This window comes from Streptomyces sp. NPDC092370 (assembly GCF_044755265.1).
Taxonomy (GTDB): Bacteria; Actinomycetota; Actinomycetes; order Streptomycetales; family Streptomycetaceae; genus Streptomyces.
The window spans coordinates 170,414-227,701 of record NZ_JBIVQO010000012.1; the positions used below are offsets into that span (position 1 = coordinate 170,414).

Sequence of the window (57,288 nt, forward strand, 5' to 3'; positions counted from 1 at the left end):
CGGAGGCGAGTCGACCGCAACGGTCGCCGACCGAGTGCGGGCGGCCCGGCAACGGGCTGCCGAGCGCCTTGCCGGGACCCCTTGGCGCACGAACGGCGAGGTGCCCGGCCGTGAGCTGCGCAGCCGCTGGTGCGCGGTGCCCGGCGCGATGGACGAGGCCGAGCGGAGCCTGGAGCGTGGTGTCCTGACCGCCCGCGGACTCGACCGCGTCCTGCGCGTGGCCTGGACCGTCGCCGACCTCGTCGGCCACGACCGGCCCGACGCGACGGACGTCGCCCTCGCGCTCCAGCTGCGCACCGGGGTGCCGCGAGGAGTCCCCATGGCCATCGGGGCAATGACGTGAACGCCGTCGGCGAACCGGACGGTGAACTGCTCGGCCGTGTCCTGCTCACCCGGGTCATCGAGCCCGGTGACGAGGTCGGCGGTCGGTGGGTGCGGGAATTCGGGGTCGGAGAGGTGGTACGGCGGCTGAGGCAGGGTGGGGCCGCGCCGCCGGGGGTGAGCGCCAAGCGGTGGGCCGGGCTGGTGGCCCGGGCCGAGGCCGCCCGGCCGCACCGGGACCTGGAAGCGGCCCGGGCCGCCGGGGTGCGGTTCGTGCCTCCCGGAACAGCGGAGTGGCCGGGGCAGCTCGACGATCTCGGGGATGCCCGGCCCCTGGGCCTCTGGGTGCGCGGGCGGCCCAGTCTGCGCATGTGGGCGCTGAAGTCCGTCGCCGTGGTCGGCGCCCGGGCCTGCACCGAGTACGGGGCCCACATGGCCGCCACCCTCGCCGCCGGCCTCGCCGAGCAGGGCTGGGTGGTGGTGTCCGGCGGCGCCTACGGAGTCGACGGCGCCGCCCACCGCGGAGCGCTCGGGGCCGGTGGCGCCACCGTCGCGGTCCTCGCCTGCGGCGTCGACCGGCCCTACCCCCGCGGCCACACCCAGTTGATCAGCAGAATCGCGGAACAGGGATTGGTCATCGGCGAGTTGCCGCCCGGCGACCACCCGACGCCGAGCCGGTTCATCCTGCGGAACAGAGTGATCGCGGCGCTCACCCGCGGCACCGTGGTCGTCGAGGCCGCCCACCGCAGCGGCTCCCTGGTCACCGCGCGGGCGGCGCAGCGCCTCGGCCGGCACACGATGGGCGTCCCGGGCCCGGCCACCAGCGGACTCTCCGCCGGAGTGCACGATCTGCTGCGCGGGGAAGCCGCCCTGGTCACCGACGTCGCGGACGTCATCGAACTGGTCGGTGACATCGGAGAGCTGGCCCCCGACCGGCGCGGTCCGGTCCTGCCCCGCGACCTGCTGGAACCCGCCGCCCGGCAGGTACTCGCCGCACTGCCGGGGCACGGGACGGCCCGGCCGGACGAGATCGCCCGCTCCGCCCAGACCGCACAGGACGAGGCGATCGCGAGACTGTACGAACTCCGAGCACTCGGTTACGTCGAACGACACGGCGACGGCTGGAAGTTGACACGCCAGGCGGTGATGTCGGTCCGCGACCGTCACGGACCGTGTTGACCATCTACGTTCGGCCGTCCGGGGGAACCCCGAGAACCCTTGGAAATGCGCCCAGTTGGGCTTCTCCGGTGATCACACCGAGCGACCGTGCCGCCTCGGAAGGGCGTCCCCCGGAACGTATCTGCGCCCGCCTCCGCATCCGGCCTTCGCGCACCGCGACACCGCAGTCACGCTACGCTCACGAGGATCCCTACAGGGACAGGCAACTCGACATCGGACAGACAGATCACCCCAGCAGCACCACTCCGCAGCAGAACGGCACAAGGCGACGAATGCCCCAGCACACCTCCGGGTCCGACCGGGCGGCGATCCCCCCAGCCGCCCGTGACGGTGGCAGCGTGCGGCCGCCCGCTCCCTCGACGCTCGACGAGCTGTGGCGGTCGTACAAGGCGACGGGGGACGAGCGGCTGCGGGAGCAGCTGATCCTGCACTACTCACCCCTCGTGAAGTACGTCGCGGGACGGGTCAGTGTGGGGCTGCCGTCCAACGTCGAGCAGGCGGACTTCGTCTCGTCCGGGGTGTTCGGGCTGATCGACGCGATCGAGAAGTTCGACATCGAGCGGGAGATCAAGTTCGAGACGTACGCGATCACCCGCATCCGCGGCGCGATGATCGACGAACTGCGGGCGCTGGACTGGATCCCCCGCTCGGTGCGGCAGAAGGCGCGCAATGTGGAGCGGGCGTACGCCACGCTGGAGGCGCGGCTGCGGCGGACGCCGACCGAGGGCGAGGTGGCCTCCGAGATGGGCATCGCCGTCGAGGAACTCCACGCGGTGTTCAGTCAGTTGTCGCTGGCCAACGTGGTGGCTCTGGAAGAGCTGCTGCACGGGGGCGGCGAGGGCGGCGACGGGCTCAGCGTGATGGACACGCTGGAGGACACCGCCGCCGACAACCCCGTCGAGGTCGCCGAGGACCGGGAGCTTCGCAGGTTTCTGGCGCGGGCCATCAGTACCCTGCCCGACCGGGAGAAGACCGTGGTCACGCTCTACTACTACGAGGGCCTCACCCTGGCCGAGATCGGGAACGTCCTGGGCGTGACCGAGAGCCGGGTCAGCCAGATCCACACCAAATCGGTGCTGCAGCTCAGAGCGAAACTGGCGAGCTTCGGCCGCTGACCTGGCCGGATGCCGTCGAGTCGGCATCAACCACTCCCGTCCGGCGGGACGCGTCCGTAGAGTGTTGACGTGCCAAGGATTCGAGCGGCCTCCGTGGCCGAGCACCGGTCGATGCAGCGAGCCGCCCTGCTGGACGCGGCTCGTTCCTTGTTGTCCGAGGGCGGTACGGAGGCGCTGACCTTCCCGGCCCTCGCCGAGCGGACGGGCCTCGCGCGCTCGTCCGTCTACGAGTACTTCCGGTCTCGGGCGGCCGTGGTCGAGGAGCTGTGCGAGGTCGACTTCCCGGTCTGGGCGGCGGATGTGTCGGCGGCGATGGAGCGGGCCGGGACGGCCGAGGCCAAAGTCGAGGCGTACGTGCGCCGGCAGCTGGAGCTGGTCGGGGACCGGCGGCACCGGGCCGTGGTCGCGATCTCCGCGAGTGAGCTCGACGCGGGGGCGCGGGAGAAGATCCGGGCGGCGCACGGCGGGCTGGTCGCGATGATCGTCGAGGCGCTGGCCGAGCTGGGGCACGCGCAGCCCCGGTTGGCGGCGATGCTGCTGCAGGGCGTCGTGGACGCGGCCGTGCGGAGGATCGAGCTCGGGGCAGCGGAAGAGCCGACCGCCATCACCGACGCGGCTGTATCCATGGCTCTGCGGGGCGTGCGGGGCTGAAGGCGTCGGGGCCGGGGGGTGAGCGGTCCGGCGGAGCCGGGAGCCGCCGCGCCCGCCCGCCCGTACGGCGTCGGGGCCGGGGGGTGAGCGGTCTGGTGGAGCCGGGAGCCGCCGCGCCCGCCCGCCCGTACGGCGTGGGGGCGGGGGGTTGTGCGGTCTGGTGGAGCCGGGAGCCGCCGCGCCCGCCCGTACGGCGCGGGGCGGCACGCGGGGGCGCGGCTACGCGAGCGGCAGCAGCCTCGACGGGCCCCGGTGCAGGAGCCAGGGCGGCAGGAGCGACAGCGGGTTCAGGTAACTCTCGTCGCGGCGCAGGCCCCAGTGCACGCAGGGGGCCGCGCAGTGCGAGCCGCCCGGGTCCACCGTGCCGATCACCTCACCCGGTTCCACCTCCTCGCCCTCCTCGACCGACGCCGTCACCGGTTCGTAGGTCGTACGCAGGGGCGGGTCGCCCGTTCCCGTGAGCTCCACCGACACCACGCCCTTGCCCGCCACCCGGCCCGCGAAGGAGACCCGGCCCGCGGTCACCGCCCGCACCGGTGTTCCAGGAGTCGCCGCCAGGTCCACGCCCCGATGGCCGGGCCCGTAGACCGTCGCCGGGGGTTCCCACCCCCGTAGGACCGCCGGGCGCAGGCCGACGGGCCAGGTGCGGCCGATCGCCGGCACGGTGGCGTCCGCGGGGGGCGCATCCGCCGCGAACAGCGGTGGTGGTGGCGCCAGCAGGGCCGTCGCCGTGACGATCAGCAGCAGGATCAGGCGCGCACCGACGCGCGCACATCGCTTCGCTCGCATGCGGAAAGCGTCCCGGAGTGCCGGTGTCACCGCTCGCCGCTGTGGAGCGCCGCCCGGTTGTGGACAACGGCGTCACCCGGCACCCCGCGGGTCCCGTACACTTCTGGTGGCGACCCGAGCCATCGGGTCGACTTCGCACGCCCCGACACGAAGCCCGACAAGGGCCCGTGTCAGCGCCCCTCGGTCCCTCGTGGAACGGCGCGCAGTGGGCGTCAGGCGCGGAAGCCGTCCGGCGTCCGCGGCACAACCGAGAAATTCAAGGAGATACGGCCATGGCCGTCGTCACGATGCGGGAGCTGCTGGAGAGCGGCGTCCACTTCGGTCACCAGACCCGTCGTTGGAACCCGAAGATGAAGCGCTTCATCTTCACGGAGCGCAACGGCATCTACATCATCGACCTGCTCCAGTCGCTGTCGTACATCGACCGCGCCTACGAGTTCGTCAAGGAGACCGTCGCCCACGGCGGCACGGTCATGTTCGTCGGCACGAAGAAGCAGGCGCAGGAGGCCATCGCCGAGCAGGCCACCCGCGTCGGCATGCCCTACGTCAACCAGCGCTGGCTGGGCGGCATGCTCACCAACTTCTCGACCGTCTACAAGCGTCTGCAGCGCCTCAAGGAGCTCGAGCAGATCGACTTCGAGGACGTCGCCGCGTCCGGTCTGACCAAGAAGGAGCTTCTCGTGCTCTCGCGCGAGAAGGCCAAGCTGGAGAAGACCCTCGGCGGTATCCGCGAGATGCAGAAGGTGCCCAGCGCCGTCTGGATCGTGGACACCAAGAAGGAGCACATCGCCGTTGGTGAGGCCCGGAAGCTGAACATCCCGGTCGTCGCGATCCTCGACACCAACTGCGACCCCGACGAGGTCGACTACAAGATCCCGGGCAACGACGACGCGATCCGCTCCGTCACCCTGCTCACCCGTGTGATCGCGGACGCGGTCGCCGAGGGCCTCATCTCCCGCTCCGGTGTCGCCACCGAGGGCAAGGGCGAGAAGGCCGCGGGCGAGCCGCTGGCCGAGTGGGAGCGCGACCTGCTCGAGGGCGAGAAGAAGGCCGACGAGGCTGCCCCCGCCGCTGAGGCCGCTCCGGCCGAGGCCGCCCCCGCCGCTGAGGCTGAGGCTGCTCCGGCCCCCGAGGCTGCTCCGGCCGCCGAGGACGAGAAGCCGGCCGAGGCCGAGGCCGAGCAGGCCTGACCCGTCAGTCCGAGTTGACGGCGGGAGCGGTACCGCATCCACCAGCGCCTTCGGCGCGGTGAAGTCCGCTCCCGCCGTTAACCCGTAGGTCGGCGGACGGACAGCGCCTTCCGGCTCCATGGGGCGCATCCGCATCCGCAGATCTTCGATCTTCCAGACTTCGAGAGAGATTCACAGACTCATGGCGAACTACACCGCCGCCGACGTCAAGAAGCTCCGTGAGCTCACGGGCGCCGGCATGATGGACTGCAAGAAGGCGCTGGACGAGGCCGAGGGCAACGTCGAGAAGGCCGTCGAGGCGCTCCGCATCAAGGGCCAGAAGGGCGTCGCCAAGCGCGAGGGCCGTTCCGCCGAGAACGGTGCCGTCGTCTCGATCATCGCCGACGACAACTCCTCCGGTGTCCTGGTCGAGCTGAAGTGCGAGACGGACTTCGTCGCCAAGGGTGACAAGTTCCAGGCCGTGGCCAAGACCATCGCCGAGCACGTCGCCAAGACCTCCCCGGCCGACCTCGAGGCCCTGCTCGCCTCCGAGATCGAGGCCGGCAAGACCGTCCAGGCGTTCGTGGACGAGGCCAACGCCAACCTGGGCGAGAAGATCGTCCTGGACCGCTTCGCGCAGTACGCCGACGGCTTCGTGACGGCGTACATGCACCGCACGATGCCCGACCTGCCCCCGCAGATCGGTGTCCTCGTCGAGCTGGACAAGCCGAACGCGGAGATCGCCAAGGGCGTCGCCCAGCACATCGCCGCCTTCGCGCCGAAGTACCTCTCCAAGGAGGACGTGCCGGCCGAGGTCGTCGAGTCCGAGCGCCGCGTCGCCGAGGAGACCACCCGCGCCGAGGGCAAGCCCGAGGCCGCCCTGCCGAAGATCGTCGAGGGTCGCCTCAACGGCTTCTTCAAGGACGCCACGCTGCTCGGCCAGCCGTACGCGCTCGACAACAAGAAGTCCGTCCAGAAGGTCCTGGACGAGGCCGGTGTCACCCTGAAGCGCTTCACGCGCATCAAGGTCGGCATCTGAGTCCGTACCGCGCTCGACGCCCGGCCCCGATAGGGTCGACAGCAGTCGTCCGCGTACGCCGTCACATGAGTGGCGGACGACATCAGATCTGACGAGGAGGCCATTGCCGCATGGGATGCGAAACACGCCCCACCGGCAATGGCCTTCTTGGTATGTGCAACACGTGAAAGAGGCGGGATCCCCCATGACCACCAAGGCCCAGAAGAGCGACGACGGCAAAGTACGCGGCCGGTTTCTGCTGAAGCTGTCCGGAGAGGCCTTCTCCGGCGGCGGCGGCCTTGGCGTCGACCCCGACGTGGTGCACAAGATCGCCCGCGAGATCGCGGCCGTCGTGCGTGACGGTGCGCAGATCGCGGTCGTCATCGGCGGCGGCAACTTCTTCCGCGGTGCCGAACTCCAGCAGCGCGGCATGGACCGGGCCCGCTCCGACTACATGGGCATGCTCGGCACGGTCATGAACTGCCTCGCCCTCCAGGACTTCCTGGAGAAGGTGGGCGTGGACTGCCGGGTGCAGACCGCCATCACCATGGGGCAGGTCGCCGAGCCGTACATCCCGCTGCGCGCGGTGCGGCACCTGGAGAAGGGCCGTGTGGTCATCTTCGGCGCCGGGATGGGGATGCCGTACTTCTCCACCGACACCACCGCCGCCCAGCGTGCCCTGGAGATCGACGCCGAGGCACTGCTGATGGGCAAGAACGGTGTGGACGGGGTCTACGACTCCGACCCCAAGACCAACCCGGACGCGGTGAAGTTCGATCACCTCGGCTACGGCGAAGTGATCACGCGTGATCTGAAGGTCGCCGACGCCACAGCCGTGACGCTGTGCCGCGACAACAAGCTCCCGATCGTGGTCTTCGAGCTGCTGGCGGAGGGCAACATCGCACGCGCCGTCAAGGGTGAGAAGATCGGCACGCTGGTGGGGGAACCCGGCAGCCGGGACTGACAACCCGGGAACAACCCCGTCCGGGGGACGGACGGGACGGAGCCGGGCCGGGGGATGGACAATGTCCTGCCGGTCGGGAACCGTGCAGGAAGAAGACGCGACGCAGCCGGCCGCCGCCCCACATGGAACCGCAGCCGGGCCTACTCAAGACACGCAGGAGCAAGTGGTGATCGAAGAGACCCTCCTCGAGGCCGAGGAGAAGATGGAGAAGGCCGTCGTGGTCGCCAAGGAGGACTTCGCCGCGATCCGCACCGGCCGTGCGCACCCGGCGATGTTCAACAAGATCGTGGCCGACTACTACGGCGCGCCGACCCCGATCAACCAGCTGGCCTCGTTCTCGGTGCCCGAGCCGCGCATGGCCGTGGTGACCCCGTTCGACAAGAGCGCGCTGCGCAACATCGAGCAGGCCATCCGCGACTCCGACCTGGGCGTCAACCCGAGCAACGACGGTAACATCATCCGAGTGGTGTTCCCCGAGCTGACCGAGGAGCGCCGCCGCGAGTACATCAAGGTGGCCAAGAGCAAGGGTGAGGACGCCAAGGTCTCCATCCGCTCCGTGCGCCGCAAGGCCAAGGACGCCATCGACAAGCTGATCAAGGACGGCGAGGTCGGCGAGGACGAGGGCCGCCGTGCTGAGAAGGAGCTCGACGACACCACCGCGAAGTACGTCGCGCAGGTGGACGAGCTCCTGAAGCACAAGGAAGCGGAGCTGCTCGAGGTCTGATGAACGACTCTTCCTGGGGGGCGCCGCCACAGGCCGGGTACTGGGGGCCCACCGACCAAGGGCATGGTCAGGGGCACGTCCAGGGCTCAGGCCACGGGCACGTCCAAGGGGCCGCCTCCGCGGGCCCCGCATACGATGCGTATGAAGCGCCTCAGACTCGCCCCATGCCCATCGTGCCCGACGTGACCGCATTCGGCGGAAACCAGGATGACGACCGGGGGGCTGCTCGGCTGAGCGGCCCACCGGTCCGAAACGACACGAATCCGGAGCCCATGCCCGACGCCTCGCAGCCGGCGCCCAAGCCGCCGAAGAAGAGCGCGGGTCGCGACCTGAGTGCCGCGATAGGGGTCGGTGTCGGGCTCGGTGCGGTGATCGTCGCGTCGCTGTTCGTCGTCAAGGCCGTCTTCGTCGGCGTCGTGGCGGTGGCCGTCGTGGTGGGCCTGTGGGAGCTGACCAAGCGGCTGGAGGAACGCAAGGGCATCCGGGCGCCCCTCGTGCCGCTCGCGCTCGGCGGTGCCGCGATGGTCGTCGCCGGGTACGTCCGGGGTGCCGAGGGCGCGTGGGTGGCGATGGCGCTCACGACGCTGGGCGTCCTGGTCTGGCGCATGACGGAACCGCCCGAGGGCTACCTGAGGGACGTCACCGCGGGCGTCTTCGCGGCGTTCTACGTGCCGTTCCTGGCGACGTTCGTGGCGATGATGCTGACCGCGGACGACGGACCGCAGCGGGTGCTCACCTTCCTGCTGCTCACGGTCGTCAGCGACACCGGGGCCTACGCCGTCGGCTGGCGGTTCGGCCGGCACAAGCTCGCCCCGCGCATCAGCCCCGGCAAGACCCGCGAGGGCCTGCTCGGCGCGATCTCCTTCGCCATGGTCGCGGGGGCGCTGTGCATGCAGTTCCTCATCGACGACGGCGCCTGGTGGCAGGGTCTGGTGCTGGGTCTCGCGGTCGCGGTCACCGCCACGCTCGGCGACCTCGGCGAGTCCATGATCAAGCGGGACCTCGGCATCAAGGACATGGGAACGCTGCTGCCGGGGCACGGCGGCATCATGGACCGGCTCGACTCGCTGCTGCCCACGGCTCCGGTGGTGTGGCTGCTGCTCGTGCTGTTCGTCGGATCCGGCTGAGGCGATCCCGGTCAGCGAGCCCCCGCCCTGCCGGGCGGGGGCTCGCTGCCGTCTCGGGGAGACGCCCGGGGGGCCGAAGTGGGACGATTCAGATGTACCTCCCAAAGGAGGCCATCATGGCCATCATCCGAGAGAGCATCGACGTCGACTGCCGGCCCGAGGAGGTCTATCAGTACGTCATGGACGCCTCGCGCCTGCCGGAGTGGCAGCTGAGCGCCGTGTCCGCGGAGCGGCTCGACGAGGGGCCCGTCGGCGTCGGCACCAAGGTCCGTGTGACCCGGCACGTCGGCCGCCGCGTCATGCCGATGACCATGGAGGTCACCGAGTACGACCCGCCCCGCAGTTGGGGCATGCGCGGCGTCGACGGCCCCGTCCGTGCCCAGGTGCACGGCGAGGTCGAACCCTATGACGAGGGCCGCCGCTCGCACGTCACGATCGGCATCGACCTGGAGGGCCACGGCATGGGCAAGGTCCTGGTCCCTCTCGTCGTACGCTCCCAGGTCCGCAAGGAACTCCCGCGCAACGAGCAGCTCCTCAAGGACCGGCTGGAGCACACGGGCGGGTAGGACGTCGCCGTCCCACGGCGGGCGGCGTCGACGGCTCGGCACAGCGCCGCCGGGGGTAGCAGTGGTCCTCGGCGGGCTCTTCGCGATGTCGTTCATCGTGGGTTCGGGCTCCGCCGCAGACACGTCACTCGGTTCGCTGCAGCGTCTACGGGGCGCTGGGCGGGGTGCTCGACAAGTCCATGGCCGGGTTCTGAACCGTTGCGGCTTCCCTCGGGGTCCCTGGGCCGTCCGAGGCCGGCCGACGCCGACAGTCGGCACCCGCAGGTGACCACTCCCACCCCGCTCCGGGCCTGGGCACCCGCCGTTGATCTGCCACACTGGAAGGGTTATGCCTGCACCCGGAGAACTCACTTTCGTCGCCCCGCGCGGAGCCAAGAAGCCGCCGCGGCATCTCGCCGATCTCACTCCTGCCGAGCGCAAGGAGGCCGTTGCCGCTGTCGGGGAGAAGCCGTTTCGTGCCAAGCAGCTCTCGCAGCACTACTTCGCGCGGTACGCGCATGATCCGGAGCAGTGGACCGACATTCCGGCCGGTGCTCGTGGGCGGCTGCAGGAAGCGCTGCTGCCCGAGCTGATGACCGTCGTGCGGCATCTGTCGACCGACCAGGGCACCACCCGCAAGACGCTGTGGCGGCTGTTCGACGGGACGCTCGTCGAGTCCGTGCTGATGCGCTACCCGGACCGTGTGACCATGTGCATCAGCTCCCAGGCCGGATGCGGGATGAACTGCCCGTTCTGTGCGACCGGGCAGGCCGGTCTGGACCGGAATCTGTCCACCGCCGAGATCGTGCACCAGATCGTGGACGGCATGCGGGCCCTGCGGGACGGTGAGGTCCCCGGCGGTCCCGCCCGGCTGAGCAACATCGTCTTCATGGGCATGGGCGAGCCGCTCGCCAACTACAACCGGGTCGCCGGTGCCATCCGGCGGCTCACCGACCCCGAGCCCGACGGGGTGGGCCTCTCGCAGCGCGGCATCACCGTCTCGACGGTCGGGCTCGTCCCGGCCATCCACCGCTTCTCCGACGAGGGGTTCAAGTGCCGCCTCGCCATCTCGCTGCACGCCCCCGACGACGAGCTGCGCGACACCCTCGTGCCCGTGAACACGCGCTGGAAGGTCCGCGAGGTGCTGGACGCCGGCTTCGAGTACAGCGCCAAGTCCGGCCGGCGGCTGTCCATCGAGTACGCGCTGATCAGGGACATCAACGACCAGGCGTGGCGTGGTGACCGGCTCGGCCGGATGCTCAAGGGCAGGCCGGTGCACGTCAACCTGATCCCGCTGAACCCGACGCCCGGGTCGAAGTGGACGGCTTCCCGGCCCGAGGACGAGAAGGCGTTCGTGGAGGCCATCGCCGCCCATGGTGTGCCGGTGACGGTCCGGGACACCCGTGGTCAGGAGATCGACGGGGCGTGTGGTCAGCTCGCGGCCACCGAACGGTAGTCTGACCGTCGTAAGCACCCTCATATTCGACATCTGCATATTCCGACAGGGGAGCGCCACAGCGCTGAGAGTGCGGCACACGGCCGCAGACCCTCCGAACCTGGCCCAGGTCATTCTGGGTAGGGAGATCGGTCACCACTCGAGCTGTTGCGCCCTGCCCGGGACTCCGGAAGTCCCGGGCAGGGCCGCGTCTTCTCCTGGTCACTCCAGGAGGAATCCAGTGAGCATCAACGCAAAGCGGCTGACGGCGGCGGTCGTCGGGCTCGGCATGGCCGGCACGCTCGCCGCGTGCGGGTCGTCCGACGGCGGACAGGGGTCCGGTGACTCCAAGACCGTGACGCTCGTCAGCCACGACTCATGGGCCGCGTCCAAGGACGTCATCGCGGCCTTCGAGAAGCAGTCCGGGTACAAGGTCGACTTCCTGAAGGACGGCGACGCCGGGCAGGCCGTCAACAAGGCCATCCTGACCAAGGACAACCCGCAGGGCGACGTCTTCTTCGGCGTCGACAACACCCTGCTGTCCCGCGCCCTCGACAACGGCCTCTTCCAGTCCTACGAGCCCAAGGGCTCGGACCGGATCAAGGCCGAGTACCGCGTCGACCAGGAGCAGCACCGGGTCACTCCCATCGACACCGGCGACATCTGCGTCAACTACGACAAGAAGTACTTCGCCGACCACAAGCTGCAGCCGCCGCGCAGCTTCGACGACCTGGTCAAGCCGCAGTACAAGAACCTGCTCGTCACCGAGAACGCCTCCGCCTCCTCGCCCGGCCTCGGCTTCCTGCTCGGCACCGCCGCCGCGTACGGCGACGACGGCTGGGAGAGCTACTGGAAGAAGCTCAAGGCCAACGGTGTGAAGGTCGTCGACGGCTGGGAGCAGGCTTACAACGAGGAGTTCTCCGGCTCGGCGGGCGGTAAGAAGGCCAAGGGCGACCGGCCGCTCGTCGTGTCCTACGCCTCCTCGCCGCCCGCCGAGGTCGTCTTCGCCGACCCGAAGCCGAGCACGGCGCCGACCGGGGTCGCCGAGGGCACCTGCTTCCGGCAGGTCGAGTACGCGGGGCTGCTCAGCAACGCGAAGAACACCAAGGGCGGCAAGGCGTTCCTGGACTTCCTGCTCACCGAGCGGTTCCAGGAGGACATGCCGATGAACATGTTCGTGTACCCGGTGCGCGAGGGCGCCCAGGTGCCGCCGGAGTTCGTGAAGTTCGGGCCGCAGGCGAAGAACCCCGAGACCATGGACGCGGCGAAGATCGCCGACCACCGCGACCAGTGGGTCAAGTCGTGGACCTCGCTCGTACTGAAGTAGCCGTTCGGCGGCGGGGCGCGGCGGCGCGGTTCGGCCTGCTGGCCGCGCCCGTCGCGTTCTTCGCGGTCTTCTTCGCCTACCCCGTCGCCGCGATCGTCGCACGCGGCCTGAAGGCCGACGGGACCTGGCACCTCGGGCGGATCGCGGACGTGCTGGCGCAATCCGACGTCCGGCACGTCCTGTGGTTCACCACCTGGCAGGCGGTGGTCTCCACCGCGCTCACGCTGCTCGTCGCGCTCCCCGGCGCGTACGTCTTCGCACGCTTCGACTTCCCCGGCAAGCAGGTCCTGAGGGCGGTCGTCACCGTCCCGTTCGTGCTGCCGACGGTCGTCGTCGGTACGGCGTTCCTGGCGCTGGTCGGGCGGGGCGGGCTGCTCGACGAGCTGTGGGGCGTACGTCTGGACACCACGGTGTGGGCGATCCTGCTCGCGCACGTCTTCTTCAACTACGCGGTCGTCGTCCGCACCGTCGGAGGGCTCTGGGCGCAGCTCGACCCCCGGCAGGAGGAGGCCGCACGGATGCTCGGGGCGTCCCCGCTGAAGGCCTGGCGGCAGGTCACCCTGCCCGCGCTCGCCCCGGCCGTGGCCGCCGCCGCGCTCATGGTCTTCCTGTTCACCTTCACCTCCTTCGGCGTCGTGCAGATCCTCGGCGGGCCCACCTTCTCCACCCTGGAGGTGGAGATCTACCGGCAGACGTCCGAGATCTTCGATCTGTCCACCGCGGCCGTGCTGACCATGATCCAGTTCGTGGCGGTGGGCGCGATCCTCGCGGTGCACGCCTGGACCGTGCGACGGCGGGAGACCGCCCTGCGGCTGGTGGACGCGTCCGTGACCGCGCGCCGGCCCCGCGGCGCGGGGCAGTGGGCGATGCTCGGCGGGGTGCTCGTCACCGTCGCCTTGCTGCTCGTGCTCCCGCCGGCGGTGCTGGTGCAACGGTCTCTGGGCGCGCCGGGCCTCGGCTACTACCGGGCGCTGACCAGCGAGGACGGGGGAGTGTTCCTGGTCCCGCCGATCGAGGCGATCGGCAACAGCCTGTCCTACGCCGTCGCCGCCACGTTCATCGCCGTGGTGATCGGGGGCCTCGCCGCGGTCGCGCTCACCCGCCGGGACGCCGGGCGGTTCGTGCGCGGCTTCGACGCACTGCTGATGCTGCCGCTCGGGGTGTCCGCGGTGACCGTCGGCTTCGGGTTCCTGATCTCCCTCGACGAGCCGCCGCTGGACCTCAGGTCCTCCTGGATCCTGGTGCCGCTCGCGCAGGCGCTGGTCGGGGTGCCGTTCGTGGTGCGGACCATGCTGCCCGTGCTGCGGGCGGTGGACGTGCGGCTGCGGGAGGCGGCCTCGGTGCTCGGGGCCGCCCCCTGGCGGGTGTGGCGGGAGGTGGACCTGCCGATGGTGCGGCGGGCGCTGCTGATCGCGGCCGGGTTCGCCTTCGCCGTGTCGCTCGGGGAGTTCGGCGCCACGGTGTTCATCGCACGGCCCGACCGGCCGACGCTGCCGGTGGCCGTGGCCCGGCTGCTGGGGCGGCCCGGGGACCTCAACTACGGCCAGGCGATGGCCCTTTCGACGATTCTGATGGTGGTGTGCGCCGTGGCCCTGCTGGTGCTGGAGAGGCTCCGCACGGACCGGACGGGGGAGTTCTGATGCTGCTGGCTCTGCGGGGGGCGACGGTTCGCTTCGGAGGGCGTGCCGTGCTGGACGCCGTCGATCTGGAGGTCGCCGAGCACGAGGTCGTGTGTGTGCTCGGGCCCAGCGGCAGCGGCAAGTCGACCCTGCTGCGGGCGGTGGCCGGGTTGCAACCCCTCGACACCGGGCGGGTGGTGCTCGACGGGCGCGACCAGGCGGGCGTGCCGGCGCACCGGCGGGGCGTCGGGCTGATGTTCCAGGACCACCAGCTGTTCCCGCAGCGGGACGTGGGCGGCAACGTGGCCTTCGGGCTGCGGATGCGGGGTGAGCCGAAGCGCCGACAGGTGGAGCGGGTTCGGGAGTTGCTGGACCTCGTGGGATTGCCCGGTGCGGGCCGCCGGGCCGTCGCCGCGCTGTCCGGCGGAGAGCAGCAGCGGGTGGCGCTGGCCCGGGCCCTGGCGCCGAGCCCCCGGCTGCTGATGCTGGACGAGCCGCTGGGACAGCTCGACCGGTCGCTGAGGGAGCGGCTGGTCGTCGAACTGAAGGAACTGTTCGGCCGGTTGGGCACCACCGTGCTCGCCGTGACGCACGACCAGGGGGAGGCCTTCGCGCTGGCCGACCGGGTCGTGGTGATGCGGGACGGGCGGATCGCCCAGTCCGGGACGCCCCTCGATGTGTGGCAACGGCCCGCCGACGCGTTCGTCGCCCGTTTCCTCGGCTTCGAGAACGTGGCCGATGCGACGGTCGGGGCGGAGGCCGCGGACACCCCGTGGGGCAAGGTGCCGGTGCCGGAGGGTGCCCCGCACGGGACGCGCACGCTGCTCGTACGCCCCGCCGGAGTGCGCCTCGTGCCCGCTGGCACGGGCCTGCGCTGCACGGTGACCGCCCGCACCTTCCGGGGCACCCACGTCGCCGTCCACCTCCAGCCGGAGAACGCCCCGCGCTTGGAGGCGGCGTGCGCGCTGCGGGACGCGCCGGAGGTCGGGGACGCGGTCGGCGTGGAGTTCGACCCGGCCGAAATCGTGGTGCTCGGCTGATCGCTTCCGGCTTAGGGTGCCGGACATGACGCTGCTCGCTCACGACCGCTATTGCGACGAGATCACCCACCAGGTCGGCCTGTTGAGGTCCGTCGTGACCTCGGGCGTCGATCTGTCCGGCACCGTTCCCACCTGCCCCGACTGGTCGCTGGAGGACCTGGTCCGGCACACGGGCGGTGCCCTGCGCTGGGTGGAGTTCATCGTGCGGACCCGGGCCCAGGAGGAGGTGCCCGAGGAGCGGGTGCCGCACCTCACGGGTCCCGCGGGCCGGGGTGACGCCGCGGTGCTGGACGCGTGGCTGGCCAAGAGCGGCGAGCGGGCCGTCGCGGCGCTGCGCGAGGCCGGACCGGATACCGAGGTGTGGGCCTGGGCGGGAATCCGCAGCACCGGGTTCTGGGCCCGCCGGGTGACGCATGAGATCACCGTGCACCGCGCGGACGCCACGCTGGCCGCGGGGCTGCCCTACGAGGTCGCGCCCGAGGTGGCCGCCGACGCGGTCGACGAGTGGCTGCAGATCGTCCAGTACGTGCAGCGGACCGTGCCGGACGACGAGGTGAGGGATCTGCGCGGCCCGGACCGCAGCATCCATCTGCACGCCACCGACACCGGGCCCGGAGTGAACGCCGAGTGGCTCGTCGAGCTCACCGAGGACGGTGTCTCCTGGCGCCGGGGGCACGAGAAGGCCACCGTCGCCCTGCGCGGACCGCTCACCTCCGTGCTGCTGGCGTTCTACCGTCGGCTCCCGCTGGACGCCGAGGAGTTGCAGGTGCTCGGCGACCGGGAGCTGCTGGAGTTCTGGCTGGAGCGGGCGACCTTCGGATGAGACGGGACGTGGCCCGCCCCCGGGCCGGGGGACGGGCCACGTCACGGTGTGCGCGGGCGTCAGCTGTCGCTGTCCGCCCCGCGACGACGCATGCCGAAGAACACCGCACCGCCACCGACGACGACCAGGGCCGCCGCGATGCCGGCGATGAGGCCGGTGTTGGAGTCGGCACCGGTCTCGGCGAGGTTGGAGTCACCGGCCGGGGCGGGCACGTTGCCCGCCGGCGAGGTGCTCTGGCTCTCCGAGGGCTCCGGAGCCGGGGTCTCGGTCTCCTCGGCCGGCTTCGACGGGGAGGCCGACGGGGTCGGCGTCGCCGGGGGAGTCGAAGCCGGGGGCTCCTCCTCCTCCTCCTTCTTCTTGCAGGCCGTGGCCGGAGTGACGAGGTTCGGCTTGATGTCCTCGTCGACGTAGCCCGCCGCCTTGACGTGGATGCGGTACTCGGCGTCCGGCTTCCAGTCCTCGGCGAAGGTGATGGTGGTGCCCTTGCGCGAGCCCTTCACGACCTGCTCGCCGATCTTCTTCACGTCGGCGCCGTTGTTCTCCAGGTACACGGTGACCGTCGCCGGGATGCCGGCGGGGTCCACGTCGGTGACGGTGATGACGCCCTTGTCACCGTCGCACTTCGCCTCGGCGGAGAACTCGCTGATGTCGCAGGCGAGCGCGTTGCCGGCGGTGCCGAGCGCGAGCGCGGCCGAGGCGGAGACGACACCGAGGACGCGCACGGCACGTGCGCGGCGGGATACGGACAGAACTGCCACGTTTGTCCTTCACAGGATTGCTAAAGCGGGGGGTTGAGGCAGTGTTGACTGAACATCAGCACCACCTTGAGACTCACAGGTCTATAAGCGCTGCATAAGTAGTGTCAACGCATATGCGGCTCGCAAGCACTTGCTTTGCCTTCTTGTTAACCGCCGAGACGTTTCAACGCCCCCGGCGCCTCCTCGATCCGCTCCACCAGCGCGATGCGCGTCTCCATCGAACGCTCCCGGGCCAGCGACCGGAGCAGCGGCCACGCGGGCAGCTTCTCCGTCCAGTGCGTGCGGTTCACCAGCACCATCGGCGTCGGCTCGCCGCGGGACTCGTAGTAGTTGGGCGTCGCGTTGTCGAAGATCTCCTGCACGGTTCCGGCGGCGCCCGGCAGGAACACCACACCCGCGTTGGACCGGGCCAGCAGGCCGTCCTCGCGGGTGGCGTTGGCGAAGTACTTGGCGATGTGGGAGGCGAAGGCGTTCGGCGGTTCGTGACCGTAGAACCAGGTGGGGATGCCGACCGAGCGGCCGCCGCGGGGCCAGCGGGTGCGCACCTCGAAGGCGGCCGAGGCCCAGTGGGTGATCGACGGGCTGAAGTACGGCGCCTTGCCGAGGAGTTCCAGTGACTCCGTGAGCATCTCGTCACCGAACGGGGCCGCGTACGCGCCGAGGTTCGCGGCCTCCATCGCGCCCGGTCCGCCGCCGGTGGCGATCGTGAAGCCGGCGCGGGCCAGTTCCCGGCCGAGCCGTGCGGCGCCGGCGTACTCCTCGGTGCCGCGCGCCATCGCGTGGCCGCCCATCACACCCACGACCCGGGCGCCGGACAGGAGTTCGTCGAGCGCGTCCGAGACGGAGTCGTCGTGGACCGCGCGCAGCATGGAGGCGTAGATGTCGCGGTCCGCCTTCGTGCGCTGGAACCAGGCGTAGGCCAAGGCGTCGGGCGTGGCCTCGTAACCGTCGGCCAGCGACGCGAAGAGTTCGTCCGGGGAGTAGACGAGCCCGCGGTACGGGTCGAACGGCAGGCCCGGGACCGGCGGGAAGACCAGGGCGCCGTCCCCGCGGATCTTCGCGGCCGCCTCCTCGCGCATCGCGCAGCCGAGGAAGAGCGCGCCCGCCGTGTCCGTGCCGAGCAACGCGCGCGTACGGTCGGTCAGGTCGACGGCCTGGACGCGGTATCCGGCGAGCGAGCCGCGCGCCGAGATGGTGGCGTCGAACTCCTCCAGGGTCTCTATCTCACGGTCGTCATGGTGGGCCGCATGGGCGGGCATCGTCTGCACTCGCCCATGCTGGCACAGCGCCGCCGCTCAGCCCTGGACGGCCGCCGGGTCCATCCACACGACCTCGAAGGTGTGGCCGTCGACATCGTCGAACGCGCGGCCGTACATGAAGCCGTGGTCCTGCGTCTCACCGGAGACGGAACCGCCCGCCGAGACCGCCTTCTCGACCAGTTCGTCGACCTTCTGCCGGCTCTCGGCGCTCAGCGCGAGCAGCACCTCGCTGGTCTTCGTCGAGTCCGCGACCTCCTTCTTGGTGAACTGGAGGTACTTCTCCCTGGTGTGCACCATGACCACGATGGTGTCGCTGATCACGACCGAGGCGGTCGTGTCGTCGCTGAACTGCTCGTTGATCGTGAAGCCCAGCTCGGTGAAGAACTTCTTCGAGGCACCCAGGTCGCCGGTGCACAGGTTCACGAAGATCATCTGCTGGTACATGCGAGGTCGCTCCCATCACATCCGGGTCGTTACACGGGGACAGACCGGGTGCCGGCCCGGAACTCATCGCCGTACGACGATTTTTTTCGTACGAGTTCTCCGGCGGCTGCCGTGCGCCTCAGCGCGCCAGGGGCAGCGCCGCGAGTTCCGCGACCGTCAGGGAGAGGGGACCGAACAGGGCGAGCAGCGCACCCGCGCGCAGGGCGGCGGCACCGCGCAGCATCGTGGCGGGGGCGCCGAGGCGCAGCAGCGCTGCGGTGGTGCCGGCGCGGGCCTGCCGGGCCTCGACGGCGGCCGTGAGGAGCGTCGCCACGGTGCAGCCGGCCACGAGGAGCACACCGAGGGTGGTGAGCGGACCGAGCGAGAGCCCGTCCGGGGCGTGCAGCAGCGCCATGGCCCACGCGGCGGACACGACCGCGCAGACGACGCCCAGGGGGCGCCCGATGCGGACGGACTCCGCCATGAGGATGCGGCCGGCCAGGAGCCGCAGGGCGCCCGGGCGGACCGACTGGAGCAGCCGTCCGCACAGGTGGGTCAGGCCCGGACCGGCCAGGGCCAGGCCGACGGCGGCCAGCGCCCAGCCCGCCATCACGCCGGGGGAGGCACCGGAGAAGCTGAGGTCGGGCGGGGTGGCGGCGGTGCGGCTCGTGTAGCTCTCCACGGCCAGGCCCGCGGCCAGCACGGTGATGCCCCAGGGCAGACCGGAGGGGGCCGCGGTGCAGTCCGGCACGGTCGCCTCGGGGACTGGGCCGTCGGTGGCGTCGGTGGCGTCGGCGGTCGGGCCGGTGTGCCGTGCCAGGGCACCGGCGGGGCTGATGGCGCCGGCCGCGTCCGGCGCCGCCGCGCGCGGGCTGAGCCCCTGAGCGGATTCACCGGCCGGGCTCCTCGCTCCCGTCGGCTCCGGTGAGGCGGGGTGCGGGGTGCCGGGCGGAGTGACGTCCTCGGCCGGCTCCTCAGGGTCCGGGTGCGCCGCGGGTGACCCGGGGGGATCCGCGACCGCGCTCACCGACCCAATGGAGCCGACGGCCGCGGCCGGGACCGGCCCGCCGGCCCGGGCCGCCGGCGGGCCGCTCTTCGTGACGGACCCGGCGGTGCCGCCGGTCGCGGGGCGGGCGAGCTGCCGGCCGAACCGGCCGTACGCCCCGAAGGTCTCGCGGGTGCCGGTGTCCCGGTAGGCGCCGAAGCGGCCGTACATCCGGACCGTCCCCGACCCGGTCGGCGCCGCCTCGCGCGGCCGCAGGACCAGCGCCACCGCCACCGACGCGCCGACGGGCACGAGCGCCAGCAGGGTCAGGGCCGCCGGCAGCGGCAGGGGCTGGTTTGCGGCGAGCCACTCGGCAGCGGCGCCGTCGAAGGGCATGCCCGTCAGGTCGCCCCGCAGGTGCAGGAAGACGAGCAGGGCCAGCATCGAGCCGAGGGTGCAGGACAGGGCGGTCGTCGTCGCCGAGACAACCATCAGGCGCACCGGCCCGAGACCGATCGCCGAGAGGCCGGGGCGCGGCCTGGTGCCGGGGTCGGTACGGGCCACCGCGACCGCGAAGTACACCGTGGCGGCCAGTGGAGCCGTGCACCAGGCGAGCCGCAGCAGGGCGGAACCGGGGGCGCCGGGGTGGCCCAGCGCGTAGCCGAGGGCGCAGAGCAGCAGGAAACCCGTGCCCGCCGAGGCGGCCGTGACCAGGAGGCGGCGCAGCTGGACGGCGGGGTGGGCGCCGCGGGTCAGACGGAGAGCGAGCACGCTGCCCGGCCTTCCGGCTCGGCGTTCTCGCTGACCGGAGGCAGGTGCACCGTCTGCACGCGCCGCCCGTCCAGCAGGGACACCGTGCGGTCGGCGAGGGCCGCGGTCTCCGCGTCGTGGGTGGCCAGGACGACGGTGATGCGGTGGGAGCGGGCCGCCGTGGTGAGGGTGCGCAGCACATGGGTGCGGTCGGCGCGGTGCAGGGGCGCCGTGGGCTCGTCGGCGAACAGGACCGAGGGCGCGGGGGCCAGGGCGCGGGCGATGCAGACCCGCTGGCGCTCTGCCTGCACCAGTTGGTGCGGACGTTTGCGGGCGCTGTCGCCGATGTCCAGGCGCTCCAGCCACTCCAGGGCCGCGGCCTTGGCGCGGCGCCGGCTGGTGCCGCGCAGCATCAGCGGCAGGGCGGTGTTCTCCCAGACGTCGAGCTCCGGGACCAGAGAGGGGACCGGGTCGATCCAGCCGAAGCGGTCGCGGCGCAGCCGCTCGCGGGTGAGGGGTCCCATGGTGTGCACGGGCACGCTGTTGAACCAGACCTCACCGCGCCGGACGGGCACCAGACCGGACAGGCACCGCAGCAGGGTCGTCTTGCCGCTGCCGCGCGGGCCGCCGATGGCGAGAATCTCGCCCTCCCGCACGCCGAGCGAGATCCCGCAGAGCGCGGGCGAGCCGTCGTCGTGCTGGAAGTGCAGGGCGCGTGCCCAGAGCACGTCGTTGTCCGGCCTGGCCTCCATGCGCGTACACCTCGGTTCAGATCCGTAGTTCCCGTGTCCATCCCCCGTGCGGGGGAACGAAGGCAGGGCCGATCAGTCACTGGGCACGCTAGGCAGAAGGCGGCGGGACGCCGGACAGCACGCGGCCCCGGGCCGCCGTTTCTCACTCGAACGGGCGGCACCGGAGCCGGTGTTGATCATCCGGAAAGACGATCTGAGCGACGAGGCGTCAGAGCTTCGTCCACGCCTCCGAGAGGGTGGCGCGCAGGATCTGCTCGATCTCGTCGAACGTCGACTGGTCGGAGATCAGCGGCGGGGCGAGCTGGACGACCGGGTCACCGCGGTCGTCGGCGCGGCAGTACAGGCCGTTGTCGTACAGCGCCTTGGAGAGGAAGCCGTACAGGACGCGCTCGGTCTCCTCGTCGTTGAAGGACTCCTTGGTGTGCTTGTCCTTCACCAGCTCGATGCCGTAGAAGAAGCCGTTGCCGCGGACGTCGCCGACGATCGGCAGGTCGTGGAGCTTCTCCAGGGTGGCGCGGAAGTTGCCCTCGTTGTCCAGGACGTGCTGGTTGAGGTTCTCGCGCTCGAACAGGTCGAGGTTGGCCAGGCCCACGGCCGCGGAGACCGGGTGGCCGCCGAAGGTGTAGCCGTGCAGGAAGGTGTTGTCGCCCGTGTAGAACGGCTCGGCCAGGCGGTCGGAGATGATGCACGCGCCGATCGGGGAGTAGCCCGAGGTCATGCCCTTGGCGCAGGTGATCATGTCCGGCACGTAGTCGAACTTGTCGCAGGCGAAGTAGGTGCCCAGGCGGCCGAAGGCGCAGATGACCTCGTCCGAGACGAGCAGTACGTCGTACCGGTCGCAGATCTCGCGGACCCGCTGGAAGTAGCCGGGAGGCGGCGGGAAGCAGCCGCCCGCGTTCTGCACCGGCTCCAGGAAGACCGCGGCGACGGTGTCCGGACCCTCGAAGAGGATCTGCTGCTCGATCTGGTCGGCGGCCCAGCGGCCGTAGGCCTCGGGGTCGTCGCCGTGGATCGGGGCGCGGTAGATGTTGGTGTTCGGGACCTTGTGGGCGCCCGGGACCAGCGGCTCGAAGGGGGCCTTCAGGGCCGGCAGGCCGGTGATGGACAGAGCGCCCTGCGGGGTGCCGTGATAGGCGACCGCGCGGGAGATGACCTTGTGCTTGGTGGGCTTGCCGACCAGCTTGAAGTACTGCTTGGCGAGCTTCCAGGCGGTCTCGACCGCCTCACCGCCGCCGGTGGTGAAGAAGACCTTGTTGAGGTCGCCCGGCGCGTGTCCGGCGAGTCGCTCGGCCAGCTCGACGGCCTTGGGGTGGGCGTAGGACCACACCGGGAAGAACGCGAGCTCCTGTGCCTGCTTGAAGGCGGTCTCGGCGAGCTCGACCCGGCCGTGTCCGGCCTGCACCACGAAGAGGCCGGCGAGGCCGTCCAGGTAGCGCTTGCCCTTGTCGTCGTAGATGTACGTGCCCTCGCCCCGGACGATGGTGGGGACGGGGGCCTTCTCGTACGACGACATGCGCGTGAAGTGCATCCACAGGTGGTCGTACGCGGTCTGGGAGAGGTCCTTGCTCACGGCTATCGGGTCCTCACGGTTATCGGGTTCCCCACATGTAGGTCTGCTTCTTGAGCTTGAGGTAGACGAAGCTCTCGGTGGAGCGCACACCGGGCACGGCCCGCATGCGTTTGTTGATGACGTCCAGGAGGTGGTCGTCGTCCTCGCAGACGATCTCCACCATCAGGTCGAAGGAGCCCGCGGTCATCACCACGTACTCGCATTCGGACATGGCCGACAGCGCGTCGGCGACCGACTCCACGTCGCCCTCCACGTTGACGCCGACCATCGCCTGTCTGCGGAAGCCCACGGTGAGCGGGTCCGTGACGGCGACGATCTGCATCACGCCCTGATCGAGCAGCTTCTGGACGCGCTGGCGCACGGCCGCCTCCGACAGGCCCACGGCCTTGCCGATGGCGGCGTACGGCCGGCGGCCGTCCTCCTGGAGCTGCTCGATGATGGCGAGGGAGACGGCGTCCAGCTGCGGCGAGCTGCCGTTCCTGGACTCGCGGGAGGGCTCGCGGTGCTCCCGCGAGCCCTTCTGGTCTGCGCTTCGACTGGCCACGAGGTCACTGTGCACGAGGTCTCGACACTTCCGCAAGCCTCGATCGATGAAATCCGTTGTCTGGGTCCCTGATACCTGCGGATTCCGCACGAACGGAGGGAGCGGGGGTGTTGAAAACGTGGGTCGGCCGACTAGGGTGGGTGTCTCAAGTACTGGACATCCGAACTGGAGGGCCGGCAGTGAGCACCGAGCTGCGTCGCTTGCGCAACTACATCGGCGGTGAGTTCCGGGACGCCGCCGACGGACGGACCACCGAAGTGGTCAATCCCGCGACGGGCGAGGCGTACGCGACCGCTCCGCTGTCCGGGCAGGCGGACGTGGACGCCGCGATGGCGGCGGCCGCCGAGGCCTTTCCCGGCTGGCGCGACACCACGCCCGCCGAGCGTCAGAAGGCCCTGCTGAAGATCGCGGACGCCTTCGAGGAGCGCGCCGAGGAACTGATCGCGGCCGAGGTGGAGAACACGGGCAAGCCGGTCGGGCTGACCCGCTCCGAGGAGATCCCGCCGATGGTCGACCAGATCCGCTTCTTCGCGGGTGCGGCGCGGATGCTCGAGGGCCGCTCGGCCGGTGAGTACATGGAGGGCCTGACCTCCATCGTGCGCCGCGAGCCGGTCGGCGTCTGCGCCCAGGTCGCGCCGTGGAACTACCCGATGATGATGGCCGTCTGGAAGTTCGCCCCGGCCATCGCGGCGGGCAACACCGTCGTCCTGAAGCCGTCCGACACCACCCCGGCCTCGACGGTCCTCATCGCCGAGATCATCGGCTCGATCGTCCCCAAGGGCGTCTTCAACGTCATCTGCGGCGACCGCGAGACCGGCCGTCTGATGGTCGAGCACGACACCCCGGCGATGGCCTCCATCACCGGTTCCGTGCGCGCCGGCATCCAGGTCGCCGAGTCCGCCGCCAAGGACGTCAAGCGTGTCCACCTGGAGCTGGGCGGCAAGGCGCCGGTCCTGGTCTTCGAGGACACCGACATCGCCAAGGCCGTCGAGGACATCTCGGTGGCGGGCTACTTCAACGCCGGCCAGGACTGCACCGCCGCCACGCGCGTGCTCGTCCACGAGTCCATCCACGACGAGTTCGTCTCCGCGCTCGCGAAGGCCGCCTCCGAGACCAAGACCGGGCAGCCGGATGACGAGGACGTGCTGTTCGGCCCGCTCAACAACCCCAACCAGCTCAAGCAGGTCGAGGGCTTCATCGACCGGCTGCCCGCGCACGCGCGCGTGGAAGCCGGCGGCAAGCGGGTCGGCGACAAGGGCTACTTCTACGCGCCGACCGTGGTCTCGGGCCTGAAGCAGGACGACGAGATCATCCAGAACGAGGTCTTCGGCCCGGTCATCACCGTGCAGTCCTTCTCCGACGAGGAGCAGGCGGTGCGGTGGGCCAACGGCGTCGAGTACGCGCTGGCCTCCTCGGTGTGGACCAAGGACCACGGCCGCGCCATGCGGATGTCCAAGAAGCTCGACTTCGGCTGCGTGTGGATCAACACGCACATCCCGCTGGTCGCCGAGATGCCGCACGGCGGCTTCAAGAAGTCCGGCTACGGCAAGGACCTGTCGGGGTACGGCTTCGAGGACTACACGCGGATCAAGCACGTGATGACGTCGCTGGACGCGTAGTCACGCGGTGACGTGCCGACGGCCCCGGGCGGGCTTCCGCTTCGCCCGGGGCCGTCGCGCTGCGCGTACAACCTTTCGACATGCCCGATACCGCCGTGGAGTGCCTCGATGAGCGAGAGAGCCATCCTGGTGAAGCGCATCCGCGCGCCTGGCTGGTGTTCTTCGTCCGCGCACCGGGTGACCGCGGTCGCCCGCTACGGGTCCTGCCGCGATCCGGTCCGCGACATCCGGGTCGTCGAGTTCGGGATGATCGCCTGCGTGGGCACCGTCCCGCTCGCCCTGATCCGCGGACCGCTGCGCGGGTCCCCTTCCGGCGGCCGGTGATCGACATGGCCTTCAGTTGTTCGGGGCGATCCCGCAGTACGTCGTACGGCAGCGGACCGAGCGGCTGGAGGCGCTGACCGCGCCGGTGGTCACCCCGGTGCTCAGCGGATGAGAAAAACTGTTATCCCGAGAACCTTCACGCCGTCTCCCCGCATGTGATCCCGCACAGAGCCAAGCCCCCCGCGCCGCCTGAGAGGGTGCGTGCCGGACGTACCGACCCCAGCCCGCGAGAGGTCCCCGTGGACAGTGAGCACCTGCGTGCCGTCATCAGGGCGGCGCAGGCCGGGGACCGGCGGGCGCTGGACGAGCTGGTCGCGGGCTGGCTGCCGCTGGTCTACAACATCGTGGGCCGCGCCCTGAACGGGCACGCCGACGTCGACGACGTCGTCCAGGAGACGATGCTGCGCGCGGTCGGAAACCTCGGCTCCCTGCGCGACCCGGACAGCTTCCGGTCCTGGCTGGTGGCGATCGCCATGCGGCAGATCCGCGACCGGGCCCGGCGGCGGAGCCCGGCCCGGCTGGAGGAGGCGGTGGCCTCCGACTTCGCCGAATTGACCGTGCTGCGACTCCAGTTGGAAGGGCAGCGGCGTGAGGTCGCCGAGGCGGTGCGCTGGCTCGACGAGGAGGACCGGCAGCTGCTGTCGCTGTGGTGGCTGGAGGTCGCGGGTGAACTGACCCGGCGCGAACTGGCCGACGCCGTCGGCATCACCCGGCAGCACGCCGCCGTGCGCGTGCAGCGGATGAAGGAGCGCCTGGAGACCTCGCGCGGCATCGTCCGCGCCCTGGACGGCGCCTGCCCCGGCCTGCGGGAGCTCACCGGACGCTGGCACGGGCGGCCCGACTCGGTGTGGCGCAAGCGGCTGGCCCGGCACATCCGCGGCTGTGGCTACTGCGGCGACACCCGCGAGTCCGTCGTCCCGGCCGAACGCCTCCTGGTGGGCATCGCCCTCGTCCCGCTGCCCGTCGGCTTCACCCTGTCGCTCGCTCTCGGCGGCAAGACCGCCGCGGCCGCCGGCTCCGCGGGCTGGTCCGCCAAGCTGCTCGGCGCGCTCACCAAGCCGGCCGTCGCGATGACGGCGGGCGCGACGATCGTCGCGGGCGGCGCCTACGTCGTCACCCAGCCGCCGGACGCCCCGCCGCCCCGGGCCGCCGCCACCCCCACCGCTTCGGCCCCCTCCGCACCGCCGCGATCCGCCGCACCGCCCGCTCCGACCCCCAGGTCGTCGCCGTCGGCGACGAAGACGGCCGACCCGTACGGCACCGTCGTCGACGCCGTCGACCGCGCCCCCGATCCGGACACCCGGCCCGCCGCCCTGCCGCGTCGCCCCGAGTCCGGCCTCACCAGCACCGGCGGTCCGAAGGCGGTCATGCAGCACCGCGGGGACAGCGTGACCCTCACCGGCCGGGGCTACGTCCTGGTCCGCTGGCAGATCTCACCCAAGTCCCGGCCCGGCGCGCTGGTCATGCCCTCCTGGACCGGCCTGAAGGGCAAACTGTTCCACGTGGCGTCCGGCGGCTGGCGCCGGATGGACGATCCTCTGCCCGGCGCCCCGAACGGCTACGCCACCGGCATGGGCGGCCCCGGCATCGGCTACGCCGTTCTCCCGCCCGGCACCCAGCAGATGTGGCAGAACGAGTACTTCTACCTCGACGGCACCGTCACGCTCACCCAGAACGAACGCGGCTGCGACTACGGCATCACCGTCTTCCCGTCGAGCCGGCAGGCCGTGGACAAGGACGTCAACGAAGGGCCCGGCCAGGGCGCCCTGCGCTACGGCCTCGTCCGTGACACCGGCACGGACAGCGCGCCGGTGCCGCAGTACGTCACGCGCGCGACGCCGGCCGATCCGGCGACGGTGCCGCAGCGCTCGCGCGTGTAGCGCACAGCACGTCGACGCGGTTCGTCGTGATCGAGTCCACGCCCGCCTGAAGCAGCCGTCGCATGGAGCGGCGTGTGTCGGGGGTCCAGACGGACAGCAGGTGGCCGTCGCGGTGCACACGCTCGGCGAGGGGGCGGTCCACCAGCGAGAAGCGGTAGTTGAGCCAGCGCGGGCGGATCGCCTCCAGCAGGACCGGCCGGGGCGGGGCCAGTGTCGTCCAGGTGAGGGCGATCTCGGCGGCCGGATCCGCCGCGCGCACGGCGAGCATGGCGTCGGCGCCCGCGCAGTAGTAGACGCGGTCCGCCGCACCGGCCTCCGCCACGACACCCATGATCCGGCGCACCGCCCGCACATCGGGCGAGCCGGGCAGGTCGATCATCACCCGGTGCCCGTCGGTCGCGGCCAGTGCCTCGGCCAGAGTGGGCACCCCGCCGCCGGTCAGCCCGCGCACCTCCTGCGAGGACAGGGCGCGCACCGGCCGCTCGTGCTCCCAGAGCCGCTTCAGCGTCGCGTCGTGCAGCAGCACCGGCACGCCGTCCCGGGTGAGCCGTACGTCGATCTCCACCGCGTCCGCGCCCCGGCGCAGCGCGGAACGCAGCGAGGCGACGGTGTTCTCGCGGACGCGGTAGGGGTCGCCCCGGTGAGCCACGGCGATCGGGGCGTGCGTCACCGGGAGAGCCACTGCGCGGTGTACGAGTCGATCTCGTCCGTGATCCGGGCCCTGCCGGGCGCGTCCAGGAAGGACGCCTCGACGGCGTTCTTCGCCAGCTCGGCCAGGCCGCGCTCGTCGAGGTCCAGCAGCCGGGCGGCGACCGCGTACTCGTTGTCCAGGTCGGTGCCGAACATCGGCGGGTCGTCGGAGTTGACGGTGACGACGACCCCGGCCCGCACGAACTCCCTGATCGGGTGCTCGTCGAGGGTGCGCACCGCGCGGGTGGCGATGTTCGAAGTCGGGCACACCTCCAGCGGGATGCGGTGCTCGGCGAGATGCGCGAGCAGCTCCGGGTCCTGCGCGGAGCTGGTGCCGTGGCCGATGCGCTCGGCCCGCAGGTGGGTCAGCGCGTCCCACACCGTCTGCGGGCCGGTCGTCTCGCCGGCGTGCGGTACGGAGTGCAGCCCGGCGGCGATCGCCCGGTCGAAGTACGGCTTGAACTGCGGGCGTTCCACGCCGACCTCCGGCCCGCCGAGGCCGAAGGAGACGAGGCCCTCGGGGCGCAGCCGGTCGTCGGTAGCCAGCCGGGTCGTCTCCTCGGCGGCCTCCAGGCCCGCCTCGCCGGGAATGTCGAAGCACCAGCGCAGCACGGTCCCGAAGTCGGCCTCGGCGGCCTTGCGGGCGTCCTCGATCGCGTCCATGAAGGCGCGCTCGTCGATGCCGCGCCGGGTGGACGAGAAGGGGGTGATGGTCAGCTCGGCGTACCGCACCTGCTGGCGGGCCATGTCCCGGGCCACCTCGTACGTCAGCAGCCGGACGTCCTCCGGGGTGCGGATCAGGTCGACGACCGACAGGTACACGTCGATGAAGTGGGCGAAGTCGGTGAACGTGAAGTAGTCGGCCAGCGCCTCGGGGTCGGTCGGCACCTTGGAGTCGGGGTGCCGCGCGGCCAGTTCGGAGACGATCCGGGGGGAGGCGGAGCCCACGTGGTGCACATGCAGTTCCGACTTGGGCAGTCCGGCGATGAACGCCGACAGGTCGCGCGAGGCGTGGGGATCGACGAGATGCTGGGCCAAGGTTCCTCCCCGGAACGGCGCTCCGGCCGGCGCAGGGCGGGCGGGCGCGGGTGATCGGCTGATCGATGACTCGGATTCATCGTATGCGGTGGGGCGGCGCCGCTTCCCGGGGGCGCGGGACCTGGCGATCCGTGACGGGCCGGGGCACGCCCGGCCGCCGCACCCGCCCTGTGGCCCGCGGCGCACGGCCCCGTAGCATGGCGACACGATCGACCCAGGGGGGATGCACGATGACGGACGCGACGCAGCCAGACGGCGGCAGCCACGACCCGTGGGCGCCACCGGAGAGCAAGCCCTCGCTCGACAAGAACCCGGCTCCGCAGCCACCGTCCGTGCACGACCAGGCCACGGTCACCTCCATGCCGGGGTTCACCCCGCCCACCGGCACGCCGCAGTACGACCCGTCCGGTACCGGCACCGGTGCCGTCCCGCCCCCGCCCGTGGCTCCCACCGGCCCGGGAGCGCCCGGCGGCTACGGCTACCCCGGTTATCCCCAGTCCGGCTACGGCTGGCCCGGCATGCCCATGGCCCCTCAGAACGGCATGGGCGTCGCCGCGATGGTGCTCGGCATCATCTCCTGCGCCCTGTTCTGCCTCTACGGCGTGGTCTCCCTGGTCACCGGCATCCTCGCCGTGGTCTTCGGCATCAAGGGCCGCAAGCGCGCCGAGGCCGGGGTGGCCACCAACCACGGTCAGGCCCAGGCCGGTCTGATCATGGGCATCATCGGGATCATCCTCGGCATCACCGTCATCGTCCTGATCGCCGTCGGCATCACGGCCGCGATCAACAGCGACGACCCCGACGACGACCCGTACTACGGGACCCTCGGCCCGGTGGCCACCGCTCCGTCCCACCGCTGAAACAAGGGCTCTTGGCGGCCTGGTCGGCCACTACGATGCCCTGGTCTGACAACGGAGGGGAGAGCGTCATGTCCAACACCAATCCGCCCCCGGGGGGTTTCGGCCCGCCGGCCCAGCCGCCGCAGCAGCCGGCCCCGGGATACGGCTATCCGCAGCAGCAGCAGCAGCCCGGCCCGGGCTACGGCTACCCCCAGGGCAGCCCCGGCTACCCGGCGGCGCCGCCCGTGGGCTACCCGCAGGCGCCCGGCTACGGGATGACCGCGCAGCCGAGCAACGGCATGGGAACCACGGGACTGGTGCTGGGCATCATCGGTGTGGTGTGCAGCCTGACCTTCCTGCTGTGGTTCTTCGGCGTGATCCTGGGCATCCTCGCGATCATCTTCGGCGCCATCGGCCGCGGCAAGGCCACCCGCGGTGAGGCGACGAACAAGGGCGCGGCGACGGCCGGCCTGGTCTGCGGCATCATCGCCACCGTGATCCTGCCGCTGCTGGGCTTCCTGCTGTTCGCCGGCATCATGGGCGGACTCGGCGCGGCTGCCTGACAGGAGCTGCCGAGCATGAGTGAGGGGCCGGTCCCGGGACCGGCCCCTCACTCATGCTCTCGTCGCCCGCAGCCGCTCCCGCGCCTCCATCAGCGCGAACCCCAGCAGGTTGGGCCCCCGCCACCGCTGCGGATCGGTCGCCGCCTCGTCGTCCGCGGCCAGTCCGATGCCCCACACCCGGTCCACCGGGCTCGCCTCCACCAGGACCCGATCGCCCGTGCCCAGCAGATATCCCTGGAGCTCCGGATGCGCGCCGAATTTGTGGACGCTGCCCTCCACGACGATCCCGAAGCGCTCCCGCCGCCAGGTCGCCTCGTCGAAGCCGCGCACCAGCCGCCCGGCCTTCTTCGCCTCGGCGGGATGCGCCGCGGCCAGCACGGCACGCTCCGCCGCCGCGTCCTCGAAGAGCCGGGCCTTGGCGGCCATCATCCAGTGCTCGGCCGTCGCGTACGCCACGCCGTCGACCGTGAACGGCGCCGGCCACCACTGGCTCAGACAGCTCGCCCCGATCCGGCCGTCCGGCCGCGGCCGGTGACCCCAGAAGTGCAGATACTTCACCTTGGCCCCCGCGCGGACCGCCCTGATCAGGGCCTCCTGCGAGCCGACCGCCCCCGTGATCCTCTCCACGCACGCGAGTGTGGCACGCACCACTGACACAGCGTCCTGCCTTTTCGCGGCGGACTCGACACCTGGTCGACAGATTCCGTCGCGTAACCAAAAATCAACAACGGAATCACTTGTTGGAGTGGCATACCTCTGTCAGGATCGGCACTCAAATCGAGCCTGAGCCACGCCGGCCCCATCAGGGGACACGGAGGAGAGCCACATGCACAACCCGGGCATTGCCACCCCGGACCGATTTCCGGCCGAGGAACGCTTCGCGGAGGGCGCGCAGTACATCGCGGGCCGTCCGGCCAAGGGCACCTCCGGCCGCACGCACGCGGTCGTCGACCCGGCGTCGGGCGAGGAGGTCCTCACCTACGAGCTGGCGGGCACGGCCGACGTCGACCGGGCCGTCGCCGCCGCCCGCGCGGCCTTCCCCGGCTGGGCGGGAGCGACACCCGGCGAGCGGTCCGACGCCCTGCACCGGTTCGCCGCGATCCTCGCCGACCGGGCGGAGGACTTCGCCCGCGCCGAGTCGCTCCAGTGCGGCAAGCCGCTCAAGCTGACCCGTGAGTTCGACGTCCCCGGGACCATCGACAACACCGCCTTCTTCGCCGGTGCCGCACGGCACCTGCAGGGGCAGTCCGCCGGTGAGTACTCCGGCGACCACACCTCGTACGTCCGGCGCGAGCCCATCGGGGTCGTCGGGTCGATCGCGCCCTGGAACTACCCCCTCCAGATGGCCGCCTGGAAGATCCTCCCGGCGATCGCCGCGGGCAACACCATCGTCCTGAAGCCCGCCGAGCTCACCCCGCTGACCTCGCTGCTCTTCGCCCAGGCTGCCACCGACGCCGGGATCCCGGACGGGGTGATCAACATCGTCACCGGCACCGGCAAGGAGGCCGGGGAACACCTCGTCGGCCACCCCGACGTGGCCATGACCTCCTTCACCGGATCCACCGCCGTCGGCAAGCGTGTCGCCGAGGTCGCCACCGCCACCGTCAAGCGCCTCCACCTGGAGCTCGGCGGCAAGGCACCCTTCGTGGTCTTCGACGACGCCGACTTGGAGGCCGCCGCCCACGGCGCGGTCGCGGGCTCCCTCATCAACACCGGGCAGGACTGCACGGCCGCCACGCGCGCGTACGTGCAGCGGCCGCTGTACGAGGCCTTCGTGGAGCGGACGGCGGCGCTGATGGAGACGGTCCGGCTCGGCGACCCCTTCGCCGCCGGCACCGACCTCGGCCCGCTGATCTCGCACGCGCAGCGGGACCGGGTCGCCGGCTTCGTGGACCGGGCGCGTGCCTACGCGCGCGTGGTGACCGGCGGCGAGGCCCCCGAGGGGGAGCTCGCCAAGGGCGCCTACTACCGGCCCACCCTGATCGCCGACGCGGCCCAGGACAGCGAGGTCGTCCAGTCGGAGATCTTCGGACCGGTCCTGACCGTGCTGCCGTTCGACACCGACGACGAGGGCATCGCGCTCGCCAACGACACCCCGTACGGGCTGGCGGCCTCCGCCTGGAGCCGGGACGTGTACCGCGCGAACCGGGCCACCCGGGAGATCAGGGCCGGCTGCGTCTGGATCAACGACCACATCCCGATCATCAGCGAGATGCCGCACGGCGGCTACAAGTCCTCCGGCTACGGCAAGGACATGTCCGCGTACTCCTTCGAGGAGTACACCCAGATCAAGCACGTCATGTTCGACAACACCGCGGTGGCCGCCAAGGACTGGCACCGCACCGTGTTCGGGGATCGCTAGCCGTATGCAGGCCGCCTGACCAACGGCCGTCCACCCTCCGAAAGGGCACCACGCGCATGGAGCAGTACGAGCCCGACCGCCTGTCCGCGGCCCAAGTGGCCGCCGTGCGGCGCAGTTTCAGGAACGGCAGGGCCGCCCTCACCCGGCGGTCGCTGCTGCGCGCCTCCGCGGGCGGGGCGCTCGCAGCCGGCGGACTCGGGACGCTGAGCGCCTGCGGCATCCCGGCAGCAGGTCAGTCGCAGGGCGGCGTCTCGGCGCAGGACCACTCGGCCAAGGAGAAGACGGTGAGCTTCTCCAACTGGACCGAATACATGGACGTCGACGACAGCGGCAAGCACCACCCGACGCTGGAGCAGTTCACGAAGCGCACCGGCGTCAAGGTCAAGTACACCGAGGACATCAACGACAACAACGAGTTCTTCGGCAAGATCAAGCCGCAGCTCGCCGCAGGCCAGGACACCGGCCGCGACCTGATCGTCCTCACCGACTGGCTGGCCGCCCGCCTCATCCGCCTCGGCTGGGTGCAGAAGCTCGACCCGAGCAACCTGCCGCACGCCTACGCCAACCTGTCGGCCCAGTTCCGCAGCCCCGACTGGGACCCGGGCCGCGCCTACTCGTACGTCTGGCAGGGCATCTCCACGGTCATCGCGTACAACAAGAAGGCCCTCGACGGCGTCGAGGTGACGTCCATATCCGACCTGCTCGACAACCCCAAGCTCAAGGGCCGGGTCGGCTTCCTGTCGGAGATGCGCGACAGCATCGGCATGACGCTGCTCGACATGGGCAAGGACCCGGCCGACTTCACCGCCGACGACTACGACGCGGCCATCGCCCGCCTCCAGAAGGCCGTCGACAAGGGCCAGATCCGCCGCTTCACCGGCAACGACTACACCTCGGACCTGACCAGCGGCGACTTCGCGGCCTGTGTCGCCTGGGCCGGGGACGTCGTGCAGCTCAAGGCGGACAGCCCCGACATCGACTTCCTCATCCCCGACAGCGGCTACGTGACGTCGACCGACAACCTGCTGATCCCCAACAAGGCCCGGCACAAGACCAACGCCGAGCGGCTCATCGACTTCTACTACGAGCCGAGGACCGCCGCCGAACTCGCCGCGTACATCAACTACGTGTGCCCCGTCGACGGTGTGAAGGCCGAACTCGCGAAGATCGACGAGGACGCGGCGAACAACCCGCTGATCATTCCCGACAAGGCCATGGCCGCCAAGTCCCATGCCTTCCGCTCGCTGAGCTCGAAGGAAGAGACCGAGTTCGAAGCGAAGTTCGCGAAGCTGACGGGGGCGTGACCACCATGACGAACAAGACGGACCCCAGCGGCGACGTCCGCCTCACGGGCATAACCAAGACCTACGGCGCCTTCACCGCCGTGCACCCGCTCGACCTGACCGTGCCACAGGGCTCCTTCTTCGCCCTGCTCGGCGCCTCCGGCTGCGGCAAGACCACCACCCTGCGCATGATCGCCGGCCTGGAGGAGCCCTCCGCCGGCACGGTGTTCCTCGGGGACCAGGACGTGACCGCGCTGCCGCCGTACAAACGGCCGGTGAACACGGTCTTCCAGTCGTACGCCCTCTTCCCGCACCTGGACATCTTCGAAAACGTCGCCTTCGGCCTGCGCCGGCGCGGATGGAAGTCGGTGAAGAAGCAGGTCGAGGAGATGCTCGACCTGGTCCAGCTCGGCGAGCAGGCCCGCAAGAAGCCGCACCAGCTCTCCGGCGGCCAGCAGCAGCGCGTCGCGGTGGCCCGCGCCCTGATCAACCACCCCAAGGTGCTGCTCCTCGACGAACCGCTCGGCGCCCTGGACCTCAAGCTGCGCCGCCAGATGCAGCTGGAGCTCAAGCGCATCCAGACCGAGGTCGGCATCACCTTCGTGCATGTCACGCACGACCAGGAGGAGGCCATGACCATGGCCGACACGGTCGCCGTGATGAACGCGGGCCGCGTCGAGCAGCTGGGCGCGCCGACCGACCTCTACGAGAACCCGCGCACCACGTTCGTCGCCAACTTCCTCGGCACCTCCAACTTCATCGAGGCCGAGGTCGACTCCAAGAGCGGTGACGAGATCGTGCTGAAGGCGGGCGGCGGCAAGCTCGTCCTGCCCGAGGCGCGCTGTTCCGCCTCCACGACGACCGGCGGCAGGGTGCTGGTCGGTGTCCGCCCGGAGAAGATCTCCCTCACCCACGCGAACGACGCCGGCGAGATTCCCGAGGGCCGCAACCGCATCACCGGAAGGATCGCCGACTCCAGCTTCATCGGCGTCTCCACGCAGTACGTCGTCGACAGCCCGGTCTGCTCCGACTTCGGGGTGTACGCCCAGAACATCGACCGCGACCCCCGCCTGGTGCCCGGCGCCGAGGTGGTCCTGCACTGGAACCCGGCCCACACCTTCGGTCTGGACGCCGCCCAGGACGCCGACGCCGGAGTGGAAGAGGCGGCCTGATGAGCACACTCACCGAGGCGCCACCGCCGCTCGCGCCCCGAGCACCCGAACCGAAGCCCCGAAAGCGCAGGGGGCGCTGGACGCCGTACTGGCTGCTGCTGCCCGGCATCCTCTGGCTGGTCGTCTTCTTCGCACTGCCGATGATCTACCAGGCCTCCACGTCCGTGCAGACGGGCTCCCTGGAGCAGGGCTACGAGGTCACCTGGCACTTCGCCACCTACTGGGACGCGCTGACCGCGTACTGGCCGCAGTTCGTCCGCTCGGTGCTCTACGCGGGCACGGCGACGATCCTGTGCCTGCTGCTCGGCTACCCGCTGGCGTATCTGATCGCCTTCCGCGCGGGCCGCTGGAAGAACCTGATCATGATTCTGGTGATCGCGCCCTTCTTCACCAGCTTCCTGATCCGCACCCTGGCCTGGAAGACGATCCTCGCCGACGGCGGCCCGGTCGTCGGCGCGCTCAACACCCTGCACGTCCTGGACGTCACCAACTGGCTCGGCATGACCGCGGGCGACCGCGTCCTGGCCACGCCGCTCGCGGTGGTGTGCGGCCTGACGTACAACTTCCTGCCGTTCATGATCCTGCCGCTGTACACCTCGCTGGAGCGCATCGACGGCCGGCTCCACGAGGCCGCCGGGGACCTGTACGCCCGCCCCTCGACGACCTTCCGCAAGGTGACCTTCCCGCTGTCGATGCCGGGTGTCGTCTCCGGCACGCTGCTGACCTTCATCCCGGCGGCCGGTGACTACGTGAACGCCGATCTCCTCGGCTCCACCGACACCCGCATGGTCGGCAACGTCATCCAGACGCAGTTCCTGAGAGTGCTCGACTATCCGACGGCCGCGGCGCTCTCCTTCATCCTCATGGCGGCCATCCTGCTCATGGTCACCCTCTACATCCGCAGGTCCGGGACGGAGGATCTGGTCTAAATGCCCTTCGTCAACTGGCTCAAGAGAAATCTCGTCGTCCTGGCGGGACTGCTGACCCTCGGCTATCTGCTCCTGCCGAACGTCGTCGTGACGGTGTTCTCCTTCAACAAACCGAAGGGGCGCTTCAATTACGCATGGCAGCAGTTCTCACTGGACGCCTGGAAGGACCCGTGCGGCGTCTCGGGACTGTGCGACTCGCTGTCCCTCAGCCTCCAGATCGCGCTCTGGGCGACGCTCGGCGCCACGCTCCTCGGCACCCTGATCGCCTTCGCCCTGGTCCGCTACCGGTTCCGCGCCCGGGGCGCCGTGAACTCGCTGATCTTCCTGCCGATGGCGATGCCCGAGGTCGTCATGGCCGCCTCGCTGCTCACCCTGTTCCTCAACATGGGCGCCCAGCTCGGCTTCTGGACGATCCTCATCGCCCACATCATGTTCTGCCTGAGTTTCGTGGTCACGGCCGTCAAAGCACGCGTGATGTCGATGGACCCGAAACTGGAGGAGGCGGCACGGGACCTGTACGCGGGCCCGTTCCAGACCTTCGTCCGGGTCACACTGCCCATCGCGGCACCCGGAATCGCGGCGGGCGCCCTGCTCGCCTTCGCGCTCTCCTTCGACGACTTCATCATCACGAATTTCAACGCCGGCTCGACCGTCACGTTCCCCATGTTCGTCTGGGGCTCGGCGCAGCGTGGAACGCCCGTCCAGATCAATGTCATCGGAACGACCATGTTCGTGGTCGCCGTACTGTTCGTCCTGGTTTCCATGATCGCCGGAAACCGCCGCAACAGGCACAAGGCATAACCGTAGGGAGTTGACATCATGGCCCCGAGCGCCATGAATCAGTGGACCCGTTCGCTTTCCGACGCTCAGCCGGTCCCGTACTGGCTGGACGACCCCGGCCGGCCCCGCCCCGAACCCGCCCTCACCACCTCGGAGACCTGCGACCTGCTGGTCGTCGGGGGTGGCTACAGCGGGCTGTGGACGGCGCTGATCGCCAAGGAACGCGAACCGCAGCGGGACGTGGTGCTGGTGGAGGGCCGCGAGGTGGGCTGGGCCGCCTCCGGCCGCAACGGCGGATTCTGCGCCGCCTCCCTCACCCACGGCCTGCCCAACGGCCTCACCCGCTGGCCCGACGAGATCCACCGGCTCCAGGAACTGGGCGCCCGCAACCTCGACGCCATCGAGGCGGCGGTCGCCCGGCACTCCCTCGACTGCGACTTCGAACGCACCGGCGAGATCGACGTCGCCACCGAGCCCTACCAGGCGCGGGAACTGCGCCAGTGGCACGAGGAGACGTCCCGCCGAGGCCTGGCGGAGGGCGTCGAGTACCTGGACGCCGACGCCGTACGGGAACAGGTGAACTCGCCCACCTTCCAGGCGGGCCTGTGGGACCGCAGGGGCGTCGCCATGCTGAACCCGGCGAAGCTCGCCTGGGGCCTGAAGCGGGCGTGCGTGGAGCTGGGCGTGCGGGTCTACGAGCACACCCCCGCCCTGACCCTGAAGCCGTACGGTCCCGGCATGGCCGTACGCACCCCCTACGGCGGGATCCGCGCCCGTCGGGTCGCCCTCGGCACCAACATCTTCCCGAACCTGGTCCGCCGGGTCCGCTCGTACACCGTCCCGGTCTACGACTACGCCCTGATGACCGAGCCGCTGACCGCCGAGCAACTCGACTCGATCGGCTGGAAGAACCGCCAAGGGCTCGGTGACAGCGCCAACCAGTTCCACTACTTCCGCCTGTCCGCCGACAACCGCGTCCTGTGGGGCGGCTACGACGCGATCTACCCCTACGGCGGCCGCGTCCGCGCCGAGTACGACGACCGCCCCGAGACCTACGCCAAGCTGGCCGGGCACTTCTTCACCTGCTTCCCGCAGCTGGAGGGCGTCCGCTTCAGCCACGCGTGGGGCGGCGCGATCGACACCTGCTCCCGCTTCTCGGCGTTCTTCGGCACCGCCCACCAGGGCAAGGTGGCCTACGCGGCCGGGTACACCGGCCTCGGGGTCGGCGCCACCCGCTTCGGCGCCGAGGTGATGCTGGACCTGCTGGCGGGGGAGCGCACGGAACGCACGGAGCTGGAAATGGTCCGCAAGAAGCCCCTGCCCTTCCCGCCGGAGCCGTTCGCCTGGACGGGCATCGCCCTCACCAAGTGGTCGCTGGCCCGCGCCGACGCCCAGGGAGGCCGCCGTAACCTCTGGCTGCGCACGATGGACCGGCTGGGGCTGGGATTCGACAGCTGAACGACCGGGTGTGATCCGGTTCACTCCAACGAGGTGCCGGAATCCGCGTAATGACCGGGGGGCACCCCCTTCTCCCTCGTGATGGCCTCCGGACGCCCCGCGCGTCCGTGGGATCCGCGCGTATGAAGGGGGTCTTTCCGATGACCGGTGCGAAGACGGCGGTCGAGTGGCTCGCATCCGTCGCACCCGATCCCGGAGTCTGCCGCTGGGAATGGGAGCGCAACCCGCTCGGAGTCGCGCTGCTGCCGGCCGGCAGCGCCTGGGACGTGCTCATCCTGCCCGGCGAACTCGGTTACGCCACGCTCGACGTGCTCACCCGCGTCCTCGACCGGCCGGGCCCCGTGCTCGTCGACTTCGGCGACGCCCGCATGGGGTTCTTCGTGCCGCCGGGCACCGCGGCCCGCTGGCTGGGCACCGGCATCCGCACGGCGGGCTCCGGCACGTGGATCGTCGTGCCGCACCCGGGCCGCTCCTCACCCGGCGGCGTGCGCTGGCTGGTCCCCCCGGACGGCTCGGGCATGCTGACGGACCCGGCCCTGCTGGAACTGGCGATGCACGAGGCGGCGGCGGGTCTGGCGACGGGGAGCGACGGTTAGCGCCCTACCGCCGCGGTTGATCCGCCGGCGTCGTCCGCCGGAGGAACAGCCACAGCGACGACAGCAGCACCGCCCCCAGACACCAGCCGGCCACCACGTCGAGGGGCCAGTGGTAGCCGCGGCGGACCAGGCCGTAGCTCGTGCCGAGGACCAGCGCGGCGCACAGGGCGATCAGCGCGCGCCGGGCGAGGTCCGTGCCGAGCCGGGGAAGCAGCAGCAGGGTCGCGGAGCCGTAGGCGACGGCGGCCGTGGCGGTGTGGCCCGAGGGGTAGTAGCCGGTGCCGGGCGGTTCGGCCGGGGTGCCCGGGCGGGCCATGAGCTCCTTCAGCGGGACGACCAGCGCCGGGACCAGGGCCATGAGCAGGGCCGCGGCGGCGACGGGCAGCCACCAGCGGCCCGTGCCGGCGCGCCGGTCGCCTGCGGCGACGCACCCGAGCGCGACGGCGAGCAACGGGACCGCGACCTGGACGTTGCCCAGATCGGCGAGGAGTTCGGAGCAGCGGTCCGGGTTCACGAGGAGACGGCTCAGGCGCTCGTCGAGCCGGACGAGCGGGCCGTCGGCGGCGACCTGCCAGGTGATCAGGGCGAACAGGAGAGCCGGAAGGGCGAGCAGGAGGGCGATGGAGCCGGGGAGGGCGGCGCGTTCCTGGTTCGCGGTGATCGGCATGGGGCACAGCTTGGCACGAGCGCACCCGCCCACTCGCCGCCCCGGCCAACGACCACCCGAACCAGCCGGCCACCGCCCGCGGGGGATCCACCGGCCGGGAGCCGGCACCGGCCGCGCAGAAGCCGCACCGACCACGGATCAGGCGGCGTCACACCGAGGGGGGCGGAAATGGAGGTCGGCCGCCCCGGAACAGGGGGGGTGATTCCGGGGCGGCCGTCCGGACCGGAACGTCGCGCGCCCCGGGGGGTTTGGGGCGGGCGACTGTCCGATCGGTGAGGAGATCCAGAGCCTCAGGCTCCGGTTGTGTGCGCGAGGGCACGACCAGGTCGAAGCTGGGGAGGCCCCGGCCTGATGTCACCCACAGTCCCCTGTGGGTGGGGGTGTGTCTCTCATCTGGGTAGAACCTACGACAGGGGCAGGGCGCAGGACAGTCCGCGGGGGCGCCTGTCATCCACCTCGCACACCTTCTTCACACGCCCTGCCGCTCACCGCCCCGATAGCGGAACCGGGGCGGCTCACCTGCCCGGACGGTGGCTCAGATGCGCGCGCCGACGGCTCAGATGCGGGAGAACGCCTGCTCGATGATGTCGAGGCCCTCGTTCAGCAGGTCCTCGCCGATCACCAGCGGGGGCAGGAAGCGGAGCACGTTGCCGTAGGTGCCACAGGTCAGGACCAGCAGGCCCTCGGCGTGGCAGGCCTTGGCGAGCGCGGCGGTCGCCTCCGGGGCGGGCTCCTTCGTGGCGCGGTCCTTGACCAGCTCGATGGCGATCATCGCGCCGCGGCCGCGGACGTCGCCGATGATCTCGAACTTCTCCGCCATGGCGCCGAGGCGGGCCTTCATGACCGTCTCGATGTTCTTCGCCTTGGCGTTGAGGTCGAGCTCCTTCATCGTCTCGATGGAGCCGAGCGCGCCGGCGCAGGCGACCGGGTTGCCGCCGTAGGTGCCGCCCAGGCCGCCGGCGTGCGCGGCGTCCATGATCTCGGCGCGCCCGGTGACGGCCGCGAGCGGCAGACCGCCGGCGATGCCCTTGGCCGTGGTGATGAGGTCCGGGACGATGCCCTCGTCCTCACACGCGAACCACTGGCCCGTGCGGCAGAAGCCGGACTGGATCTCGTCGGCGACGAAGACGATGCCGTGATCCTTCGCGAACCGGCTGATCGCCGGCAGGAAGCCCTTGGCCGGCTCGATGAAGCCGCCCTCGCCGAGCACCGGCTCGATGATGATCGCGGCGACGTTCTCCGCGCCGACCTGCTTGCTGATCTGGTCGATGGCCTGCGCGGCGGCCTCGGGGCCGGCGTTCTCGGGCCCGGTCGGCCAGCGGTAGCCGTACGCCACCGGCACGCGGTACACCTCGGGCGCGAACGGACCGAAGCCGTGCTTGTACGGCATGTTCTTCGCGGTCAGCGCCATCGTCAGGTTGGTGCGCCCGTGGTAGCCGTGGTCGAACACCACGACGGCCTGCCGCTTGGTGTACGCCCGCGCGATCTTCACGGCGTTCTCGACGGCCTCGGCGCCGGAGTTGAACAGGGCGCTCTTCTTGGCGTGGTCACCGGGCGTCAGCTCGGCGAGCGCCTCGGCGACCTCGACGTACCCCTCGTACGGCGTGACCATGAAACAGGTGTGGGTGAAGTCGGCCAGCTGCGCCGACGCCCGCCGTACGACGGCCTCGGCGGAGGCGCCCACGGACGTCACGGCGATGCCCGACCCGAAGTCGATCAGCCGGTTGCCGTCGACGTCCTCGATGATCCCGCCGCCCGCGCGCGCCGTGAACACGGGCAGCACGGACCCCACGCCCTGCGCGACCGCGGCGGTACGGCGGGCCTGCAGCTCCTGCGACTTCGGACCGGGAATGGCGGTGACGACGCGGCGCTCCTGCGGAAGTGCGGTCATGCGGGGCTCCTGGGGTGGTGCGGATGGTCTCTGACAGACGCTCGGCTTCTTTTCTCGCAGGCTAGGGCGGGGGAAGGGGGGTGGGCATGCTCCATGTGGGCGTTGTCGGCGCAGCGCCTTGTCCGGGGTGGACATGGCAGTCTCGTGGACCGGTGCCCACGACCCGGCCGTGTAAGCGGTGAACTCCCCAGGGGAGGGCGTTAGATTGGCTCGCTGATGGTGGACTCAGCGGCTGGTCAGGGGGCAAGGGCGATGGACAGCGACGGGACGCAGGACCCGCGGGGTACGCATGCGAGTCCCGTGCCGCGTCCGGCGGGGCCTCCACAGGTGCCGGCGATGCCTCCCCGGCCGCCGAGGGCACCGGCGACACCGCCGCTGCCGGACGGGTCGGCCTTCCTCACCTGGCTGCGCACGCCGCGGCCCGACGCCGCGCCGGGCGTGTGGCGGTTCGGGCACCGGCCGCGGCCGGCGGAGGAACCCGAGGAGATCCCCACCCGCCAGCTGCTGAGCGGGGCGCTGATCGCCTTCCTCGTGGGGTGGCTGATCTGGTCGCTGCTGCAGAACGGCTACCTCGGCACCTGGTGGTGGGTGCCGTTCGACCTGATCGTCCCCGACGCCTGGCGGGGCGGCGACAGCGACCTCGGTGAGACCGGGACGTTCGTCGTCTACCAGGGGTACGAGCTGCTCGTCGCGCTGGCGATCATGGTCGGGGCGGCCCGGCTCGGCCGCTGGGGCGAGCTGTGGCGCCGCTTCGTCACCCCCCGCTTCCGCCGGCCGCAGGCCCAGGAGGCCCGGACGGACCCCGAGGACGACCCGGCCCAGTGGAACGAGCTGCGCGCGGCCGGGGCCGTCGACGCCGCCCAGCGCCTCGCCGCCGAGGCCCGGTCCGGGCTGATGCGGGACGTCGACCACGCCCGGATCATGCGCGCCTGGCAGGGCGTGCGCACCGGACGGCACAGCCTCGCCACCTTCAGCGGCGCCGTGCTCAAGGACGGCGCCGCCGCGTGCCTGCACCCCTCCGGCGAGCGCGACCTGCCCGCCCGGCTCGCCCGGCACGATCTCGTCACCGGCCAGGTACGGCTCGGGACCACGGTGGACGACGCCCGCAACCCCTACAGCTACCGCGGCACCGGTCTCGCCCTCGGGCCCGACCTGCTCGGCACCTCCCTCGTGGCCGTCGGCCCCGCCGGGTCCGGCAAGACCGGGACGGTCGTCCGGCCCCTCGCCGAGTCGCTGTGCCTGCACGCCCTCGCCGGACGGGCCGCCGTGGTCGTCGTCGGGGCGGCCGGGGCGGGACTCGGGCCGGCCGACGCGTACGACGTGGTCGTGCGGATCGGGAACCAGGAGTCCGAGTACGACCTCGATCTGTACGGCGGCACCACCGACCCGGACGAGGCCGCGGCCGTGCTCGCCGAGGCACTCGTCGGGGATCTCGCCGACCCGCATCCCGGCAGCGACAGCCGGCGCTCCACCACGGTCCTCGCCCAGCTGCTCGGGCCGTTCCGGGCCGTGCACGGGCGCTTCCCCTCCGTACCGGAGCTGCGGCAGTTGCTCGACGGCACGCCCGGGCCGTTCGCCGCGCTGCGGCAGGGGCTCCGGGAGGCCGGGCAGGAGTCGCTGCTGCGCGAGCTCGACGCCCGGGAGCGGCAGATGGGGCAGCCCGGGGACGTCGGCGGGGCGCTCGGCGATCGCGTCGCGCTGCTCGACCGGCCCGCCTTCGCCGGGTTCTTCGACACCTCCGGGCAGTCCCGGCCCTTCACGCTCAAGGCCCTCGACCATCCGGTGCGGGTGCGCATCGACCTGCCCCAGCGCGGTCACGCCGACGCCTCCCGGATGCTCGCACGGCTGGTGCTCGCGCAGTTCACGGCGAGCGTCGCCGTACGCGAGGACCGGTCGCTGTTCGCCTGCCTGCTGCTGGACGACGCCACGGGAGTGGTGACGCCCGAGGCGGTGCGCGGCATCCAGCGGCTGCGGTCCGGCAACGCCGGGGTCGTGCTCACCCTGCGGACCCTGGACGACGTGGCCCGGCCGCTGCGCGGGCCGCTGCTCGGGGCGACCGGCTGCCGGATGGCGCTGGCGGGGCTCACGCCGTGGGACGGGCAGGACTTCGCCGAGGTGTGGGGCAAGGAGTGGACCGAGGCCCGCGACGTCACGGACCGGCAGATCATCGCCGAGACCCCGGCGGGCAAGGCCGTGCACATGCTGCGCCGGGTGATCACCGGCAAGGCCCCGACCGCGCGGGCGGTGACCGTGCGGCAGGTCGAGCGGGAGCGCTGGTCCGCCTCCGAGCTGGCGCACGCCGTGCCAGCCGGGCACGCGGTGCTGTCGCTGACCGACGTCAAGGGCGAGCACGCGCCACCGCTGCTGGTCGATCTGCGGGGCTGACCTGCCCGTGCGGGTACGCGGGGACCGTACGGTGAGGCAGAATCGTCACAGGTCGTTCATACGCGGCGGCCAAAAGACCACAGCGATCACACAGCCCTGACGCAGAAGGCCTCATGCCCCCGACGCTCGCCTCGCTCGTCCACCACTCCGCGCTGAAGCTGACCGTGCGGGCGGGGCAGGACCGCCTCGACGTGCCGGTCCGTTGGGCGCACCCCAGCGAGCTCGCCGACCCCGTGCCCTACATGGAGGGCGGGGAACTGCTGCTGATCACCGCGCTCAAGCTGGACGCCGAGGACCCGGAGGCCATGCGCCGCTACGTCCGGCGGCTGACCGGGGCCAAAGTGGCCGGGCTCGGCTTCGCCGTCGGCGTCAACTACGAGGAGGTCCCCGAGGCGCTCGTCGAGGCGGCCGAGGAGGAGGGCCTGCCGCTGCTGGAGGTGCCGCGCCGCACGCCGTTCCTCGCCATCAGCAAGGCCGTGTCCGCCGCGATCGCCGCCGACCAGTACCGGGCCGTCACCGCAGGGTTCGCCGCCCAGCGCGAGCTGACCCGGCAGGCCCAGACCGGCGGCCCCGAGGGGGTGCTGGCCGCGCTGGCCGCACAGGTCGACGGATGGGCGGCGCTGTACGACGCCTCCGGAGCGGTCGTCGCCACGGCCCCGGAATGGGCGGTGCGGCGTGCCGCACGGCTCACCGGTGACGTGCAGAAGCTGCGGGACCGCCCCGCGCCCGCCTCGTCGGTGGTCGGCGGGCCGGAGAACGAGGACCGGGTCGAGCTGCACACCCTCGGCACCGGCCGGCGTCCCCGGGCGGCCCTCGCCGTCGGCACGGCCGCCGCCCCGGGTACCGCCGAGCGCTACGCCGTCCACTCGGCCATCGCGCTGCTGACCCTGACCACGGAACGCTCCCGCTCCCTCCAGGCGGCCGAGCAGCGGGTCGGTTCGGCGGTGCTGCGCATGCTGCTGGCCGGGGAGCCGGATCACGCCCGTGCGGTCGCCGGGGACCTGTACGGCGAGCTGCTGGACGCGCCGTTCCGGATGCTGGTCGCGGAGCGGGTGCCGGTGTCGGCGTCGGCCGCGCTGGCCCGTGCCGAGGCCCACAAGGGCGCCCCGGCCGTGGACCGGCCCTCGGCCGCCGCGCTGGCCGCGGCCGACGCGGGCGGGGATCCCCTCGCGGCGCTCGCGGACGTCGTGGAGTCCGCGGCGGCCCGCGCCGGCGAGGCCGTGCTGGTGGTGCCGGAGGGGGAGCGGCTGGTGGTCCTGGCCGCGGACGGCGGTGCCGCCGCGGCGGCCTGCGGGGAGTACGCGACCGCCCTGGAGACGGCCCGCGCCGGCATACACGAGAAGGTGCCGGGCGGCGAGGAGGACGAACTGGTCGTCGGCCTGTCGGCACCGGCCGGGCCCATCGCCGCGTCCGCCGCCTACAAGCAGGCCGAGCAGGCGCTGTCGGTGGCGCGGCGGCGCGGGCGCGTCCTCGTGGAGCACGAGCGGATGGCCGCCGGATCGGTGCTGCCGCTGCTGGCGGACGACGCGGTGCGGGCCTTCGCCGACGGCATGCTGCGGCCGCTGTACGAGCACGACGCCACCGGCCGGGGTGACCTGGTCGCCTCCCTGCGTGCCTGGCTGTCCAAGCACGGCCAGTGGGACGCGGCGGCGGCCGACCTCGGCGTCCACCGGCACACCCTGCGCTACCGCATGCGCCGGGTCGAGGAGATCCTCGGCCGGTCCCTGGACGACCCGGACGTCCGGATGGAGCTGTGGCTGGCTTTGAAGGCGGTCGGCACCGAGTAGCCAAACCGTAGTGTCCGCGTCCCTCACTGCTACGGCTCGGACAAACGCCCTTCGGTCACCTCGCGCCTACCGTTGATCCCGTAGCTCAGGATCACCCCCAACGCCGAAGGGCCGGAACCCCTATGACCTCCACCCACGCCTTCTGGCTCGCCGGCCGCCAGGCCACCGGCGAGGACACCTTCGACGTCACGTCCCCGTGGGACGGGCGGCTCGTCGGCAAGGTGAGCGTGCCGACGGACGCGCAGGTCGAGGAGGCCGTGGCCGCCGCGCACGCCGTTCTGGACGAGTTCGCCGCCACCCCGGCCCATGTCCGGGCCGCCGCCCTCGACCACGTCAGCAAGCGCCTCGTCGAGCGCACCGAGGAGATCGCGCGGCTGATCTCCGCCGAGAACGGCAAGCCCCTGAAGTGGGCGCGCGGCGAGGTCGGACGGGCCGTGTCGGTGTTCCGGTTCGCGGCCGAGGAGGCCCGGCGGTTCAACGGCGGCGAGGCCCAGCGTCTCGACACCGACCTCGGCGGCCAGGGCCGGCTCGCCCTCACCCGCCGCTTCCCGAAGGGTGTGGTGCTCGGCATCGCGCCCTTCAACTTCCCGCTGAACCTCTGCGCCCACAAGGTCGCCCCGGCCATCGCCGCCGGCGCCCCGATCATCCTGAAGCCGGCCCCGGCGACCCCGCTGTCCGGCCTGATCATCGGCGAGCTGCTGGCCGAGACCGAGCTGCCGGCGGGCTCCTGGAGCATCCTGCCGGTCGCCAACGACAAGATGCCCGCCCTCGTGCAGGACGAGCGCCTGCCCGTGATCTCCTTCACCGGCTCCGAGAAGGTCGGCTACGCGATCATGGACTCGGTGCCGCGCAAGCACTGCACCCTGGAGCTGGGCGGCAACGGCGCGGCCGTCGTCCTCGCCGACTGGGCGAGCGACGAGGACCTCGAATGGGCGGCGAACCGCATCGCCACCTTCTCCAACTACCAGGGCGGCCAGTCCTGCATCTCCGTGCAGCGGGTCATCGCCGACGCCTCGGTGTACGACCGGCTGCTGCCGCGCATCGTCGCCGCCGTCGAGGCCCAGGTCACCGGCGACCCGAGCGACGACAAGACCGACGTCGGCCCGCTGGTCAGCGAGGACGCCGCCCGGCGCGTCGAGACGTGGGTCCAGGAGGCCGTGGACGCCGGGGCGCGGCTGCTCACCGGCGGCAAGCGCGACGGCGCCTCGTACGCGCCGACCGTCCTGGCCGAGGTCCCGGCCGATGTCACGCTCTCCTGCGAGGAGGTCTTCGGGCCGGTCCTCACGGTGCAGAGGGCGGACGGTGAGGCCGCGGCCTTCGCCGCCGTCAACGACTCCAAGTACGGCCTCCAGGCGGGCGTGTTCACCCACGATCTGCAGACCGCCTTCCGGGCTCACCGGGCCCTGGAGGTCGGCGGCGTCGTCATCGGCGACGTGCCGTCCTACCGCGCCGACCAGATGCCGTACGGCGGCGTCAAGCAGTCCGGTGTGGGCCGCGAGGGCGTGCGCTTCGCCATGGAGGACTACACCTACGAGCGTGTGCTGGTCCTCACCGGCATCACCCTCTAGGCGTCTCCGGCGTAACCCCTACCTCGTGGAAACCATTTTCATATAGGCTCTGTGAAAGGGCCCGGCACCGATGCCTTCCGGTGCCGGGCCCCTTCTCTGTGCCGGCCTGCTCCGGACCCTCAACCGGAGAAGCCGACGTGCGCGAGCCGCAGCGGGCCGCGCAGCCTGAGGTGCACGTCGTGAACGCCCGCGGCGACGACGGACGCGCTGAGGGAGACGTAGTCGTAGGGGCCCGAGGTCGGTGCGGCGGGAGACAGCGCCGCGAGGACGGGGCCGCCGTCGAGGGACAGCTCGACCGTGCCCTCGCCGGCCACCTCCACTGTCACCTCGGCGACGCCACGCCCGAAGTCACAGACCCGGTAGACCAGTTCGCCCGGCTCCGCGCCCGCCGGTGTCACCGCGTCACCCGAGACCTTCGTCCGGTCGACGATCTCGATGCCGCTGTGCTCGTCGAACCCGGCCGCCGGGAGACCGTCTGCGACGACCGCGCGCGGCAGGGACGGCTCGCCGTCGAGCGTGACGGTCGTCCGCAGCCGGACGTCCTCGCTGGACGCCGCGGCCAGCAGCTCGTACCCGCCCGGCTCCACGCGCCACCGGTCCTGGGCCACGTCCCAGAACCCGAAAGCTGTCAGCGGGACCTCGAAGCCCAGCTCGGCCGTCGCCCCCGGGGCGAGGGTGACGCGACGGTGGTCCAGCAGCTCGCGGCGCGGACGCGGCACGGACGCGTCGACGGCCCGGGCGTAGAGCTGCGCGACCTCGTCGGCCGTGACGTCACCGGTGTTGGTGACGGAGAAGGAGACCCGCACCGTCGCGTCCTCGACCCGGGCCGTCAGACCGTCGTACGCGAACGACGCGTACGACAGGCCGTGCCCGAAGGGGTACAGGGGCGTCCCCTCGAAGTAGAGGTACGTCTGGCGGGCGCCGATCACGTCGTAGTCGAGGAGATGTGGCAGGTCGGCGTCATCGGCGTACCAGGTCTGCGGGAGGCGGCCGGCGGGGGAGACGTCGCCGGCCAGGACGCGGGCCAGGGCGATGCCGCCCGCCTGGCCGCCGTGCGCGGTCCACAGCACCGCGGGCAGCTCGGCCGTGTCGACGGCGTACGGGTAGGCGGAGACCAGCGCCAGCACGGTGGCCGGGTTCGCCGCGCGGGCCGCCCGCAGCAGCCGCTCCTGCTGTCCGGGCAGGCGCAGGGTCGTGCGGTCCTCGGTCTCACGGCCGTTGATGTGGGGGTCGTTGCCCGCGACCACCACGACCACGTCGGCCCCCGCGGCGGCACGCGCCACCGCCTCCTCGCCCCGCTCGGCGACGACCAGCTCGAAGATCTCCGGATCCTCGTCGGCAACCTTCACGCCGTCGGCGGAGACACACACGTGCCGACCCGTCCCCAGGTGCTTCAGGAGGTGCCCGTTCCCGTGCGGTTCCAGGCGGAACGTCTCCTGCACGAACCAGCCGCCCGGCTGGTCGGCGGAGGCTCGGAGGTAGCCGTCGTCGGCGACCGACAGGTAACGGCCGTCGGGGGCGCGCAGGGTCAGGACGCCGTCGCCCCAGTCCGCGAGCGCCAGTTCGGTACCGGCCTCGTCGGTCGTGAGCGCGGGCAGGTCGGTGCGGCCCGCGAGCAGTGCCGGGTCGAGCGCGCCCTCGGCGCCGCGCACCTCGTCGGCGGCCCCCTCGGCCACCGGCACGTGCAGGAACGCGCCCGTGGAGGTCTTCAGCCGGACCCGGTCCACGCCCTCCGCGAACTCCACCCGCTCCGCGCCGAACCGCTCGTACAGGCCGTCCAGCGGGGTGGAGCGGTGCAGGAGCGTGCCGCTGTACCAGTCGAGCTTGCACTCGTCGGCGAGCGGCCCGACCACCGCGATCCGGGCGTCCGGGGCGAGCGGCAGCGCCCCTTCGTTCTTGAGCAGCACGATCGCCTGCTCGGCGGCCTCCTGGGCGAGGGCGCGATGCGCCGGGGTGTCGAACTCGGCCGTCGCCTCGTGCGGGTCGTCCTGCGGGTCGAACTCCCCGAGCCGGAAACGGACCGAGAGCTGCCGGCGGACGGCCCTGTCGAGATCGGCCTCGGTCAGCAGACCGCGCTCCAGAGCGCCGCGCAACCGCCCGGTCATCTGCGAGGAGTCCGTGCCGTGGTCGGTGAAGCTGTCGACACCGGCGACGAGGGCGGCGGCGGTGGCCTCCTCATGGGTGTCGAAGTAGTGCTCGGAGTCGACCAGGTTGCTCGGCGCGCCCGCGTCCGAGCAGACCATCAGTTCCTCGTCGGTCCAGGTCCGCAGGTGCTCCGACAGGTACGGGGAGACGTGGTTGGGGCGGCCGTTGACCAGGTTGTAGGCCGGCATCACCCCGGCCACCGCCCCCGCCTCGACGGTCTCGCGGAAGGCCCGCAGGTCGTACTCGTGCAGCACGCGCGGACGCACCGAACTCGATGTCGTGTCGCGGTCCGTCTCGTTGTTGTGGGCCAGCCAGTGCTTCAGCACGGGTGCGGTGCGCCAGTAGACGGGGTGGTCGCCGCGCAGGCCGTGCGTGTAGGCCGTGGCGATCGCCGAGGTGAGCTTCGGGTCCTCCGAGTAGCCCTCCTCGTTGCGCCCCCACAGGGGGTGGCGCAGCAGGTTGACCGTCGGGGCCCAGACGTTGAGGCCGACCCGGTCGTCCTTGGCGCGCATCGCCCGGACCTCCTTGGACACCGCGTCGCCGACGCGCCGCACCAGCTCCGGGTTCCAGGTGGCGCCCAGGCCCACAGCCTGCGGGAACACCGTCGCCGGGCCCATCCACGCGACGCCGTGCAGGGCCTCCTGGCCGGTGCGGAACGCGGCCACGCCGAGCCGCTCCACAGCGGGCGTGAACTGGTGCAGGAACGACAGCTTCTCGTCGAGAGTGAGCCGTCCCAGCAGATCGTCGACGCGCTTCGCGAGCGGCAGCTGCGGGTCGCGGAACGGTTCGGTGGACGGGGTGTGTGCGGTCACGTGGGGATCCCCTTGCGATGGATCGTGGAGGTGCTTTCGAAGCGCTTCGATGCTGAGTGGCCGACGGGTCGGGTGTCAAGGGATCAGTGCCGTCACTTCAAGCAGTGCACAAGGAAAGGTCCGGGTCTCGGCAGGCGCAGTAAGTTTGGGAACGACCCTTGTGCGCCCTGGGGTGTTCACTTAACCTCACAGCAACATCGAAGCGCTTCGACTGTGAACGCCTGGTCGGTCGAAAGGTCGCTTCAGCTCAGCCAGTTCCACTCGAGACACCGCAGCCGACGGCCTCCGCCGGGTGTCCTGGTGCGCCATGAAGGGTTGACGCAATGACGCCGAACGCCGCCTCCTCCGGACCGAGCCGGAGAAGTTTCCTCGCCTCCACGGCGGTCGCCACCGCAGCGGTGGCGGGTGGGATGCCGCTGCTTGCCGCGTGCGGGGGGTCGCAAGAAGGGCGCAAGGAGGGGACCACCTCCGGGAAGGACGCCAAGAAGCTCCTTCCGGCCTTCGTGGCGCGGAACATCGTCAGCCCCGACATCCCCTCGAAGAACGGCTCGGCCGCGGGGTTCACCCGGCCGCTGGACCTCAGCACCCTGAAGACCGCGGTACCGGAGAAGCTCGGCAAGGGCAGCAAGATCAAGATCATGGCCCCGTTCTGGGGCACGCCCCCGTCGAACAACAACCCGTACTACAAGGCCATGAACGAGGCCATCGGGGTCGAGGTCAGCTGGCAGAACCAGGACGGCAACACCTACGACGAGAAGCTGGGCGCCATCCTCGCCTCCAGCGACATCCCGGACGTGGTGGTCGTCCCGGGCTGGAACCTGAACGGCAAGATACCGAGCGCCATCAACGCCAAGTTCGCGGACCTCGGCGAGTACCTTTCCGGTGACAAGGTCAAGGACTACCCGAACCTCGCGGCCGTCCCCACCGACGCCTGGCAGCGCTCCATCTTCGGCGGCCAGCTGCGCGCGGTCCCGATGCCCGCCGCGCCCGTCCTGAACATCGCCCCCTTCTACCGCAAGGACGTCTTCGACAAGAAGGGCTACACGCTCCCCACGTCGGCGGACGAGTTCCTGGCCTGGGCGAAGGAGGCCACCGACGCCAAGGCGAAGGTGTGGGCCTGCGACGACATGAAGTGGACCGCGTTCAGTGTGTTCGGCGTGCTGAGCGGGGCCGACAAGGCGCTGTGGTGGAACCTCGAGGGCGACAAGCTGATCAACCGGATCGAGACCGAGGCGTATCTCGAAGCCCTGGAGTGGACCCGCAAGCTCTTCGCGGCCGGCGTGGTCCACCCCGATGCCAAGGCGGCCAACCAGGGCCAGGCGGCCAACCGGTTCACCGCCGGCCAGTGCATCGTCTACAACGACGACCTCTCCGCCCTGTGGGGCAGGACGGCCGAACAGCGCACCCAGAACAAGGACTTCGACATGGGTGTGATGGACATCTTCGGTCACGACGGCGGTGACCCGGCCTTGTGGGCGGTCCAGCCCGCGAACATCTTCACCTTCGTCAACAAGAAGGCGTCCAAGCAGGTCGTCCAGGATGTCCTCGCCCTCGCCAACTACTGCGCCTCGCCGTACGGCACCAAGGAGTACATGCTCACCGCCTACGGCGTCGAGGGCACCGACTACACGGTGAAGGACGGAGTGCCGACGAAGACGACCAGGGGCGTCAACGAGGTCAACGGCGCCTTCGACTACACCGGCGACCCCGCCGCCTACATCGCCCACCCGGACCTGCCCGAGATAGCCAGGCAGCAGGTCGAGTGGCAGCAGCGGATGGGCGCCTTCACCAAGAAGTCCTCCTTCCACGGCATGACCATCACCGAGCCCAACCGGTGGACCAACCTGGCCGACGACTTCGAGCAGCTCGAGGACGACGTCGTGCGCGGGCGCAAGAAGATCAGCGACGTGCAGCAGGCGGTCTCGGACTGGAAGAAGCAGGGCGGCGACGACCTGCGGGCCTGGTACAAGAAGCTCCTCGACGACAACGGTTCCGCGAACTAACCCGGCGCTGAGGCAAGGAGAAGGCCGTGTCCCACAGCACGGTGCCTCGCAGCAGGGCCGAGGCGCAGACGACGGACGGTACGACGAAGGCGGACGGGTCCTCCGGGCGGGGCCGGTCGGCCGGAGAGCGCAAGGGGAGACGCGCGGAAAAGCTGAGTCTGCGGATCCGCTTCCGCCGTGACCGGACGCTCGTCCTGATGACCGTGCCGGCCGTGCTGCTGGTGCTCGTCTTCAACTACGTGCCGATCCTCGGCAACGTCGTCGCCTTCCAGGACTACGACCCGTATCTCAGCGAAAACGGCTTCGTCGCCATGTTCGAGAGTCCATGGGTCGGCCTGGAGCAGTTCGAACGGGTCTTCTCCGACTCCGAGTTCTGGCACGCGGTGCAGAACACCTTCGTGCTGTTCTTCCTCCAGCTCGTGCTCTTCTTCCCGGTGCCGATCCTGCTCGCGCTGCTCATCAACAGCGTGATCAGGCCCCGGGTACGGGCCGTCGCCCAGGCGGTCCTGTACCTCCCCCACTTCTTCTCGTGGGTCCTGGTGGTCACGGTCTTCCAGCAGATCTTCGGCGGCGCGGGCATCATCGCGCAGACCCTGCGCGATCACGGGCGGGGCGGGTTCGACATCATGACCGACCCGGAGATCTTCAAGTACCTGGTCACGGTCGAGGGCATCTGGAAGGACGCGGGCTGGGGCGTCATCGTGTTCCTCGCGGCCCTCTCCTCCGTCAGCAACGACCTGTACGAAGCCTCCGCGATGGACGGTGCCGGACGCTGGCGCCGCATGTGGCACATCACGCTCCCCGCGCTGAGGCCGGTCATCGCGCTGCTGCTGGTCCTGCGGGTGGGCGACGCCCTCACCGTCGGCTTCGAGCAGCTGCTGCTGCAACGCGACGCGGTCGGGCCGGAGGCGTCGGACGTGCTCGACACGTACGTGTGGTGGAACGGCATCCGTAACCAGGACTTCAGTTACGCGGCCGCGGCCGGACTGATCAAGGGCATCGTCGGCCTGACCCTCGTCCTCGTGGCGAACAAGGTCGCCCACCTCATGGGCGAGCAGGGGGTGTACAAGAAGTGAGCACAGTCGTCGACCGGCCGTCGCTGACCGAGGTGGCCAAGAAGCCCAGTCCCTGGGCCGCCCCGCCTCGCCCGTCATGGGAGGAGGAGCCCGCCAAGGCCGGACTCGCGGCCAAGGGCGTCGTCCTCGCCTTCGCCTGCTTCGCGATCCTGTTCCCCCTGTGGATCGTGATCGTCACCAGCCTGTCCTCGAAGAAGACCATCGACGCGGCCGGCGGGCTGGTGGTGATCCCCAAGGACATCACCTTCATCGCCTACCAGGAACTGCTCGGCGGTGGCCAGGTCCAGCGCGCGGCGCTCGTCAGCCTCGGCATCACCGTCGTGGGCACGCTGTTCAGCATGACGGTGTCGGTGCTGTGCGCCTACGGGCTCTCGCGCTCCGGCTCGCTCGGCCACCGCTGGATCCTGATGACCTTGCTCGCGACGATGTTCTTCGGCGCCGGGCTGATCCCGACCTACCTGCTGGTGCAGGCGCTCGGGCTGACCGACACCTATCTGGCGCTGATCCTGCCCAGTGCGGTCAGCGTCTTCAACATCCTGGTCCTGCGGGCGTTCTTCATGAACATCTCGCAGGAGCTCACCGACAGTGCGCGGATCGACGGGGCCGGGGACTTCCGGATCCTGTGGCAGATCGTCATGCCGCTCTCGCGTGCCGTGATCGCGGTGATCTCCCTGTTCTACGCGGTGGGCTACTGGAGCGCCTGGTTCAACGCCTCCATCTACCTCACCGACCAGGACATGATGCCGCTTCAGAACGTCATGATCCAGCTCGTGCAGAAGCAGGAGCGTCCGGTCGGGCTCGCCGCGCAGATCAACACCGGCCAGATTTCGGCCCTCTCCATCCAGATGGCGGTGATGGTCATGGCTCTGCTTCCCGTCGCCGTGCTGTCCCCCTTCGTCCAGAAGCACTTCAAGAAGGGCATGCTCACCGGGGCCGTCAAGGGCTGATCGACGCCCACCCGGTGGGGTGCTCCGGTTGTTCGGCGACTGCGGGCGGCTTGTGGCTGTTCGCGCGGTTCCCCGCGCCCCTCACGGGGCGCTTCCCCCCTCCTTTCAGAACGACGAGGTGTGTGTCATGCATGCGTCCAGCCTCTCCAGGCGTTCCGTTCTCGCCGGGACCGCTGTCGCCGCCGCGGCGGTCTCCCTTCCGATGACCCAGGGGCGGGCGCAGGCCGCCGCCACCCCCGCGAAGCGCGGATACCGCTGGCGCAACGCCGTCCAGGGCGGCACCGGGTTCATCACCGGAGTGCTGTTCCATCCTTCCTGTCGCGGGCTCGCCTACCTCCGAACCGACATCGGTGGTGCCTACCGGTGGGACGACCGGACCGGTCGGTGGATCCCGCTCACCGACCACCTCGGCTGGGACGACTGGAACCTGCTCGGTGTGGAGGCCATGGCCGTCGACCCGGCGCATCCGAACCGGGTGTACCTCGCCCTCGGCACGTACACGCAGTCGTGGGCCGGCAACGGGGCCGTCCTGCGGTCCGAGGACCGGGGGGCCACGTGGAAGCGCACCGACCTCACCGTCAAGCTCGGGGGCAACGAGGACGGGCGGGGTGCGGGGGAGCGGCTGCTCGTCGATCCGCGGGACAGCGACACGCTGTGGCTGGGAACCCGGCACGACGGGCTGCTCAAGTCGACCGACCGGGGCGCCACCTGGAAGGCCGTGAGCTTCCCGGCCACTCCCAGTGCCACCGGCCAGGGCATCACGCTCCTGGTTGCCGCGGGCCGCAGCGTCTATGCCGGCTGGGGCGACTCCGACGGCACCTCCGCGAACCTCTACCGAACCACCGACGGCACCACCTGGAAGGCCGTCCCGGGGCAGCCCACCGGCACCGCCGCCAAGGTGCCGATCCGCGCCGCGTACGACCGCCACACGCGCGAGCTGTACGTGACCTATGCCGATGGGCCCGGCCCCAACGGGCAGTTGGACGGCAGCGTGCACAAGCTGCGCACCAGCAGCGGGCAGTGGAGTGAGGTTACCCCGGTGAAGCCGGGCGGCACGACGGCCGACGGCTCCGCCGACTCCTTCGGCTACGGCGGTGTCGCCGTCGACGCCCGCCGCCCCGGCACGGTGGTCGTCTCCACGAACAACCGCTGGGCCGAGATCGACACCGTCTTCCGCTCCACGAACGGCGGCCGCACCTGGACGTCCCTGAAGGACACAGCCGTCCTCGACGTCTCCGAGACCCCCTACCTCAAGTGGGGCGGGGACAAGCCCAAGTTCGGCTGGTGGATCCAGGCCCTCGCTCTCGACCCGTACGACTCGAAGCACATCGTGTACGGCACCGGCGCCACCCTCTACGGCACTCGCGACCTCAAGCACTGGGCCCCGCAGATCCGCGGCGTGGAGGAGGCGTCCATACGGCAGCTGGTCTCACCGCCGACCGGTGAGGCGCATCTGCTCAGCGGGTCCGGGGACATCGGTGTGATGTACCACGAGCGGCTCACGGCGTCGCCGTCGCGCGGCATGGCCTCGAACCCGGTGTTCGGCACCTCCACCGGCCTGTGGCTGGCCGCGGCCAAGCCGTCGTACGTGGTCCGGGCGGGCTGGGGCGAGCACGGCAACGGCGCCCACTCCAACGACGGCGGCAAGACCTGGGCGCCCTTCAAGACCCAGCCGGACGTTGCCAAGTCCGCGCCGGGACCCATCGCCACCAACGCCGACGGCAGCGTGCTGCTGTGGTCCTTCGGCACGGCCAACCCCGGCTACCGCTCGGCCGACAACGGCGCCACCTGGACCGAGGTCGCCTCCTTCCCCAAGGGCGCCGCCCCCATCGCGGACCCCGTCGACCCGACCCGCTTCTACGCCTACGACACCACCACCGGCACGGTGTTCGCCAGCACCGACAGCGGCCGGACCTTCACCGCGCGGGCCACCGGCCTGAGCACGGGCGACAGCGAGTTCCAGCTGGTGGCGGCGCCGGGCCGCTCGGGTGACCTGTGGCTGAGCCTGAAGGGCAACGGGCTGTACCGCTCCACCGACGGGGGCGCGACCCTGGCCAAGGTCGGCAGCTGCCACGCCTCACACACCCTGGGCTTCGGCAAGGCCGCCGAGGGCGCCTCCTACCCGGCGATCTACCTGGTCGGCGCCACGGACACCATCACCGCGGTGTACCGCTCCGACGACGAGGCGAAGACCTGGACGCGGATCAACGACGACCGGCACCAGTGGGGCTGGACCGGAGCGGCCATCACCGGCGACCCGCGCGTGTACGGCCGGGTCTACGTCGCAACCAACGGGCGCGGCGTGCAGTACGGGGAGCCCGTCTGATGCCCGGGGGGACCCGCCCCGGCCTGAGCGACGCCACCCGGGGCCGGCTCCTCTTCGGCGGCGACTACAACCCGGAGCAGTGGCCGGAGGAGACCTGGCACGAGGACGTCCGGCTGATGAAGGCCGCCGGCGTCAACTCGGTCACCCTCGGCGTCTTCTCCTGGTCGACCCTCGAACCGGAGCCCGGGGCGCGGGAATTCGGCTGGCTGGACACGCTGATGGACCTGATGCACGACAACGGCATCGGCGTCGTCCTCGCCACCCCGACCTCCTCGCCCCCGCCCTGGATGGGCCGGCTGCACCCCGACACCCTGCCCGTGACCGAGGACGGCCGCACCGAGTGGTGGGGCGGTCGGCAGCACTTCTCGCACTCCAGCGCCACCTACCGGCGCTACGCCGCCGCCATCACCGAGGACCTGGCCGCCCGCTACGGCGGCCACCCGGCCCTCACCATGTGGCACATCAACAACGAGTACTGCACCTTCGACTACGGCGACGAGGCCGCCGCCGCCTTCCGCCGCTGGCTGCGGGAGAAGTACGGCACGCTCGACGCCCTCAACGAGGCCTGGGGCACCGCCTTCTGGAGCCAGGGCTACGACTGCTGGGACGGCGTCCTGCCGCCCCGCCTGCCCCACTACATGCGCAACCCCGGCCAGGTCCTGGACTTCCGGCGCTTCACCTCCGACATGCTCCTGGAGTGCTACGTCGCCGAGCGCGACATCGTCCGCCGGCACACCCCGCACATCCCGGTCACCAGCAACTTCATGCCGCTGTGGTTCGGGCAGGACGCCTGGCGCTGGGCCGAGGAGGAGGACGTCGTCTCCGTCGACCTCTACCCCGACCCGCGCGACCCCCTCGGCGCCCAGAGCGGCGCCCTGGTCCAGGACATGACCCGTTCCCAGGCGCGCGGGCCCTGGATGCTGATGGAGCAGGCGGCCGGGCCGGTCAACTGGCGGGGGGTGAACCACCCCAAGCCGCGCGGTCTCAACCGGCTCTGGTCCCTCCAGGCCGTGGCCCGGGGCGCCGACGCCGTCTGCTACTTCCAGTGGCGGCAGTCCCGGCAGGGCGCGGAGAAGTTCCACTCCGGCATGGTCAGCCACGCCGGAGAGGAGGGCCGGACGTACCAGGAGGTCAAGCGGCTCGGCGCCGACCTGGAGCGGATCGCGCCCGAGGTGGCCGGACGGCACCTCACCGCGAACGTCGCCGTCCTGCACGACTGGCACGCCTGGTGGGCCGGCACCCACGAGGGCCGCCTGTCCAG

48 protein-coding genes, 2 pseudogenes and 1 riboswitch (2 of these 51 only partly in view) are annotated in these 57,288 nt (G+C 71.2%); of the genes and pseudogenes, 35 read left to right on the forward strand and 15 right to left on the reverse strand.

Features of this window, described 5'->3' with window-relative positions:
- From ACIQHQ_RS30460 to ACIQHQ_RS30475, 4 genes are all read left to right on the forward strand, one after another.
- A protein-coding gene (locus ACIQHQ_RS30460; protein ID WP_402617847.1) for a YifB family Mg chelatase-like AAA ATPase crosses the window boundary here: on the forward strand, window positions 1-343 show its 3' end. The gene continues 1,283 nt to the left of window position 1, outside the view; only the last 343 of its 1,626 coding nucleotides appear in the window; its start codon lies off the left edge, out of view; the stop codon is at window positions 341-343.
- Window positions 340-1,500 (forward strand): DNA-processing protein DprA, encoded by a 1,161-nt coding sequence (gene dprA, locus ACIQHQ_RS30465; RefSeq protein WP_402617851.1) that lies wholly within the window; start codon window positions 340-342, stop codon window positions 1,498-1,500. The genes ACIQHQ_RS30460 and dprA overlap by 4 nt, the downstream gene beginning before the upstream one ends.
- 272 nt (window positions 1,501-1,772) lie before the next feature.
- Window positions 1,773-2,615 (forward strand): RNA polymerase sigma factor WhiG, encoded by an 843-nt coding sequence (gene whiG, locus ACIQHQ_RS30470; protein ID WP_402617854.1) that lies wholly within the window; start codon window positions 1,773-1,775, stop codon window positions 2,613-2,615.
- 93 nt (window positions 2,616-2,708) lie between these two features.
- On the forward strand, window positions 2,709-3,266 hold the full coding sequence (locus ACIQHQ_RS30475; RefSeq protein WP_402618067.1) for a TetR/AcrR family transcriptional regulator: 558 nt from the start codon (window positions 2,709-2,711) through the stop codon (window positions 3,264-3,266).
- Between the two features lie 219 nt (window positions 3,267-3,485).
- On the opposite strand, the gene ACIQHQ_RS30480 is transcribed toward ACIQHQ_RS30475, so the two are convergent.
- The gene (locus ACIQHQ_RS30480; RefSeq protein ID WP_402617857.1) at window positions 3,486-4,055 is read right to left on the reverse strand and encodes a peptidoglycan DD-metalloendopeptidase family protein; all 570 of its coding nucleotides are present in this window, start codon (window positions 4,053-4,055) and stop codon (window positions 3,486-3,488) included.
- A 272-nt stretch (window positions 4,056-4,327) separates the two neighbouring features.
- On the opposite strand from ACIQHQ_RS30480, the gene rpsB reads away from it, so the two are divergent.
- The 11 genes from rpsB to ACIQHQ_RS30535 all read left to right on the forward strand — a co-directional run bounded on the left by rpsB (window position 4,328) and on the right by ACIQHQ_RS30535 (window position 15,846).
- On the forward strand, window positions 4,328-5,245 hold the full coding sequence (rpsB, locus tag ACIQHQ_RS30485; RefSeq protein WP_402617859.1) for a 30S ribosomal protein S2: 918 nt from the start codon (window positions 4,328-4,330) through the stop codon (window positions 5,243-5,245).
- A 181-nt stretch (window positions 5,246-5,426) separates the two neighbouring features.
- Window positions 5,427-6,263, forward strand: coding sequence for a translation elongation factor Ts (gene tsf, locus ACIQHQ_RS30490; protein WP_031103424.1), 837 nt, complete (start codon window positions 5,427-5,429; stop codon window positions 6,261-6,263).
- A gap of 184 nt (window positions 6,264-6,447) precedes the next feature.
- Window positions 6,448-7,206: a UMP kinase gene (pyrH, locus tag ACIQHQ_RS30495; RefSeq protein WP_383325837.1), complete on the forward strand. Its 759-nt coding sequence runs from the start codon at window positions 6,448-6,450 to the stop codon at window positions 7,204-7,206.
- Window positions 7,207-7,372: 166 nt separating this feature from the next.
- Complete coding sequence (gene frr / locus ACIQHQ_RS30500; protein WP_031120910.1) at window positions 7,373-7,930, forward strand: ribosome recycling factor; 558 nt, start codon at window positions 7,373-7,375, stop codon at window positions 7,928-7,930.
- A complete protein-coding gene (locus ACIQHQ_RS30505; RefSeq protein WP_402617863.1) occupies window positions 7,930-9,057 on the forward strand; it encodes a phosphatidate cytidylyltransferase in 1,128 nt (375 codons plus the stop codon). The genes frr and ACIQHQ_RS30505 overlap by 1 nt, the downstream gene beginning before the upstream one ends.
- A 116-nt stretch (window positions 9,058-9,173) precedes the next feature.
- Window positions 9,174-9,623: an SRPBCC family protein gene (locus ACIQHQ_RS30510; RefSeq protein ID WP_402617866.1), complete on the forward strand. Its 450-nt coding sequence runs from the start codon at window positions 9,174-9,176 to the stop codon at window positions 9,621-9,623.
- A gap of 328 nt (window positions 9,624-9,951) precedes the next feature.
- Window positions 9,952-11,058, forward strand: a complete 1,107-nt coding sequence (gene rlmN / locus ACIQHQ_RS30515; RefSeq protein WP_402617869.1) for a 23S rRNA (adenine(2503)-C(2))-methyltransferase RlmN — start codon at window positions 9,952-9,954, stop codon at window positions 11,056-11,058.
- Window positions 11,059-11,095: 37 nt separating this feature from the next.
- Window positions 11,096-11,202: riboswitch (TPP riboswitch) on the forward strand.
- Window positions 11,203-11,326: 124 nt separating this feature from the next.
- Complete coding sequence (locus ACIQHQ_RS30520) at window positions 11,327-12,364, forward strand: thiamine ABC transporter substrate binding subunit (RefSeq protein ID WP_402618070.1); 1,038 nt, start codon at window positions 11,327-11,329, stop codon at window positions 12,362-12,364.
- A gap of 38 nt (window positions 12,365-12,402) precedes the next feature.
- Entirely contained in the window at window positions 12,403-14,004 is a 1,602-nt protein-coding gene (locus ACIQHQ_RS30525; RefSeq protein WP_402618073.1) for an ABC transporter permease, read from the forward strand.
- On the forward strand, window positions 14,004-15,023 hold the full coding sequence (locus ACIQHQ_RS30530) for an ABC transporter ATP-binding protein (protein ID WP_402617871.1): 1,020 nt from the start codon (window positions 14,004-14,006) through the stop codon (window positions 15,021-15,023). Before ACIQHQ_RS30525 ends, ACIQHQ_RS30530 begins: the two co-directional genes overlap by 1 nt.
- Window positions 15,024-15,048: 25 nt before the next feature.
- Window positions 15,049-15,846, forward strand: coding sequence for a maleylpyruvate isomerase family mycothiol-dependent enzyme (locus ACIQHQ_RS30535; protein WP_402617874.1), 798 nt, complete (start codon window positions 15,049-15,051; stop codon window positions 15,844-15,846).
- A 59-nt stretch (window positions 15,847-15,905) separates the two neighbouring features.
- Here ACIQHQ_RS30535 and ACIQHQ_RS30540 read toward each other — a convergent pair whose 3' ends face one another.
- From ACIQHQ_RS30540 to ACIQHQ_RS30570, 7 genes are all read right to left on the reverse strand, one after another.
- Window positions 15,906-16,595 (reverse strand): LAETG motif-containing sortase-dependent surface protein, encoded by a 690-nt coding sequence (locus ACIQHQ_RS30540; protein ID WP_402618076.1) that lies wholly within the window; start codon window positions 16,593-16,595, stop codon window positions 15,906-15,908.
- Window positions 16,596-16,750: 155 nt separating this feature from the next.
- Window positions 16,751-17,872, reverse strand: coding sequence for an LOG family protein (locus tag ACIQHQ_RS30545; RefSeq protein WP_402617877.1), 1,122 nt, complete (start codon window positions 17,870-17,872; stop codon window positions 16,751-16,753).
- A 27-nt stretch (window positions 17,873-17,899) separates the two neighbouring features.
- Window positions 17,900-18,307, reverse strand: coding sequence for a VOC family protein (locus ACIQHQ_RS30550; RefSeq protein WP_402617880.1), 408 nt, complete (start codon window positions 18,305-18,307; stop codon window positions 17,900-17,902).
- 118 nt (window positions 18,308-18,425) lie between these two features.
- A complete protein-coding gene (locus ACIQHQ_RS30555) occupies window positions 18,426-20,042 on the reverse strand; it encodes a hypothetical protein (RefSeq protein ID WP_402617883.1) in 1,617 nt (538 codons plus the stop codon).
- Window positions 20,024-20,773, reverse strand: a complete 750-nt coding sequence (locus tag ACIQHQ_RS30560; RefSeq protein WP_402617886.1) for an ABC transporter ATP-binding protein — start codon at window positions 20,771-20,773, stop codon at window positions 20,024-20,026. The genes ACIQHQ_RS30555 and ACIQHQ_RS30560 overlap by 19 nt, the downstream gene beginning before the upstream one ends.
- Before the next feature lie 208 nt (window positions 20,774-20,981).
- Window positions 20,982-22,349, reverse strand: a complete 1,368-nt coding sequence (locus ACIQHQ_RS30565; protein WP_402618078.1) for an aspartate aminotransferase family protein — start codon at window positions 22,347-22,349, stop codon at window positions 20,982-20,984.
- Between the two features lie 13 nt (window positions 22,350-22,362).
- The gene (locus ACIQHQ_RS30570; protein ID WP_402617889.1) at window positions 22,363-22,902 is read right to left on the reverse strand and encodes an Lrp/AsnC family transcriptional regulator; all 540 of its coding nucleotides are present in this window, start codon (window positions 22,900-22,902) and stop codon (window positions 22,363-22,365) included.
- A 164-nt stretch (window positions 22,903-23,066) separates the two neighbouring features.
- Between ACIQHQ_RS30570 and ACIQHQ_RS30575 the strand changes: the two genes are divergently transcribed.
- The 3 genes and pseudogenes from ACIQHQ_RS30575 to ACIQHQ_RS30585 all read left to right on the forward strand — a co-directional run bounded on the left by ACIQHQ_RS30575 (window position 23,067) and on the right by ACIQHQ_RS30585 (window position 26,710).
- Window positions 23,067-24,506, forward strand: a complete 1,440-nt coding sequence (locus ACIQHQ_RS30575) for a gamma-aminobutyraldehyde dehydrogenase (RefSeq protein WP_402617891.1) — start codon at window positions 23,067-23,069, stop codon at window positions 24,504-24,506.
- A 168-nt stretch (window positions 24,507-24,674) separates the two neighbouring features.
- Window positions 24,675-24,942, forward strand: a pseudogene (locus ACIQHQ_RS30580) (hypothetical protein); the annotation flags it as partial.
- Window positions 24,943-25,069: 127 nt separating this feature from the next.
- Window positions 25,070-26,710, forward strand: coding sequence for an RNA polymerase sigma factor (locus tag ACIQHQ_RS30585; protein WP_402617893.1), 1,641 nt, complete (start codon window positions 25,070-25,072; stop codon window positions 26,708-26,710).
- On the opposite strand, the gene ACIQHQ_RS30590 is transcribed toward ACIQHQ_RS30585, so the two are convergent.
- Together ACIQHQ_RS30590 and ACIQHQ_RS30595 are read right to left on the reverse strand one after the other, a co-directional pair.
- Window positions 26,655-27,380, reverse strand: a complete 726-nt coding sequence (locus tag ACIQHQ_RS30590; protein ID WP_402617895.1) for a glycerophosphodiester phosphodiesterase — start codon at window positions 27,378-27,380, stop codon at window positions 26,655-26,657. The genes ACIQHQ_RS30585 and ACIQHQ_RS30590 overlap by 56 nt on opposite strands.
- Window positions 27,377-28,438: an adenosine deaminase gene (locus tag ACIQHQ_RS30595; protein ID WP_402617898.1), complete on the reverse strand. Its 1,062-nt coding sequence runs from the start codon at window positions 28,436-28,438 to the stop codon at window positions 27,377-27,379. The genes ACIQHQ_RS30590 and ACIQHQ_RS30595 overlap by 4 nt, the downstream gene beginning before the upstream one ends.
- Window positions 28,439-28,668: 230 nt before the next feature.
- Between ACIQHQ_RS30595 and ACIQHQ_RS30600 the strand changes: the two genes are divergently transcribed.
- Both ACIQHQ_RS30600 and ACIQHQ_RS30605 read left to right on the forward strand, forming a co-directional pair.
- Window positions 28,669-29,298, forward strand: coding sequence for a DUF4190 domain-containing protein (locus ACIQHQ_RS30600; protein ID WP_402617901.1), 630 nt, complete (start codon window positions 28,669-28,671; stop codon window positions 29,296-29,298).
- A gap of 68 nt (window positions 29,299-29,366) precedes the next feature.
- Entirely contained in the window at window positions 29,367-29,840 is a 474-nt protein-coding gene (locus tag ACIQHQ_RS30605) for a DUF4190 domain-containing protein (RefSeq protein WP_402617904.1), read from the forward strand.
- A gap of 51 nt (window positions 29,841-29,891) precedes the next feature.
- Here the strand turns inward: ACIQHQ_RS30605 and ACIQHQ_RS30610 are convergent, their stop codons facing one another.
- Window positions 29,892-30,467, reverse strand: a complete 576-nt coding sequence (locus ACIQHQ_RS30610; protein WP_402617906.1) for an NADAR family protein — start codon at window positions 30,465-30,467, stop codon at window positions 29,892-29,894.
- Window positions 30,468-30,666: 199 nt separating this feature from the next.
- Between ACIQHQ_RS30610 and ACIQHQ_RS30615 the strand changes: the two genes are divergently transcribed.
- From ACIQHQ_RS30615 to ACIQHQ_RS30645, 7 genes are all read left to right on the forward strand, one after another.
- Window positions 30,667-32,202 (forward strand): gamma-aminobutyraldehyde dehydrogenase, encoded by a 1,536-nt coding sequence (locus ACIQHQ_RS30615; protein ID WP_402617908.1) that lies wholly within the window; start codon window positions 30,667-30,669, stop codon window positions 32,200-32,202.
- A gap of 56 nt (window positions 32,203-32,258) precedes the next feature.
- Window positions 32,259-33,506 (forward strand): spermidine/putrescine ABC transporter substrate-binding protein, encoded by a 1,248-nt coding sequence (locus ACIQHQ_RS30620; RefSeq protein WP_402617910.1) that lies wholly within the window; start codon window positions 32,259-32,261, stop codon window positions 33,504-33,506.
- 5 nt (window positions 33,507-33,511) lie between these two features.
- Window positions 33,512-34,657: an ABC transporter ATP-binding protein gene (locus ACIQHQ_RS30625; protein ID WP_402618081.1), complete on the forward strand. Its 1,146-nt coding sequence runs from the start codon at window positions 33,512-33,514 to the stop codon at window positions 34,655-34,657.
- Window positions 34,657-35,586, forward strand: a complete 930-nt coding sequence (locus ACIQHQ_RS30630; RefSeq protein WP_402617912.1) for an ABC transporter permease — start codon at window positions 34,657-34,659, stop codon at window positions 35,584-35,586. The genes ACIQHQ_RS30625 and ACIQHQ_RS30630 overlap by 1 nt, the downstream gene beginning before the upstream one ends.
- Window positions 35,587-36,387 (forward strand): ABC transporter permease, encoded by an 801-nt coding sequence (locus ACIQHQ_RS30635; protein ID WP_402617915.1) that lies wholly within the window; start codon window positions 35,587-35,589, stop codon window positions 36,385-36,387.
- An 18-nt stretch (window positions 36,388-36,405) separates the two neighbouring features.
- Complete coding sequence (locus ACIQHQ_RS30640; protein WP_402617918.1) at window positions 36,406-37,824, forward strand: NAD(P)/FAD-dependent oxidoreductase; 1,419 nt, start codon at window positions 36,406-36,408, stop codon at window positions 37,822-37,824.
- A gap of 140 nt (window positions 37,825-37,964) precedes the next feature.
- Window positions 37,965-38,420 (forward strand): hypothetical protein, encoded by a 456-nt coding sequence (locus ACIQHQ_RS30645; RefSeq protein WP_402617921.1) that lies wholly within the window; start codon window positions 37,965-37,967, stop codon window positions 38,418-38,420.
- A 4-nt stretch (window positions 38,421-38,424) separates the two neighbouring features.
- Here ACIQHQ_RS30645 and ACIQHQ_RS30650 read toward each other — a convergent pair whose 3' ends face one another.
- From ACIQHQ_RS30650 to gabT, 3 genes and pseudogenes are all read right to left on the reverse strand, one after another.
- Window positions 38,425-39,087, reverse strand: a complete 663-nt coding sequence (locus ACIQHQ_RS30650; RefSeq protein WP_402617923.1) for a phosphatase PAP2 family protein — start codon at window positions 39,085-39,087, stop codon at window positions 38,425-38,427.
- A gap of 179 nt (window positions 39,088-39,266) precedes the next feature.
- Window positions 39,267-39,449: pseudogene (locus tag ACIQHQ_RS30655) on the reverse strand (hypothetical protein); the annotation flags it as partial.
- 194 nt (window positions 39,450-39,643) lie between these two features.
- Entirely contained in the window at window positions 39,644-40,978 is a 1,335-nt protein-coding gene (gene gabT / locus ACIQHQ_RS30660) for a 4-aminobutyrate--2-oxoglutarate transaminase (protein WP_402617926.1), read from the reverse strand.
- A gap of 252 nt (window positions 40,979-41,230) precedes the next feature.
- Between gabT and ACIQHQ_RS30665 the strand changes: the two genes are divergently transcribed.
- The 3 genes from ACIQHQ_RS30665 to ACIQHQ_RS30675 all read left to right on the forward strand — a co-directional run bounded on the left by ACIQHQ_RS30665 (window position 41,231) and on the right by ACIQHQ_RS30675 (window position 46,718).
- On the forward strand, window positions 41,231-43,363 hold the full coding sequence (locus ACIQHQ_RS30665) for an ATP-binding protein (protein WP_402617928.1): 2,133 nt from the start codon (window positions 41,231-41,233) through the stop codon (window positions 43,361-43,363).
- Window positions 43,364-43,476: 113 nt separating this feature from the next.
- Complete coding sequence (locus tag ACIQHQ_RS30670) at window positions 43,477-45,150, forward strand: PucR family transcriptional regulator (RefSeq protein WP_402617931.1); 1,674 nt, start codon at window positions 43,477-43,479, stop codon at window positions 45,148-45,150.
- A gap of 122 nt (window positions 45,151-45,272) precedes the next feature.
- Window positions 45,273-46,718 (forward strand): aldehyde dehydrogenase family protein, encoded by a 1,446-nt coding sequence (locus tag ACIQHQ_RS30675; protein WP_402617934.1) that lies wholly within the window; start codon window positions 45,273-45,275, stop codon window positions 46,716-46,718.
- Window positions 46,719-46,837: 119 nt separating this feature from the next.
- On the opposite strand, the gene ACIQHQ_RS30680 is transcribed toward ACIQHQ_RS30675, so the two are convergent.
- Window positions 46,838-49,675 (reverse strand): glycoside hydrolase family 3 C-terminal domain-containing protein, encoded by a 2,838-nt coding sequence (locus tag ACIQHQ_RS30680; protein ID WP_402617937.1) that lies wholly within the window; start codon window positions 49,673-49,675, stop codon window positions 46,838-46,840.
- 323 nt (window positions 49,676-49,998) lie between these two features.
- Between ACIQHQ_RS30680 and ACIQHQ_RS30685 the strand changes: the two genes are divergently transcribed.
- The 5 genes from ACIQHQ_RS30685 to ACIQHQ_RS30705 all read left to right on the forward strand — a co-directional run.
- On the forward strand, window positions 49,999-51,678 hold the full coding sequence (locus ACIQHQ_RS30685) for an extracellular solute-binding protein (protein WP_402617940.1): 1,680 nt from the start codon (window positions 49,999-50,001) through the stop codon (window positions 51,676-51,678).
- A gap of 26 nt (window positions 51,679-51,704) precedes the next feature.
- Entirely contained in the window at window positions 51,705-52,754 is a 1,050-nt protein-coding gene (locus tag ACIQHQ_RS30690; protein WP_402617943.1) for an ABC transporter permease, read from the forward strand.
- The gene (locus ACIQHQ_RS30695; RefSeq protein WP_402617946.1) at window positions 52,751-53,701 is read left to right on the forward strand and encodes a carbohydrate ABC transporter permease; all 951 of its coding nucleotides are present in this window, start codon (window positions 52,751-52,753) and stop codon (window positions 53,699-53,701) included. The genes ACIQHQ_RS30690 and ACIQHQ_RS30695 overlap by 4 nt, the downstream gene beginning before the upstream one ends.
- A 127-nt stretch (window positions 53,702-53,828) precedes the next feature.
- A complete protein-coding gene (locus tag ACIQHQ_RS30700; RefSeq protein ID WP_402617948.1) occupies window positions 53,829-56,027 on the forward strand; it encodes a 1,4-beta-glucanase in 2,199 nt (732 codons plus the stop codon).
- Window positions 56,027-57,288: the 5' portion of a beta-galactosidase gene (locus ACIQHQ_RS30705; protein ID WP_402617951.1), read on the forward strand. Its footprint extends 721 nt past the window's final position; 1,262 of the gene's 1,983 nt are visible here — the first part of the coding sequence; it begins with the start codon at window positions 56,027-56,029; its stop codon lies off the right edge, out of view. Before ACIQHQ_RS30700 ends, ACIQHQ_RS30705 begins: the two co-directional genes overlap by 1 nt.

What these genes read in the sequence shown, in the direction of transcription:
- ACIQHQ_RS30645 (WP_402617921.1), top strand. Translation starts at nt 37,965, where the DNA reads ATGACCGGTGCGAAGACGGCGGTCGAGTGGCTCGCATCCGTCGCACCC.
- ACIQHQ_RS30530 (WP_402617871.1), top strand. Translation starts at nt 14,004, where the DNA reads ATGCTGCTGGCTCTGCGGGGGGCGACGGTTCGCTTCGGAGGGCGTGCC.
- ACIQHQ_RS30550 (WP_402617880.1), bottom strand. Translation starts at nt 18,307, where the DNA reads ATGTACCAGCAGATGATCTTCGTGAACCTGTGCACCGGCGACCTGGGT.
- rpsB (WP_402617859.1), top strand. Translation starts at nt 4,328, where the DNA reads ATGGCCGTCGTCACGATGCGGGAGCTGCTGGAGAGCGGCGTCCACTTC.
- ACIQHQ_RS30640 (WP_402617918.1), top strand. Translation starts at nt 36,406, where the DNA reads ATGGCCCCGAGCGCCATGAATCAGTGGACCCGTTCGCTTTCCGACGCT.
- ACIQHQ_RS30670 (WP_402617931.1), top strand. Translation starts at nt 43,477, where the DNA reads ATGCCCCCGACGCTCGCCTCGCTCGTCCACCACTCCGCGCTGAAGCTG.
- ACIQHQ_RS30685 (WP_402617940.1), top strand. Translation starts at nt 49,999, where the DNA reads ATGACGCCGAACGCCGCCTCCTCCGGACCGAGCCGGAGAAGTTTCCTC.
- ACIQHQ_RS30520 (WP_402618070.1), top strand. Translation starts at nt 11,327, where the DNA reads ATGGCCGGCACGCTCGCCGCGTGCGGGTCGTCCGACGGCGGACAGGGG.
- rlmN (WP_402617869.1), top strand. Translation starts at nt 9,952, where the DNA reads ATGCCTGCACCCGGAGAACTCACTTTCGTCGCCCCGCGCGGAGCCAAG.
- ACIQHQ_RS30560 (WP_402617886.1), bottom strand. Translation starts at nt 20,773, where the DNA reads ATGGAGGCCAGGCCGGACAACGACGTGCTCTGGGCACGCGCCCTGCAC.
- ACIQHQ_RS30665 (WP_402617928.1), top strand. Translation starts at nt 41,231, where the DNA reads ATGGACAGCGACGGGACGCAGGACCCGCGGGGTACGCATGCGAGTCCC.
- ACIQHQ_RS30700 (WP_402617948.1), top strand. Translation starts at nt 53,829, where the DNA reads ATGCATGCGTCCAGCCTCTCCAGGCGTTCCGTTCTCGCCGGGACCGCT.
- ACIQHQ_RS30615 (WP_402617908.1), top strand. Translation starts at nt 30,667, where the DNA reads ATGCACAACCCGGGCATTGCCACCCCGGACCGATTTCCGGCCGAGGAA.
- gabT (WP_402617926.1), bottom strand. Translation starts at nt 40,978, where the DNA reads ATGACCGCACTTCCGCAGGAGCGCCGCGTCGTCACCGCCATTCCCGGT.
- ACIQHQ_RS30625 (WP_402618081.1), top strand. Translation starts at nt 33,512, where the DNA reads ATGACGAACAAGACGGACCCCAGCGGCGACGTCCGCCTCACGGGCATA.
- ACIQHQ_RS30630 (WP_402617912.1), top strand. Translation starts at nt 34,657, where the DNA reads ATGAGCACACTCACCGAGGCGCCACCGCCGCTCGCGCCCCGAGCACCC.
- whiG (WP_402617854.1), top strand. Translation starts at nt 1,773, where the DNA reads ATGCCCCAGCACACCTCCGGGTCCGACCGGGCGGCGATCCCCCCAGCC.
- tsf (WP_031103424.1), top strand. Translation starts at nt 5,427, where the DNA reads ATGGCGAACTACACCGCCGCCGACGTCAAGAAGCTCCGTGAGCTCACG.
- ACIQHQ_RS30620 (WP_402617910.1), top strand. Translation starts at nt 32,259, where the DNA reads ATGGAGCAGTACGAGCCCGACCGCCTGTCCGCGGCCCAAGTGGCCGCC.
- ACIQHQ_RS30480 (WP_402617857.1), bottom strand. Translation starts at nt 4,055, where the DNA reads ATGCGAGCGAAGCGATGTGCGCGCGTCGGTGCGCGCCTGATCCTGCTG.
- ACIQHQ_RS30510 (WP_402617866.1), top strand. Translation starts at nt 9,174, where the DNA reads ATGGCCATCATCCGAGAGAGCATCGACGTCGACTGCCGGCCCGAGGAG.
- ACIQHQ_RS30675 (WP_402617934.1), top strand. Translation starts at nt 45,273, where the DNA reads ATGACCTCCACCCACGCCTTCTGGCTCGCCGGCCGCCAGGCCACCGGC.
- ACIQHQ_RS30505 (WP_402617863.1), top strand. Translation starts at nt 7,930, where the DNA reads ATGAACGACTCTTCCTGGGGGGCGCCGCCACAGGCCGGGTACTGGGGG.
- ACIQHQ_RS30650 (WP_402617923.1), bottom strand. Translation starts at nt 39,087, where the DNA reads ATGCCGATCACCGCGAACCAGGAACGCGCCGCCCTCCCCGGCTCCATC.
- ACIQHQ_RS30605 (WP_402617904.1), top strand. Translation starts at nt 29,367, where the DNA reads ATGTCCAACACCAATCCGCCCCCGGGGGGTTTCGGCCCGCCGGCCCAG.
- pyrH (WP_383325837.1), top strand. Translation starts at nt 6,448, where the DNA reads ATGACCACCAAGGCCCAGAAGAGCGACGACGGCAAAGTACGCGGCCGG.
- ACIQHQ_RS30535 (WP_402617874.1), top strand. Translation starts at nt 15,049, where the DNA reads ATGACGCTGCTCGCTCACGACCGCTATTGCGACGAGATCACCCACCAG.
- ACIQHQ_RS30600 (WP_402617901.1), top strand. Translation starts at nt 28,669, where the DNA reads ATGACGGACGCGACGCAGCCAGACGGCGGCAGCCACGACCCGTGGGCG.
- ACIQHQ_RS30635 (WP_402617915.1), top strand. Translation starts at nt 35,587, where the DNA reads ATGCCCTTCGTCAACTGGCTCAAGAGAAATCTCGTCGTCCTGGCGGGA.